This window comes from Klebsiella sp. HC6, assembly GCF_022605325.1.
Classification (GTDB): Bacteria; Pseudomonadota; Gammaproteobacteria; order Enterobacterales; family Enterobacteriaceae; genus Klebsiella; species Klebsiella terrigena.
Map to the genome: position 1 here is coordinate 2,614,588 of NZ_CP093276.1, position 56,086 is coordinate 2,670,673.

Genomic DNA, 56,086 nt, shown 5'->3' on the forward strand with positions numbered 1-56,086 from the left:
ATACTCCGGCGTGGCGCTAAACTTCTTCAGCCCCTCCTCAAGCGCGGTCTTCACTTCGCTGTTGCCTTTTTTCACCCCAAAGCCGTTGAGCACCGGGTAGATCAGCGTCGTGGAGGAGATGGCGATGCGGTCGCCCAGCTTGTCGACTACGCCGCGCGCCACCGCCGCATCGGTGATCTGCGCCTCCACCGCCCGCGACAGCAGCGCCTGGGTGGTTTGCGGGTCGGTGGCGTATTCGCTAAGCGCAATCGGCGGCAGCCCTTTTTTCACGCAGTAGTCGGCGGAGAGCTTTTGCAGCTGCGCCAGCCACGAGGTGGCGCCCATTGAGCCAATCTTATGGCCGCAAAACTCCTCCGGCGTCTTCGGCTGATAGCTGGCGCCCTTGAGGGCGAGGATTGACTCGCCGCTTTTCAGGTACGGAACCATATCAATCACCTTCAGCCGTTCGGCGGTGATATACATCGACGAGTTGGTGATATCGAAGCGTCCGCCCTGCAGTCCGGGGATCAGATTCGGGAAGCGGGTATCGAGGTTGACCGCCTCGCGGCCCATGGTTTTGGCAATCCCGGCGAGAAACTCGATATCAAACCCGACGGGCTTGTTGTTCTCAATATACTCGTAGGGGAAAAAGGTCATATCCGAACCGGCAATGATTTTTCCCGGCTGCTGAAAGGCCGCCTGGGCGCTAGCCGCGCTCAGGGCGCCGACGGAGCAGAGGAGCAGGGTATTTAAACGTTTCATAGAGATCTCCAAAGTGGGGGCAATCACATGCTGGCAGGGTCGTTTCCGGCCTGCTGTACGAAAAACGAGGCGCCGCGCGGCTTCTGCGGCAGACGAACGTGGTTGGCGGCGCTGCGCACCAGCCCGCTCTCCGTGCCGGCGACCAGCTGTCCGGCATGGGCGCTGGGCAGCGGGTTATCGCCGTACGGCAGGGCGTCTTCGGCGGCGTAAACGCTGATAAACAGGGTCCGCGGCAGGTCGGTTTCATTGGGGCTGGAGGCGTGGAGCAGCCGGGTGTGCATAAAGCACACCGAGCCGGACGGGCCAAAGCAGGCCTCGGGCTGCTGGCAGTGGGTCGCCACCACCTCGTCATCCACCGCGCCGGTGAAGCGCGACTCCTGCCAGTGCGACCACAGCGGCCCCTTATGGCTTCCCGGCACCACGTTCAGCGGGCCGTTCTCCGGCGTCACGTCGCTGACCATCAGCAGGGCGGTGATGATGTCGTCGTTGCTGTGCGGCGTGAAGAGAAAATCCTGGTGCCATTTCACCTGGGTGGCGGTGTGCGGCAGCTTGGAGTTAATTTTGCTGTGATGAAAGCGGGTGCCGCTGCCGCCGATAAGCTGCGCGGCGATCGCCGCCATCCGCGAATCCAGCGCCGCGCGCCGGTAGGCGGCGGAGATCTCCGTCGGCGAGCTGACGCGGCGCAGCGACGGGTGGTCGGGGCGATGGTCGCTTTCAAGGTCGAAGCGCGGGCGGCCGTCCTCGGTCTCTCCCCAGGCGTCGCCGTGGCGGCGGCTCTCCTCCACCCAGCCGTCGAAATCCTGCTGAAGCCCGGCGATCTCTGCGGGAGAAAGCACCGCCTCAACCACCAGAAAACCCTGCTGATGAAACTGTTCGATTTGCCACTGCGCGATCATATTTTTTCCTTTCACAAACGGAGCGGTTAAGCCAAAGAGACGTCTTTGAGGAAGGCGTCAACGCGCGGGTGATTGCCGTCGCGCATCGCCTGGGGCGTGTCGTCGCAAACCACGCGCCCTTTTTCCATAAAGACAATTCGGTCAGAAACTTTGAAGGCGAAATTCATTTCGTGGGTCACGATAACCATGGTGATCCCCTCATCGGCCAGCGATTCAATAACCTGGAGCACTTCGTTGACCTTTTCCGGGTCCAGCGCCGAGGTCGGCTCATCGAAGAGCATGATTTGTGGGCGCATCATCAGGGCGCGGGCGATAGCCACCCGCTGCTGCTGGCCGCCGGAAAGCTGGTGCGGATACTTCCACGCGTGGTCGAGCATCCCGACCTTATACAGCAGCTCGCAGGCGCGCTGCCTGAGCTCCGCCTCCGCCGCCAGCCGGTGATAGCGCGGGGCCAGCAGCAGGTTGCCGAGCACGGTCAGATGCGGGAAGAGGTTGAAGCTCTGAAAGACCATGCCAATATTCAGCCGGTGCTCGGCGTTCTCCATAAAGCGCGGCTTCTGCACGCCCTGGCGGTCGAGATGGATAAAGGGCTGGCCGTTGATGCGGATCTCGCCGTTATCGATCTGCTCCAGGCCGTTGAGCAGGCGAATCAGCGTGGTTTTGCCGGAGCCGGAAGGGCCGATGACCGACACCACTTCCCCGGGCTGGACCTGCAGGCTGACGGCGCCCAGCACCTCCACGTTGTTGTAGGCTTTATGCAGCTTCGAGGCCTGCAGCGCCGGCTGGTGGCTGTCGACGGCGCTGCGGGCAACGGCCGGACGGGCGGCGGTGGCCAGCGCCAGCATGTCGGCGTCGACCGGGCGGTTGGTTTTACGCTGGGTGACGTCGAGCCAGGTCTCCAGCCGTTTCAGCAGGAAGTCGAACACGGTGACGATCAGCACGTAGTAGAACGCCACCGCCGCCATGGTCTCCATCACCAAAAAGTTTTGCGAATAGAGGCGCTGGCCGACCATCAAAATCTCGGTCAGGGAGATAACGGAAACCAGCGAGCTGAGCTTAACGATCGCAATATACTCATTGGCCAGCGCCGGCAGCGCCACCCGCAGCGCCTGGGGAATAATCACCCGCCACTGGGTGCCGCCATAGCGCAGCCCCAGAGCCCGCGCGGCCTCGCTCTGGCCTTTGGCGATGGAGAGCAGGCCGCCGCGATGGATCTCGGCGACGTAGGCCGCTTCGCTGAGCACCATCGCCAGCAGGCCGGCCCAGAAGGGATCGTTGAGCACCGCCGCGAAGGAGGGCACCGCCTGCGGCAGGTTATAGACGAAGATCAGCAGCACCAGCAGCGGCAGGCTGCGAAACAGCCAGATATAGAGCCGGGCGGGGACGTTAAAGAGCCTGCGCGGCGACTGCTTGGCGAGGGCGAGAATAAAGCCCAGCACAATACTGCAACCCCAGGTCAGCAGACTCAGTTTAATGACGGTCCAGGTGGCCTGCCAAAAATCTGCGTCGCTGAGCAGACTTAACATGTAGTTCCAGTTAAACATCATGGGCTATTTCACTCGCCATAATTAACGGACATGAAGACGATACCGATGTTCTAAAATGGGGCATCGTCACTATTTATCGGGCAATTACACTATGCTGGTACTCTTCGCCATCAGGCAATTAGTAAATTTTTGGTCTTTAAGTTTAAAAAAACTATATAGCCAGATTAATTTCAATAAATTTAAAGCAATGAGTGCGAAACAAGAACTAAACATTAAAAAAACAATTGCTGTTATTGGTCAACGGAATCGGCCGGCAAATTGGATGTTGTGCCACAATGGGGCGCGCTGAGGATTTATTTGGTGCAGCCTGGTTCATCCTGGTGCAATTAATTCATCGGGGCTGGGGTTTTATTATTTCAGCGCATTTAGCGAGATAAATAATTCATTCGTCCCCGCGGCAATGCGTCTCTTCGCCGGGGAGTGGCACGATGCTTGCAATCGGCCTATCAGGAAACTATGCCGTTTCTGCGAGTGACAATATTTCATAAAGGGTAAGGCTATGACGCGATTCACGCTCAAACAACTTAAATACTTCGTTACCGTTGTGGAGACCGAAAGCATCGCCGAAGCCTCCCGACAGCTGCATATTGCCCAGCCGTCGATCTCGATTGCGATAAAAAACCTTGAGGGCTCCTTCGAGCAGCAGCTGTTTATTCGCCACCACGCGCAGGGCGTTTCGCTTACCCCCTGCGGGCGCCGCTTCTACGAGAAAGCCAAGGAGCTGCTGCGCCTCTCCTGGGAGTTTGAGCAAAACGCCCGCGCCGATAAGGAGCTGGTTTCCGGCACCATTTCGGTGGGCTGCTTTGAATCCGTTGCGCCGCTGTATATGCCAAAGCTGGTGGCCGGATTTAAAAAGATGTATCCAGAAATAACCCTTCAGCTCTACGATGGCGAGCAGCACGAATTAATGCACGGCCTGCATCGCGGGCGGTTTGATTTAGCCCTGGTCTACGATCTGGAATTAGGCCACTCGATCAGCAAAGAGACACTTAATGCCCCGCATAAACCCTATGCGTTATTACCGGCCAGCCATCCGCTGGCGCAAAAAAAGAGCGTTACGCTGCAGGAGTTAAGCCAGGAGCCGATGATTTTGCTCGATGCGGTGCCGAGTAAAAACTACTTTATTACCATTTTTAAAGAGAAGGGCTACCACCCGCAGGTGGCCTACAGCTCGCCGTCAATTGAGATGGTGCGCTGTATGGTCGGGCAGGGGCTGGGCTTCTCGGTATTAGTGACCCGGCCGCTTTGCGATATGACCTACGACGGCGAGCGGCTGGTCCAGCTGGAGATTGAGGATCGCATGCCGGCCTCAACCTTAATTATGGCGCACCTCGCTAATAATGAACCGACCCGGCCAACGCAGCTGTTTATGGACTATTGTCGCAGCATTGAGCTAACCCCGGCGCTGGTTTAGCCGGCAACTTCGAGCGCCGCAAGGATATATATTGTCACGAGCCTGAGCACCAGGCTCGAGGGCTATTTTATTTGTTATTTCGAACCCGGACGGTGCTCGACAGAATACTAACGTCCGGCGCGGCAGGCTCTGAGGCTCATAAATTTCTATTACGAGTATCGTTTTATAATAATTTACCATTCGACGCTGGCTAAATAACCTGAGACCGCTGACGCCCGGCGTCATCAACCCAATCATTTATCCAGCACAGGACGGTTAGCTATGCACAATCAGCGTTATCCGCAGATCGACCGGCAGACGATCGATACCTACCAGACGGATGGAGCGGTGTTACTGAAGGGCGCGTTCACCCCGTGGATCGACGGCCTGGCGAAGGGCGTGGCGGAACTGATGGCCAACCCCAGCGAGTACGGGCACGCCAGAACGGTGGTGCCGAAGGACGGCTCCGCGCCCTTTTTCCAGGACTACTGCAACTGGTCACGGATCGCCGATTTTGAGCAGTTTGTCAGGCAGTCGCCGGCGGCGGAAATTGCCGCCGCCCTGATGCAATCAACCACGGCGAAATTTTTCCACGAGCACACGCTGGTCAAGCCCGCCGGCGGCAGCACGGTCACCCCCTGGCATCACGATCAGCCCTACTACTGCGTTGAGGGGCGGCAGAACGTCAGCTTTTGGATCCCGCTGGACCCGGTTGCGCAGGAGATTTCTCTGCGCTGCATCCGCGGCTCCCACCTGTGGGGGGAGGAGTTCAGCCCGACCCGCTTCAACGGCTCGAAGCTCTACCAGCACGGTCGATTTAAGGAGCTGCCGGACATTGACGCCCATCAGGATGAGTACGATATCGTCAGCTGGGCGCTGGAGCCGGGCGATGCGGTCGCCTTTCACTACCGGACGGTGCACGGTGCCAGAGGTAACGCCACGGCGCGGGCGCGACGGGTCTTCTCCGCTCGCTGGGTGGGCGACGACGCCACCTTTGTTGACCGCGGGGGCGTGACCTCGCCGCCGTTCCCGGAGCTGACGCTAAACGATGGCGACGCCCTGGTTTCTCCGCTGTTCCCGCAGGTGTGGCCGCGCGAAGCGCGGGGCTAATATCGCAATAATTAACGGCGGAAAATTATATTGCCGCGGCCGGCCCTCCGGCGGGTTAATTATTTTCCGCCGCCTCGGCGCTAAATCGGCGCCATTTTGCCGGCCCGCCGAATATTCCCGGTGCCGGCATCCCGGTACGAAAATGCCTGCTTAATGTTTTCTTAATATTTCATCTTCAATGATGCTGACGGCTATTCCGTCGACACTCTTCTTATCCGTCTATATCGCGGTAAATAAGAGTTAAATTCCGTCAGCATCACAAAAGCCAGAAAAAAACCGCCCCCGGCGTTGCAAGCCGCGAACCCCTCGCTATATGTTAAATTTGTGTTTAATAAATGATACCTAAGGGTTGGGTTTATGTATAAGAAAATTGGTGGTTTAGTGGTTTCACTGACGGCAGTCTTCTCCGGCTCCGTTTTGGCGGCGCTCCCTCAGGGCTACCCGGCTGAATATCAAAAGGTGGTTGATGCCGGGAAGAAAGAGGGCAAGGTTGTCATCTATTCAACGACCGATACCAAAGCGGCGGGGCCGTTAATTAAAGGATTCGAGGCGCAGTACCCCGGAATTAACGTTGAATATAACGATATGAACAGCACCGAGCTGTACAACCGCTACATCAGCGAGCAGGCGGCGGGCGGCGGCAGCGGGGACGTGGTCTGGAGCTCATCGATGGATACGGCGCTGAAGCTCGCCACCGACTACGCCGAAGAGTACGCCTCGCCCGAGCTGGGCAAGCTGCCAAAATGGGCGGTCTGGCAGCAGAAGGCCTACGGCACCACCTATGAGCCGGTGGTCTTTATCTACAACAAGCGGCTGATCCCGCAGGGCGACGTGCCGGACTCTCATACCGCGCTGGCGAAGCTGATTGCCGGCCAGGCCGACAAATTTAAAGGTAAGGTCACCACCTACGATATCGAAAAATCGGGCCTCGGCTTTATGCTGGCGGTGCAGGACAGCAAGGCCGACGCCAGCTATTTCAGCAACCTGGCGGGAATGGCCAAAGGCGGCCTGACCGTGCAATCCTCCACCGGCACCATGATGGAGCGCGTCTCATCGGGTGAAAACCTGATTGGCTTTAACATTCTCGGCTCCTACGCCGAAGCGCGCGCCAAAACCGATCCCTCCCTCGGCATCGCCTATCCCAAAGACTACGTGCTGGTCCTTTCCCGCGTCTCGTTTATTACCGCCGACGCCGGGCATCCTAACGCCGCAAAGCTGTGGTTCGACTACGTGCTGTCAGAAAAAGGGCAGAGCATCCTCGCCGGTCAGGCCGATATTCCCTCTATTCGTAACGATATCGAAGGCAAAAATGATATCGACGGGATGACCAAAATGCTGGGTAACGCCCTGAAGCCGATTCCGGTGGACGAAACCCTGCTGGAATATCTGGAACCGAAAAAGCGTCTGGAATTTATCAAACAGTGGCGTAGCGCGGCGGCTAAATAAACCTCCTGAGGCGCGACATCTTCCGCTGTTGCGCCCGTTAATACCCGGCAGGCTGTGTTAACGCCTGAGCAAAGGGATCGCATATGAACGTATTACGCCGAAAATGGCAGGGGCTGCCGCGCGGTATTGTGGTGCTGATCGCGGCGTTGGCTATCTACGTCCCGCTGTTATTTATTGTGGTGCAGAGCTTTCTCTCGGCGCCTTTTTTTGCGCGCTCGAAGGCGTTCAGCTTCGAAGCCTTCGAATTTATCTTTACCGACCCTGATTTTTATCTGGCGCTGAGGTCCGGCTTTATTCTGGCGTTCGGCCTGGTGGCGATCGCCATTCCGCTCGGGGGGATCCTCGCCTTTTTAATGGTCCGTACAGATTTGCCCGGCCGGCGCTTTATTGAACCCCTGATCCTGGTGCCTATTTTCGTCTCGCCGATGGTGCTGGCCTTTGGCTACGTGGTGGCGGCGGGGCCGGTTGGCTTCTTCTCGCAGTGGGCCGAGCGGCTGCTGGGCTTTGTGCCGTGGAACATCTACTCGATGTTCAGCATCGTGGCGATCGCCGGATTAACCCACGTCCCGCACGCCTATCTCTATATCTCCTCCGCCCTGCGCAGCGTCGGCTCCGACGTCGAGGAGGCGGCAAGGACGGTAGGCGCTTCGCCGCTGCAGGTCATGACCTCCGTCAGCCTGCCGATGGTGCGGCCCTCGATCCTCTACGCCTGCGTGCTGCTGTTTTTCCTCGGCCTGGAGGTATTTGGCCTGATGCTGGTACTCGGCGACCCCGAGGGCAATATGGTGCTGGCGACCTATCTCTATAAGCTGACCAATAAGCTTGGCACTCCCTCTTACCACCTGATGGCGGCGGTGGCGGTGGTGCTCATTTGCATCACCATTCCGCTGGTGATGCTGCAGCGCCGGCTGATGCGCACCGCCAACCGCTTTGTCACCATGAAGGGCAAGGCCTCCCAGGCGCGCGCGCTGCCGCTGGGCAAGTGGCGCTGGGTTGCCGGCGTGGTGGTGGTGCTGTGGCTGACGGTGACCATCGGCGTTCCGCTGCTTGGCGTGGCGATGCGGGCGTTTATTTCCAACTGGGGCGTCGGCGTGTCGCTGTGGGACGAGCTCTCGCTGGCGACCTTCCGCAATATCTGGCAGCAGCCGAACCTGCTGCGGGCCATCGTTAACTCGATGGCGATCGGCATTTTTGGCGGTGCGCTGGCGGTCGTGTGCTATCTGTTTGTCGGGATCGCCATGCACCGCAAGCCGGACAACGTGACGCGCTTCCTTGACTACAGCGTGCTGGTGCCGCGCGCGGTGCCGGGTCTGCTGGCGGGGCTGGCGTTTCTGTGGGTGTTTTTATTCCTGCCGATGTGGCTCGATCAGTCGCTAAAAAACGGCTGGCTCTCGGCGCTGCCGATGGCCGACTGGCTGCGCGAGCATCTTATCGTGCAGCTGCGGGCGCTGCGCAACACCATTTTCAGCGTCTGGCTGGCCTATACCGTGGTGTGGATGGCCTACGGGCTGCGCCTGATCTCCTCGACGCTGCTGCAGGTGGCGCCGGAGCTTGAGGAGGCGGCCCGCAGCACCGGCGCCTCTCGCGGCCAGGTGACCCGCCACGTCACGGTTCCGCTGTCGCGCTACGGCCTGATCGGCTCGTGGCTGCTGATGTTCCTGATCTTCGAGCGCGAATACTCCACCGGGGTGTACCTGCTTTCGCCGGGGACGGAAACGATCGGCTCCATGCTGGTCTCGCTGTGGGCGGCGGGGGCTATCGATATCGTCGCCGCGCTCTCGTTTATCAATATCCTGCTGGTGGTCATCGGCCTGGGTATCGCCCTGCGCTTTGGAGTGAAATTACATGATTGAGCTATCCGTAGAAAACCTGCACCTCACCTATGGCGACAACCCGGTTCTGAAAGGGGTGTCGATGACGCTGCGGCGAGGGGAAGTGGTGTCGCTGCTCGGGCCGTCCGGCAGCGGGAAAACGACCCTGCTGCGCGCCGTCGCCGGGCTGGAGAAGCCCACCGCCGGGCGGATTACCATTGGCAAAACCGCGGTCTACGACGGCAATCCGCGCAGCGAAATCCCCGCCGAGGAGCGCAATCTGGGGCTGGTGTTCCAGTCCTATGCCCTGTGGCCGCATAAGACCGTATTTGAAAACGTCGCCTATCCGCTCAGGCTGCGCAAGGTCGCCAGCGGCGAAATCGCCCAGCGGGTGCAGGCGGTGCTCGACCAGCTCGGCCTGGGGCATCTTGGCAGCCGCCATCCCCATCAGCTCTCCGGCGGCCAGCAGCAGCGCGTGGCGATCGGCCGGGCGCTGGTCTACAACCCGCCGGTTATCCTGCTCGACGAACCGCTGTCGAACCTCGACGCCAAGCTGCGCGAAGAGGCGAGGGTCTTTCTGCGCGAGCTGATTATCAAGCTCGGACTCTCGGCGCTGATGGTGACTCACGACCAGAATGAGGCGATGGCGATATCCGACCGTATCCTGCTGCTGAACAACGGGGTGATCGAGCAGCAGGGCACGCCCCAGGAGATGTACGGCAATCCGACGACGCTGTTTGCCGCCGAGTTTATGGGCAGCAACAACCGCCTGCGCGGTAAGATAACGGCTCTTGAAAACGGCCGGGCGCGCATCGAGGGCGCCAGCTGGGCGCTGTGGGGCATGGCGGGAGAGGGGGTCAGCGTCGGCCAGCAGGCGACGGCGGTGATCCGCGTTGAGCGCCTGCGCCTCGGCTCCTCGCCGGAAGACAACATGCTCGAGCTGCCGCTGCTGACCAGCATGTATCTTGGCGACCGCTGGGAATATCTGTTCCGCACCCGCGGGGATGACTTTGCCATTCGCGTTTACGGCTCGGCGCTACGCGACGCGGAGCATTGCCATATTACGCTTCCCGCCGACGACCTGTGGATATTCCCGACGCCTTAGGTGACGGCATAAAATCGGTCGCGGCGAGAAGGGCCGATGGTCGAAATAAATAGGGCCGGGCGGCGCGGTTAATGGCTGATAACGATCGCCCGGCACGGCGCAAATAACCGCCAGACGCCGGGCGAGAGTAAAGTAATTAATATCCGTAATTAACTAACTTAACCGCTCAAATTGTTTAATATTTGCCGACGCTGGCGTTTGCACGCCGCCAGGCAGACATGTACCATAAACAAATAATAACATTTGTGATACATATCACTCTTTTTTTGGCACGGATAAGCACTACGCCTTCGGTGATTCCGCACGAGCTTCTGCATCCAGGTTATTTAATAAACGTTCTCATTATCAAATCCCGGGAATATTTTTCCCGTTTCGGCGACGGATTTTGAGAATCGACTAATATCCAAACGATAACGCGATAAATAATCACCTCGCCAACGGCGATTTTTTTGTACGACTTAATGGAATCGAACCGGCAGGTCCCGCGATGCGGAGGCTGAATGGTATCGGTTCCAGATTCGATATTGCTGGGCTTGTAACCTACAAAAGCAGCCATTTAAAATGACAGGAATGTGATAATGTCGAGTGAAAAAACCAACAGCTCGAGGCGTGATTTTTTAGTAAAATCAATGGCCTTGATTCCAACGGTCGTCATCGCTGGCGGCGGCGTCGGGGCCATTGGCGCCGCGGCTCAGGCCCAGGCATCCGATGCCGCCGCGGCGGCAAAAACGCCGGCCGGCGAGGGCTGGCAGCCGCAGTTCTTCAACGAGCAGGAGTGGGCGTTTATCAATGCCGCGGTGGCTCGTCTTATCCCGGCCGACGAGCTGGGGCCCGGCGCGCGCGAGGCGGGGGTTCCGGAGTTTATCGATCGCCAGATGAATACCCCCTATGCTACCGGTTCCATCTGGTATATGCAGGGTCCGTTTAACCCGGACGTGCCGAAAGAGATGGGCTACCAGCTTCCTCTTGTGCCAAAACAGATCTACAACCTCGGGATTGCGGACGCCGACGAATGGTGCCGCAGCCAGCATCAGAAGCCTTTTGCCGAACTGACCGCCGGGCAGCAGGACGCCGCGCTGGGCCAGTTTGAAGCGGGCAGCGCCGCGTTTAAGCAGCTGCCGTCCTCGCTGTTCTTCTCTTATCTGCTGCAAAACACCCGCGAAGGATTCTTCAGCGACCCGATTCATGGCGGCAATAAGGGCATGGTCGGCTGGACGTTGATTAATTTTCCCGGCGCGCGCGCCGACTTTATGGACTGGGTTGAACGGGGTGAACGCTATCCCCTCCCGCCGGTATCAATTAATGGGGAGAGGGCGTAACGATGGCCACCGTACTGAAAAAAACCGATGTTGCGATTGTGGGCTTTGGCTGGGTTGGCGCCATTATGGCCAAAGAGCTGACCGAAGCGGGCCTCAACGTGGTGGCGCTGGAGCGCGGCCCGATGCGCGATACCTGGCCCGATGGCGCCTATCCGCAGGTGGTCGATGAGCTGACCTACAACATTCGCCGCAAGCTGTTCCAGGACCTGTCGAAAAGCACGGTCACCATTCGCCATAATAGCGCTCAGGATGCGGTGCCGTACCGGCAGCTGGCGGCCTTCCTGCCGGGAACCGGCGTTGGCGGCGCGGGCCTGCACTGGTCCGGGGTGCACTTCCGCGTTGACCCGATTGAGCTGCGGATGCGCAGCCACTATGAGGAGCGCTACGGCAAAAGCTTTATCCCGCAGGATATGATCATCCAGGATTTCGGCGTCACCTACGACGAGCTGGAGCCGTTCTTTGATAAGGCAGAAAAGGTTTTCGGCACCTCTGGCACCGCCTGGTCGGTGAAGGGGAAGGTGGTCGGGAAGGATCGCGGCGGCAACGTCTTTGCCCCGGATCGCTCGGACGACTTCCCGCTGCCGGCGCAGAAGAATACCTGGTCGGCGCAGCTGTTTGAGAAGGCGGCGCGCGAGGTGGGTTATCACCCGTACAACCTGCCGTCGGCCAACACCTCTGACTCCTATACCAACACCTACGGCGCGCAGATGGGGCCGTGCAACTTCTGCGGCTACTGCAGCGGCTACGCCTGCTACATGTATTCCAAGGCCTCGCCAAACGTCAATATCCTGCCGGCGCTGCGCCAGGAGAAGCGCTTTGAGCTGCGGACCAACGCCAACGTGCTGAAGGTTAACCTCACCCCTGACCGGCAGCGGGCCACCGGCGTCAGCTACGTCGACGCCCAGGGGCGGGAGATGGAGCAGCCGGCCGATCTGGTTATCATCGGCGCCTTCCAGTTCCACAACGTGCACCTGATGCTGCTCTCCGGCATCGGCAAACCCTACGATCCGCAAACCGGCGAAGGGGTGGTCGGGCGCAACTTTGCCTATCAGAACATGACCACCATTAAGGCCATCTTCGATAAAGATACCGTCACCAATCCGTTTATTGGCGCCGGCGGCAACGGCGTCGGGATTGATGACTTTAACGGCGATAACTTCGATCACGGCGCCGCCGGTTTTGTCGGCGGCTCTCCGTTCTGGGTCAACCAGGCCGGGACCAAACCCATCTCCGGCCTGCCGGTTCCGCCGGGCACTCCGGCGTGGGGCAGCAGGTGGAAAGCGGCGGTTGCCGACACCTATACCCACCATCTGTCGATGGACGCACACGGCGCGCATCAATCCTACCGCCAGAACTATCTTGACCTCGATCCGAACTACAAAAACGTCTTTGGCCAGCCGCTGCTGCGCATGACCTTTGACTGGCAGGAAAACGACATCAAGATGGCGCAGTTTATGTTCGACAAGATGGCGCCGATTGCCAAAGCCATGAAGCCGAAATATATGCTCGGCAGCCCGAAAAACGCCAACAGCCACTTTGATACCACCAGCTATCAGACTACCCACATGAACGGCGGGGCGGTGATGGGCGAGAACCCGAAAACCAGCGCCGTTAACCGCTATCTGCAGAGCTGGGATGTCCACAACGTTTTCGTTATCGGCGCCTCTGCCTTCCCGCAGGGACTGGGATATAACCCGACGGGAACCGTGGCCGCGCTGGCCTACTGGTCGGCAAAAGCGATCCGCGAACGGTACCTGAAAAACCCGGGTCCACTGGTGCAGGCATAAAGGAAGGCAAATGATGAAGATGCAATGGCTATCTGCACTGGTGCTCGGTGCGCTGAGTTTTTCCGCTTTCGCCGAGGAGGCCCCGGCCGACGGCAGCTTAATTAAACAGGGTGAGTATCTGGCGCGCGCGGGGGACTGCGTCGCCTGCCATACCAACGGTAAAGAGGGCCAGCCCTTCGCCGGCGGTCTGCCGATGGGGACGCCAATCGGCACCATCTACTCCACCAACATTACTCCGGATAAAACCCACGGTATCGGCGACTATACCTTTGAAGAGTTCGACGATGCGGTGCGTAAAGGGGTGCGTAAGGACGGCTCGACGCTCTATCCGGCGATGCCGTACCCGTCGTTTGCGCGCATCAGCGAAGCGGACATGCGGGCGATGTACGCCTACTTTATGCACGGCGTGGCGCCGGTAAACGCGGCGAATCGCGACAGCGATATCCCGTGGCCGCTCTCTATGCGCTGGCCGCTGGTGTTCTGGCGCGGGCTCTTCGCGCCGGCGCCGAGCGATTTTGTTGCTAATCCGCAGGCCGACCCGCTGCTTGAGCGCGGCCGCTATCTGGTGGAGGGGCTCGGCCACTGCGGCGCCTGCCATACGCCGCGTAGCCTGACGATGCAGGAGAAGGCGCTGAGCGAAACCGAAGGCGACGATTTCCTCGCCGGCAGCAGCGCGCCGGTGGACGGCTGGGTCGCCTCGAGCCTGCGCGGCGAAAACCGCGACGGCCTCGGCAGCTGGAGCGAGGCGGAGCTGGCGGAGTTCCTGAAAACCGGCCGCAACGATAAGTCGGTGGTCTTCGGCGGCATGAGCGACGTGGTGGAGCACAGCCTGCAGTATCTCTCCGACGAGGACGTGACGGCGATTGCCCGCTACCTGAAATCCCTGCCGCCGCGCGGCGGTCAGCAGACCCCTGCGCCGGTGGAGGACCGCGTGGCGAAAGATCTGTGGAAGGGGGATGACAGCAAGCCCGGTGCGGCGCTGTACGTCGATAACTGCGCGGCCTGTCACCGTACCGACGGCGCGGGCTATAAGCGCGCCTTCCCGGCGCTGAAGGGTAACCCGGTGGTGCAGACCCAGGATGCGACGTCGCTTATCCACATCATCCTGACGGGCAGCACCACGCCGGCGGTGAAAAATGCGGTCTCTAACCTGACCATGCCGCCGTTTGGCTGGCGCCTGGACGACGGGCAGGTGGCGGATGTTGTCAACTTTATCCGCACCAGCTGGGGCAACAGCGCGCCGCCGGTCACCGCCAGCGACGTGGCGAAAGTTCGCAAGGACAGGTCGATCGTGCCTGATGAGAAGGCGCTCGGCAGCGCCGACATCTCGAAGCTGCCGGTCTCCGGGCAGTAGCGGCCGGGAGTGTGCCGTTCGCGCGGCGCACTCCGTGATTGCCGCTGCCGACTATGGTCTGATTTGAAAGGGCTTGCACTCATGCTGCACGCAGAACAACTCACCTGCATCTACGACGATCGGGTGCTGTTTCAGGCGCTGACGTTAACGGTTAACCGCGGCGAAATGCTGCAGGTGTCCGGCGATAACGGCAGCGGAAAAACCTCCCTGCTGCGGCTGCTTTGCGGCCTGGCGCGGCCGGAAAGCGGCGTCGTCAGCTGGCAGGGCGAGCCGCTCTCGTCGGTGCGCGACGCCTTCCATCAGCAGCTGCTGTGGTGCGGGCACCGGCCCGGCGTCAAGGCGGCGCTGACGGCGGATGAAAACCTGCGCTTCTTCTTTGCGCAAACCAGCCCGCGGGCGCGGGAAGAGGCGCTGGCGGCAATGGGGCTGGCGGGCTACGAGGACGTGGCGCTGAGCCAGCTCTCGGCCGGGCAGCAGCGCCGGGTGGCGCTGACGCGGCTGTGGCTGACTTCGGCGACCCTGTGGATCCTTGACGAGCCGTTTACCGCCCTTGACGCCACGGCGGTGGAGCGGCTGACCCGACGCCTGGAGCAGCACGTGCAGGCGGGGGGCAGCGTCATTCTCACCACCCATCAGCCGCTGCGGGCGCTGGCCTGTCCCCTGCGGACGCTGCGCCTCTCCGGCGAAAGGACGGTGGGCTGATGATGCGGGCGCTGTTCTGCCGCGAAATGCGCCTCGCCTGGCGCAGCGGGGCGGAAATCCTCAATCCGCTGTGGTTTTTCCTGCTGGTTATCACCCTGTTTCCGTTCGGCGTGGGCGCGAACCCGCCGCTGCTGGCGCAGATTGCGCCGGGCGTGGTGTGGGTCGCGGCGCTGCTGGCGGCGCTGCTGGTGATGGATCGCCTGTTTCGCGATGACTGGCAGGACGGCTCCCTGGAACAGCTGCTGCTGCTGCCGACGCCGCTGGCGGCGGTGGTGCTGGTGAAGGTGGTCGCCCACTGGATAATGACCGGTCTGCCGCTGCTGATCGTCTCCCCGCTGGCGGCGCTGCTGCTGGGGATGACCGCCCACGACGCGGGCGTGCTGGCGCTGACCCTGCTGCTGGGCACGCCCACCCTGAGCTTTTTAGGCGCGGTTGGCGTGGGGCTGACGGTGGGGCTCAGGCGCGGCGGCGTGCTGCTTAGCCTGCTGGTGCTGCCGCTGTCGGTGCCGCTGTTAATCTTTGCCACCGCCGCAACGCAGGCCGCCTCTGCGGGACTGCCGGTGGATGGCTATCTGGCGATCCTGGGGGCCTTTTTAGCCGCCAGCGCGACGCTATGCCCGTTTGCCACCGCCGCCGCGCTGCGGCTGACGGCACAATAACCCGCTGCGGTCTTTCTGACGCGGTGATAAAAAACAGTCGTGTGAGTAAACGTCTATGTGGAAAGCATTACATCAACTGGCGATCCCCGAACGGCTATACGGCCTGTGCGGGCGCTGGATCCCGTGGCTGGCGACGCTGAGCGCGCTGCTGTTAGCGGTGGGGCTGGGCTGGGGCTTTGTCTATGCGCCCGCCGACTACCAGCAGGGGGAGAGCTATCGCATCATGTATCTTCACGTCCCGGCGGCGATGGGGTCAATGGGGATCTATGCCGCGATGGCCGCCGCGGCCTTCGTCGGCATGGTCTGGCAGGCCAAAATGGCCGACCTTAGCGTTGCGGCGCTGGCGCCGGTTGGCGCCGTCTGCACCTTTATCGCGCTGGTTAGCGGCGCCGCGTGGGGCAAGCCGATGTGGGGAACCTGGTGGATCTGGGATGCCCGTCTGACCTCTGAGCTGGTGCTGCTGTTTATTTATGGCGGCATTATTGCCCTCTGGCACGCCTTCGACGATCGCCGCCTGGCGGGACGCGCCGCCGGGATCCTCGTGCTGGTCGGGGCGGTCAATCTGCCGATCGTTCACTATTCGGTCATCTGGTGGAACACCCTGCATCAGGGGTCGACCAATATGCAGCAGAGCATTGACCCCAGCATGCGCCTGCCGCTGCGCATCTGCATGCTCGGCCTGCTGTGCCTGGTTATTACCCTGACGCTGATGCGCCTGCGCAATCTGATCCTGCGCCAGGAACGCCGCCGCCCGTGGGTGGCGGCGTTGGTGAATAAAGGAGCCTCGAAATGAGTCCCGCTTTTTCCTCCTTCGCCGCGTTTCTGGCGATGGGCGGCTACGCGCCGTACGTCTGGCTGGCCGTCGCCGCCGCGCTGGCGGGCTTTGGCCTGCTGACGGCGCATACCCTGTGGCAGCGCCGGGCGCTGTTCAGTGAAGTTCGGCGCCAGCAGGCCCGCGACCGGCGGGTTGCCGCCGCGCGCGTCCGTGACCGGGAGGCCGCAGATGCAGACGCGTCGTAAGAACCGCCTCTATATCGTGCTGGCGGTGGCGGCCGGGCTGGGGCTCGCCGTCAGCCTGACGCTGTACGCCCTGAGCGCCAACATCGACCTGTTCTATACCCCCGGAGAGATTATCTATGGCAAGACGGAAACCCATGAGAAGCCGCACGTCGGGCAGCGCCTGCGCATCGGCGGCTACGTTCAGCCGGGCAGCGTCAGGCGCAATGCGCAAACCCTGGACGTCAGCTTTACGCTGTATGACGCCCGCGGCGCGGTTGAGGTGAGCTATCGCGGCATTCTGCCGGATCTGTTTCGCGAGGGGCAGGGCGTGGTTGCCCAGGGCGAGCTGGATTCCCCCCGGCACATCATCGCCCGCCAGGTGCTGGCAAAGCACGATGAAAACTACACGCCGCCGGAGGTAAAGGACGCCATGAGTCCCGTGAATAAGGAGAGCCAGCCATGATGCCGGAGCTGGGCAACTATCTGCTGTGCCTCGCGGCGGGCCTGGCCCTGCTGCTGAGCGTCTATCCGCTGTGGGGCGCTTCGCGTCAGGATCGGCGCATGATGGCGCTGGCCCGCCCGCTGGCCTGCGCGCTGTTTTTCTGCATCGTCGGCGCCTTTCTGCTGCTGGTGCACGCCTTCGTGGTTAACGATTTTACCGTGCGCTACGTGGCGGAAAACTCCAACAGCGCGCTGCCGGTGTGGTATCGGGTGGCCGCGACCTGGGGCGCCCACGAGGGCTCCCTGCTGCTGTGGGTGCTGCTGCTGAGCGTCTGGACCTTTGCGGTGGCGCTGCTGAGGCGCCGCATGCCGCTCGACGCCGTCGCCAGAGTGCTGGCGGTGATGGGGATGATCGCCTTCGGCTTTCTGCTGTTTATTCTGCTCACCTCCAACCCCTTCACCCGCACGCTGCCGCTGTATCCCATCGATGGCCGGGACCTTAATCCGCTGCTGCAGGATATCGGCATGATCTTCCATCCGCCGATCCTCTATATGGGCTACGTGGGATTCTCGGTGGCCTTTGCTTTCGCCATCGCGTCGCTGCTGGCCGGGCGGCTGGATACGGCGTGGGCGCGCTGGTCGCGGCCGTGGACCCAGGCGGCGTGGGTTTTCCTGACCCTTGGCATCGTCCTCGGGTCGGCGTGGGCCTACTACGAGCTGGGCTGGGGCGGCTGGTGGTTCTGGGACCCGGTGGAGAACGCCTCCTTTATGCCGTGGCTGGTCGGCACCGCGCTGCTGCACTCGCTGGCGGTAACGGAAAAACGCGGCAGCTTCCGCGCCTGGACCGTACTGCTGGCGATCTCCGCCTTTTCGCTGTGCCTGCTGGGGACCTTCCTGGTGCGTTCCGGGGTGCTGGTCTCGGTCCACGCCTTCGCCTCCGACCCGACGCGCGGGCTGTTTATTCTCGCGCTGCTGGTCATTGCCATCGGCGGATCGCTGCTGCTGTACGCCATTAAGGGCGGACGGGTGCGGGCGCGCGTTGAGCATTCGCTGTGGTCGCGGGAGTCGTTCCTGCTGAGCAACAATATTCTGCTGATTGCCGCCATGCTGGTGGTGCTGCTCGGAACGCTGCTGCCGCTGGTGCATAAAGAGCTGGGGCTGGGCAGCATTTCGATTGGCGAACCCTTCTTCAACACCATGTTTACCGCCCTGATGGCACCGTTTGCGCTGCTGCTGGGCATCGGGCCGCTGGTGCGCTGGCGACGCGACGCTGCGGCGAAACAGCTGAAGCGCGCGGCGGCTTCAGCGGTCGTCACCCTGCTGCTGGCGCTGCTGCTGCCGTGGCTGCTGGAGGACCGCATTGCGGCGATGGCGACGCTGGGCCTGATGATGGCTATCTGGGTGCTTATTTTCTCGCTGATCGAGGTACACGAACGCGCTACCCACCGGCACGGATTCTGGCGCGGGTTAAGGACGCTCTCGCGCAGCCAGTGGGGGATGGTGCTTGGCCACGTCGGCGTGGCGGTGACGGTTATCGGCATCGCGTTCAGCCAGAGCTACAGCGTGGAGCGCGACGTGCGAATGAAGGCCGGCGACAGCATTGATATCCACCGCTACCACTTCGTTTTCGCGGGCGTGCGCAACATCGTGGGCGCCAACTGGACCGGCGGCGAAGGGGTGATTCAGGTCACCCGCGGCGGGCGGCCGGAAGCCACGCTGTATGCGCAAAAGCGCTTCTACAGCGCCAGCCGGATGATGATGACCGAAGCGGCGATTAGCGGCGGGCTGACCCGCGACCTGTACGCCGCGCTGGGCGAGGAGCTGGGCGACGGCAGCTGGGCGGTGCGCCTCTACTACAAACCCTTCGTGCGCTGGATCTGGTACGGCGGCGTGCTGATGGCGCTCGGCGGCCTGTGCTGCATGCTCGACCCGCGCTACCGGCTGCGTAAAAAGCTGCAGGAGGCGCAATGATGAACCGCAGATGGCTTTTTCTCCCGCTGGCGCTGTTCCTGGCGCTGGCGGCGGCGCTGTGCTGGCAGCTGATGCGCAACGCCGACGGCGATGACCCGACGACGCTGGAGTCGGCGCTGGTGGGCAAACCGGTGCCGGAGTTTCGCCTCGAGGCGCTGAACGTCCCGGGCCAGCTCTACGATCGCTCGGTGCTGGTCAGCGGCGGGCCGCTGCTGCTCAACGTCTGGGCGACCTGGTGCCCGACCTGTCGCGCCGAGCATCAGTTCCTTAACGGCCTGGCACAGCAGGGGGTACGCGTGGTGGGGCTGAACTACAAAGACGACCGCCGCAAAGCGGTGAGCTGGCTCGATAGCCTCGGCAATCCGTACGCCATCAGCCTGTTCGACGGCAGCGGCATGCTGGGGCTGGACCTCGGCGTTTACGGCGCGCCGGAGACCTTTCTGATCGACGGCCGGGGAATTATCCGCTGGCGGCACGCGGGGGATCTTAACGAGCGGGTCTGGCGCGAGCAGCTGCGGCCGCTGTGGGAGAAATATCGCCGGGAGTCGACCCCATGAAGCGCCTGCTGAGCGCCGTGATGGCGCTGCTGCTGTCGGGCAGCGCGCTGGGAGCCATTGATACCTGGCAGTTTAAAAACGAGGCCCAGGAGCAGGCGTTTCGCGAGGTGACCTCCCAGCTGCGCTGTCCGAAATGCCAGAACAACAGCATCGCGGATTCGAATGCGATGATCGCCGCCGATATGCGGCTTAAGGTCTACGAGCTGCAGCAGCAGGGGCAGAGCAAGGAGCAGATCGTCGCCTATATGGTGGCCCGCTATGGCAGCTTCGTCAGCTATGAGCCGCCGCTGACGGCGGGGACGATCCTGCTGTGGCTGATCCCCGGGCTGTTTGTGATTGCGGGCGCCGGGCTGCTGGTGGCGCGCGCCAGGCGTCGCGATACCGCCGATGCAGCGCTGAGTGAACAAGAGCGCCAGCGCCTGGCGGCGTTACTGAAAAAAGGAAATGATGCATGACTGCGTTCTTAATCGTTGCCGCGCTGCTGCTGGCCGGCACCCTCGCGCTGCTCTATCTGCCCTGGCAGGAGAAAGGGGCGATGGACCGGGATCGGCTTAACCGGGCGCTCTACCGCTCGCGCCTGGAGGAGCTGGAGCAGGAAAACGGCGCTCACCGCGAGGCGCTGGTGGTGGAGCTGCAGCGCACGCTGCTGGCGGATATCCCGGAGTCAGACGCCCGCGTTCCCCGGCCCCTTGGCCGCCGGGTGCTGCTGCCGGGAGCGCTGGCGCTGGTCTGCCTCAGCGGCGGCCTGTTTCTTAAAACCAGCGATTTCGGCCAGGTGATGCTCTGGCAGCAGGCGCAGCGCCACTATCCGGCCCTGCTGCAGCAGGTGCAAGACCCCGCCGCGGCGCCGTTGCGGATGGATGAGATCGCCGAGCTTCGGCTGGGGCTGCGCAGCCGGCTGCAGGATAATCCGCAGGATCTCGCCGGCTGGCAGCTGCTGGGGCGTATCGGCCTGTTGCTGAACGACGGCGAGACGGCGATCGGCGCGTTTGCCCGCGCCCATCGGCTGTCGGCGGACGACCCGGCGGCGACCTTCGACTACGCCAGCGCTCTGGTGCGGGCGGGGGATAGCGGGCAGATGCGGATGGGGGAGCTGCTGCTGCGCGAGCTGCATCAGCGGCAGCCGCGGAGTCTGCCGGTGCTGGAGATGCTGGCGCTGAGCGCGGTACGAAACGAGGATTATCCTCAGGCGGTTGAGGCGCTGCAGGCGCTGCTGGGACTGTTGCCGCCGGGGGATGCCCGGCGTCGGGCGATTGAGGGGGAGCTGGCGCAGGCGCAGGGGCGGGCGCCGTAGGCTGGCGGGGGGGCTCTCACACTCCGTGGAATATTCCACGTACGCCTGGAGACTCAGCATTCCAACTTTCCAACAATAAAAATTGTCGCTGGAAAAACCTCCAGCAATGGTATCGCGACTGAATGACAACGGGCTGGCAGCGAGGGGGTTAAGGCGCATCAAGAAAACTGGCGGGAACGCAGGCGCGCATCCAGGACTGGCCGCCAGGACGGCGGCCAGAGAGGCAGGTCGAGACAGGGACGTCGAGTCCTGCCCGGTCCGCCAGATGAAGCCGGAGTGGAGCGTACCGCGCAGCGGCAGTTTTCAGCGCCATGCCGGGGGCCACGGGGGGCGGGCGAAACGCCCCCCGTGCCGTTCACCCGCAGCGGGTGTGAGAAAAACCCCGGACTCATCGTGAACGGAATATTCCACGGCAGTGAAAAGGAACATTCCACCAAATGTGGGCGGATCAATCTCCCCGAATATGAACGGCCCCCACTACAGTGAACGCAATAATGTGCCGGGAATGTTCTGTGGAAGATTGGACAGGGCTGATTTGTTTGCACTTGCGGTGGGATGGGGCATAAAAAGGCCCCTGCGTTAGGGCAGGGGCAAGGCATGTCAGAGCTTAATATTATTAGTTGAATACCACGATTAGTTGAATACCATGCCGCCGTCGATCAGCAGCGATTGGCCGGTCATATAGTCGGAATCCGGGCCGGCGAGAAACGACACGCAGGCGGCGACGTCTTCAGGCTCCGACAGGCGGCCGAGGGTGATGCGTTTGGCAAACTCTGCCGTACCGTAGCCCAGCGGTTTGCCCGCCGCTTCCGAGACCTGACGGTCAATCTCCGCCCACATTGGCGTCTTAACGATCCCCGGGCAGTAGCCGTTAACGGTGATGCCCAGCGGCGCCAGATCGCGGGCGGCGGTTTGCGTCAGGCCGCGCACGGCGAATTTACTCGAGCTGTAGACCGCCAGCTCCGGGTTGCCGACGTGGCCGGCCTGGGAGCAGGCGTTGACGATCTTCCCGCCGTGCCCCTCTTTTTTGAAGGCCTCGACCGCTGCCTGCATCCCCCAGATGACGCCCTTAACGTTGATGTTATAGACCCGATCAACGGTCTCCTCGGTGATGGACTCGATCGGCGTTGACGGCGCGATGCCGGCGTTGTTGATGATAACGTCGAATCCGCCCAGGGCTTTACGCGCCTGCTCAACGGCGGCGAAAACCTGGTCCCGGCGCGAGACGTCGACCTTAATGGCCACCGCGCGGCCGCCGGCCTGGTTGATTTCAGCGGCTACCGCTGCGGCCGTAGCGTCGTTGTAATCGGCGATTGCCACGGCAAATCCATCCTTCACCAGGCGCAGGGCGATAGCTTTACCGATGCCCTGACCGGCGCCGGTGACAAGTGCGACTTTTTCCATTTTCATTTCCTTTTGTAGTGACTCACAGTATTTGGCTGAGATGGAGCTGGCCCATCAGCAGAGGGTTATCGCGATAATCGACCGGAATGGCGACGACCGCCGGGCCGTCGACGTCCATCGCCGCGCGCAGGGTCGGCTCCAGGGCGTCGGCGCTCTCTACCGCGAACCCCCTGGCCCCGAAGGCTTCGGCGTAGACTTTGAAATCGACCGGGCCGAACTCTACGCCGGAGAGGCGCTGATATTTTTTCTGTTCCTGAATCGCCACCATGTTGTAGCCGTTATCGACCCAGATGATGTGCAGAATATTGGCGTGCAGGCGCACGGCGGTCTCCAGCTCCATGCTCGACTGCAGGAAGCCGCCATCGCCGGACACCGAGACCACCTTGCGCTGCGGATTGACCAGCCACGCGCCGATTGCCCACGGCAGCGCGACGCCCATCGTTTGCTGACCGTTGGAGATCATCACCTGGCGGGCGCGGAAGCTGTAGAGGTAGCGGGCAATCCAGATATGGAAACTGCCCATATCAACGGTCAAGGTGACGTCGCTGTTGACGATATCCTGCATCGCCCGCACGATGCGCAGCGGGTGGAGCGCAAACTGATTCAGCTGCGCCCCGCGGCGGTCAAGCAGCTCCCGCTGGCGCTGGCGGTCGGCGAGGATGTCCGCCGCCTGCGGGGTCAACACCAGCCGATGCTCAATGCGCTGGCTCAGCTTCTCGAGGGTGCCGGCGATGTCGCCCACCAGCTCGATATCCGGGACGTAGTTCCGCTCTTCGTAGGCCGGCAGCACGTCGATATGCACCAGGGTTGCCGTGCCGCTGTTCCACATCGCCGGTTCGTACTCAACCGGGCTATAGCCGATGCAGATGATCAGGTCCGCCTGACGCAGCAGGCGATCGCCCGCCTGGTTATTAAACAGACCTACCCGGCCGGCGAAGCGGGTGAAGTTATCCTGATTCACCGCCCCGGCGGCCTGATAGGTGCTGGTGACCGGAATATGGCTTTTTTCCAGCAGGCGGTGCAGGGCGCGGCTGCTTTCCGGCTGGCTGGCCATCAGCCCGAGCAGGAAGACAGGATTCTTCGCCGCGGCGATCGCCTGCGCCACGCCGTCAACGGCGCCATCCGGCGCGGCGCCCATCTGCGGCGCTCTGCTGGCGGGCAGCGTGCTGCCATGGGTGGGGCCGTCGACGATATCCTGCGGCAGGCTGACAAACGCGCTCCCCGGACGCCCCTGTTCGGCGGCGCGAAAGGCGTTGGAGACCACCTCGGCCAGCGCGTCGGCGGCGGTCACCTCGACGGCGTATTTGGTGACCGGGCTGAACATCGCCACGGTGTCCATGCTTTGGTGAACCAGCTTGGCCTTATCCGCGCGCTTCACCGCGCCGCCCAGAGCCACCACCGGGTCGCCTTCGCTATTGGCGGTGGCCATGCCGGTAATCAGGTTTGAGCAGCCGGGACCTGAGGTGACCAGCGCGACGCCCGCTTTACCGGTGATCCGCCCAACCGCCGCGGCCATAAAGGCGGCGTTGGCCTCGTGGCGTACCGGAATGATGCGGATTGAGGAGTCGAGGAGGGAATCAAACACCTTGTCGATTTTGGCACCGGGGATGCCGAAGACCTGGCGTACGCCCTGGGCCTCAAGCTGGCTGACGATGAGGTCGGCACCGTGGGCCCACTGACGTTCGTGACGCGGTTTGTCCATCTGAAGCTCCTTAGTTTTCTACCGCACGAATGGCGGCATCGAGATTGTCAGGATGCAGGTCGGCCTGCAGGAAAGCGCTGTCGGCCGGGAGGTCAATCATCAGCTTGTGGATCTCGCCGAAGGTCAGCACGCCGCTATCGAGCTGGTAGTCCAGCAGATGGCCGCCTCCCTGGCGATCGTCGGTAATAAAGTGCTCGTGGTAGCCGGCAACGTTGAGGCCCTGCATATGCTGCGGGGTGCGAAAGCCGACCAGCGTCCCCTTGCGCTGGTTGAAGCGGAAAACCGGCTGGTCATCCAGCACGTCGGTCATCGCCCGATAGGGCGGCGTCTGCCGCGGCACGGTGCGGGTGTGGGCGTGACGAAAGTGGCCATCAATATGCAGAGCGCAGAACAGATTATCGGAGGGGATTTGCCGGTTGATAACGTCGTGCAGCTGCTGGCGGCTGACCGGGTGGTCAAAGGTTTTACGGTACTGCGGTCGGAACCAGGTCATCACCGCGAAGGGCGTTTTTTGATCCGCCCGGGCTTTACGCGCGCTGCCGTCGGCGCGCAGCTGGTAGACCTCGCTGCTAAAGGCAATCAGTTCACCATCGAGTTCGTTAAAGGTCCCGAGGCCGAAGTCGCCGTGGGTGAGCAGGTCGGCGATGGTGGTGCTCCCCTCATAGACGCCGCTCAGCAGCGCGCTCATCAGAGAGGTCTGATAGATAACGCTATCAGGATGGTGGGCAGAGAAGCCGCGTACGGTTTCGCACAGGCTCTCCTGGCAGGTGCATTCAGGATAATGATTCACAATCCACTTCCTCGTTCAACAAATATAAGAAAGATTAAATAAATGTTGACCCGATTCAGCTCACAGTTCCAATATAGAATCCATGCTGGTTTGAGACGTTTTCGATATGGAACTTCGCTATTTACGTTATTTTGTCGCCGTTGCCGAGGCGCGGAACTTCACCCGGGCGGCCCACGATCTTGGGATTTCTCAGCCGCCGTTAAGTCAGCAAATTCAGAGGCTTGAGCGCGAAATAGGGACCCCGCTGCTGCGCCGTTTGACGCGAGGGGTTGAGCTGACGGAGGCCGGGGAGTCGTTCTACGTCGACGCCTGTCAGATCCTCGCCTTAAGCGATGCGGCGCTGGAAAAAACCAAGGGGATTGCGCGGGGCATGAACGGTAGCCTGGTGCCGGGGATCACCAGTTCAGCAGCTTTTCATTCGCAGATTTTCTCTTTGCTGTACCAGTTTCAGCAGCGCTATCCGTCGGTGGCCCTGCGCCAGGTCGAAGGCAATATGGCGACGCTGATGCACGCCCTGGGCGAGGCGGAGCTGGATATCGCCTTTGTGCGCCTGCCGTGTGAAAGCAGCAAGGCGTTTAATTTGCGCATTATTGCCGAGGAGCCGATGGTTATCGCGCTGCATCGCTCGCACCCGCTCTCCGGGGAAAGCGCGCTTTCTCTGGCGCAGCTGAGCGACGCGGTACCGGTTATTTTCCCGCCGGAGGTCGCGCCGGGGCTCTACGAGCAGGTTTATGATAGCTGCCGGCGTGCCGGGGTCGATATGAGCCGCGCCAGGCAATCTTCACAGCTCTCGTCTTCCATTAGCATGGTGGACGCGGGCTTCGGCTTTGCGCTGGTGCCTCAGTCGATGACCTGTATTCGCCACCCCAACGTCACCTGGCATCCCCTGCTGGACGCGGCGCTGAAGACCGAGATCGCCATCGCGTGGCGGCGTTTTGAACGCTCGCGGACGGTAAAGCGTTTTCTGGAGATGTTTTAGGCGAGAGCAGGGCTAGCAGGTATAGACGTTTGCCGCGGTTGGCCCGCGCAGGCCGTTAACCCGACGAAACTCAACGCGAATACCGGGCGTCATTGGCGTGGACTCGTTGGGGGATAATGCGGAAATATGAACCTGAACGTCTTTACGACCGTCGGAAGGGACGATAAGGCCTCTGCCGGTTTTATTATCAAAGCTTTTGACAATGCCTGTCATTTTTTGGAACAAATAAACTCCTGGTAAAAACAGGAATGCGATAACCTGGGTTATGCAAAGAAATACAATATTGAACTATTTAAAACCCGCCGGAGTGCGGGTTTTCTATTTGCCTGAACGGAATAAAACCGATTGTCTCATTCGACCCAATAATAAGAATTATCTAAATAACGGGGCAAGGCACAATCAGCGTCGGGCATTTAGGGATTAGGCGGCGTTTCTGGGTGATGACTGGAAGAGTTTGTGGCAGTAAGGGCAGATGAGCTGGGCGCCTTTTTGTACTCGGCTAAAGCTATGTTCTGATTCCTGGGAGCAGTTAGGGCAGGAGCATTTTACAAGGTAATTACGGCGAGTTTTCGAGTCTTTTCGATCTGACATATGATTTTTTCCTGATGTAATGGCCGGCAACCATACATCATTCTGCTATCAATAGCTCGAAATGATTTCGCCGCGGGCAAATAAGCGTCTGATTGGTCAAGGCTATTTACGCAATCCCGGCGGGGCGGGAGGACGATGCGGCAGCCGCGTCCTCCGCCCCGCGACGGCTATTGCGCGACCCAGCCGCCGTCCATATTCCACGCGGCGCCGCGCACCTGGGCGGCGGCATCGCTGCACAGGAATAGCGCCATCTCCCCCAGCTGCTCCGGGGTAACGAACTCGCCGGAGGGCTGCTTTTCGGCCACCAGCTGCTCTCTGGCCAGCTGCGGGTCCGTGCCTTCGGCGATGCGTCGGTCGATCTGCTGCTGCACCAGCGGGGTCAGCACCCAGCCGGGGCAGATTGCATTGCAGGTGATGCCGGTTCTGGCGGTCTCCAGCGCCAGGGTTTTGGTCAAGCCGATGGCTCCGTGCTTGGCCGCCACGTAGGCCGACTTATCCTTAGAGGCTACCAGACCGTGCACCGAGGCGATGTTGATAATGCGTCCCCAGTTGCGTTCGCGCATGCGCGGCAGCGCCAGCCGGCTGGTGTGGAAAATGCTCGACAGGTTAATGGCGAGAATATCGTCCCATTTCTCGACGGCGAAGGACTCGACCGGCGCGACGTGCTGAATACCGGCGTTGTTAACGACGATATCGACGCCGCCAAACTCGCGTTCGGCCCAGGCGAACATCGCTTCGATTTGGCCTACGTCGCGCAGGTCGGCGTCGTGGTAGCCCGGCGCGAGCCCCAGCTGCGCGACCTCGGCGCAGGCGGCCTGGCTATCGCCAAAGCCGTTGAGGAGGGTCTGCGCTCCGGCTTTCGCCAGCACCCGGGCGATCCCTAAACCAATGCCGCTCGTTGAGCCGGTGATCAGCGCGACTTTACCTTGAAGATTCATCTTATTTTCCTTAGCGTTACCGGTTAAACGTTGTCAGTTACACGATACCGGTTAAATAGAAGACGGCAATCACGAACAGGACCGCCAGGCTCTTAATCACGGTGATGGCGAAGATCCCGCCGTAGGCCTGGCGGTGGCTGAGTCCGGTGATGGCGAGCAGCGTAATGACCGCGCCGTTGTGCGGCAGCGTATCCATCCCGCCGCTGGCCATTGAGGCCACGCGGTGCAGCACCTCAAGCGGAATGTTAGCGGCGTGCGCGGCGGCGATAAAGGTATCCGACATCGCCGCCAGCGCGATGCTCATCCCCCCGGAGGCCGAACCGGTGATCCCGGCCAGCACCGTGACGCTGATCGCTTCGTTCAGCAGCGGATTGGGGATCGCGGTCAGCGCTTTTGACAGCACCAGAAACCCCGGCAGGGCGGCAATGACCGCGCCGAAGCCATATTCCGAAGCGGTATTCATGGCCGCAAGAATGGCCCCGCTCACCGCCGTCCGGCTGCCTTCGGCGAGGCGGCCGCGAATGTTGCGAAAGCCGAACAGCAGCACCACTAAAATGCCGGAAAGCAGGGCGGCTTCCACCGCCCAGATGGCGGTGATTTTGCCGGTCTCGGTGATGATAGGCTTCGCCAGGCCCGGCAGGCTCAGCTCGTGGGTCGGGCCGTACCACTGCGGGATCCAGCGGGTAAACAGCAGGTTCAGCACGCCCACCAGCAGCAGCGGCGCAATCGCAATCAGCGGATGGGGGAGGTTAATATTGTCAGGCGTTTCCGGCTCATTTTGCAGATCCGTCCCGTAGCCTTCGCCGCGAGCCTGCGCCCTGCGGCGCTGGCGATCCAGCCACAGCAGGCCAAAGATAATAATAAACAGCGATCCAATCAGCCCGAGCCACGGCGCGGCCCAGGCGTTGGTGCCGAAAAAGCTGGTCGGAATAATGTTCTGAATCTGCGGCGTGCCGGGCAGGGCGTCCATGGTGAAGGAGAAGGCGCCCAGCGCGACGGTAGCCGGGATCAGCCGCTTGGGGATCCCGCTCTGGCGGAACAGCTCTGCGGCAAAGGGATAGACCGCAAAGGCCACCACAAACAGCGACACGCCGCCGTAGGTCAGCAGCGCACAGACCAGCACGATGACCGGAATGGCGTGACGGCGGCCGAGCAGCCGGATCGCCGCGGCGACTATAGAGCGCGAGAAGCCCGAAAGCTCAATCAGCTTGCCGAACACCGCCCCCAGCAGAAACACCGGGAAGTAAAGCTTCACAAAACCGACCATTTTTTCCATAAACAGCCCGGTAAAGGTCGGGCCGACGGCGCTCGGATCGGTGAGCAGTACCGCACCAAGGGCGGCGATCGGGGCGAAGAGGATAACGCTATATCCTCGGTAGGCGGCCAGCATCAGTAGCGCCAGCGCGGCCAGGGCAATCAAAACACTCATCACGACTCCTCACTCTCATTGTTATTGTTGGGTACAGTACGAGAAGTTACGGTTTCAGGGCGTGGCGCAGCAGGTGCTCCCGGCGCGACTGAATACGGGCGTTGCGCGCCTCATCCCAGCGGTAAAAGCCTTGCCCGCTGCGGGCGCCGGTCTCGCCCCTGGCGACCTTTTCCGTCACCAGCTCCATCATCTGCGACCCGCTGGCGAGCTCCGGCAGCAGGTGCTGACAAATATCCTTGACCGTTGCCAGCCCGGTCATATCCGCGGCCTCAAGCGGGCCAACCATCGCGTAGCGGCGGCCGAGCGAGGAGCGCATCACCCGGTCCACCACCTCCGGCGAGGCGATCCCGCTTTGCACGATGTGCAGCGCCTCGCGCAGCAGGGCAAACTGCAGGCGGTTGCCGACGAAGCCCGGCGCGGCGCGGTTGAGCACCACCGCCTCCAGCCCGGTTGCGGATAAAAAGTCGCTCACCTGCAGCGGCAGCTCCGGGCGGGTGGCGCTGCCGGGAACCACCTCGACGAGCGGAATAAAATGCGGCGGGTGCCAGAAATGGGCGATCAGCAGGCGCTGCGGATGCTTCATCCCCTGCGCCAGCCGATCCGGCGGCAGGCCGCTGGTATTGCTGGCAATCACCGCATCGTCGGCGATCAGCGCCTCAAGCTGCGCGTACAGGGCGTGCTTAAGCGGCAGGCGCTCCGGAATCGCCTCAATCAGCAGGGTGCAATCCGCCACGTCGCTCAGCGCGGTGGTGCCGCAGAGGTTGCCCAGCGCCGCGGCGCGGTTGGCGTCGTCGAACTGCCCGGCATCCTGCAGTTCGTTAAGAATGGCGCTGGCGACGGCGGCAATTTCGGCGATCCGCGCAGGATCGGTGTCGTAGATCCGCACCCGATGGCCGTGGCGGGCAAAGTGGCAGGCAATGCCGACGCCCATCAGCCCGCTGCCGAGTACCGCGATGTTTGGTTCATTCATGATGCCTCCCGTTCACGTTCAATGGTCATGGCGATGCCCTGTCCGCCGCCGACGCAGAGGGTTGCCAGCCCTTTACTGACGCCGCGCCGCTGCATCTCATACAGCAGGGTCACCAGAATGCGGCAGCCGGAGGCGCCGATGGGGTGGCCGAGGGCGATGGCGCCGCCGTTGACGTTCACCTTCCGGCTGTCCCAGCCCAGCGCCTCGCCGACGGCCAGCGCCTGCACGGCGAAGGCTTCGTTGGCTTCAATTAAATCGACCTCATCCAGCGTCCATCCGGCGCGCGCAAGCGCCAGCCGACAGGCGCTAACCGGGCCTATTCCCATCACCGCCGGGTCAACGCCGGCGACGGCGGAGCTGACGATTTTGCCGAGCACCGGCAGCCCCAGCTCGCGGGCTTTATCGGCGCTCATCAGCAGCACCGCCGCCGCGCCGTCGTTTAGTGAAGAGGCGTTGCCGGCGGTGACGCTGCCGTCCTGCGGGCGAAAGGCCGGGCGCAGCTGCGCCAGCTGCTCTTCGCTGGTATCCGGGCGCGGTTGCTCGTCGTGCTCAACCCGCCGCAGCGCCTTTTTGCCCTGGCTGACGCTGACGGGGACAATTTCATCGTCAAAGCGGCCCGCTTCGATGGCCGCCGCCGCCTTTTGCTGCGAGCAGGCGGCGAAGGCGTCCTGGCGCTGGCGGGTAATGGCGAATTCGTCGGCGAGGTTTTCGGCGGTGATGCCCATGTGGTAGTCGTTGAAGGCGTCCCACAGGCCGTCCTGGATCATGCTGTCGAGCAGGGTGGTGTGGCCGAAGCGCAGCCCGGCGCGGGCGCCATCCACCAGATACGCCGCGTTGCTCATGCTTTCCTGGCCGCCGGCGATGACGATTTCCGCGTCGCCGCAGCGGATGGCCTGGGCCGCCTGCTGAACGGCCTTCAGCCCGGAGCCGCAGACCAGGTTCACCGTCACCGCCGGGGTATCAACCGACAGCCCGGCCCGCAGCGCCGTCTGGCGCGCCGGGTTTTGTCCGCAGCCGGCGGTAAGCACCTGGCCGAAAATAAGCTCATCGACCGCATCCGCCGGGAGCTGGCTACGGGCCAGCAGGCCGCGCACGACCTCAACGCCGAGATCCACCGCGGAAAGCGTGGCGAAGGCGCCGCGAAAGCTGCCGACCGGCGTTCTGGCGGCGCTGACAATCACAACCTCTTGCATAGGGATCTCCTCAGTTGAAGCGCATTTCGCGCACGTCGTCAGGGACGATCAGGCGGCCGGCGGTTTTGCTGACAATCTCCGCGACGCTGACGCCCGGGGCGCATTCGCGCAGCACAAATGCCCCGTCGATAATCTCCAGCAGGGCGAGGTCGGTCAGCACCCGCTGAATGCAGCCGACGCCGGTGAGCGGCAGGGTGCACTGCGGCAGCAGCTTGGATTCGCCATCCTTTGAGGCGTGGGTCATCACCACGATGATGTTCTGCGCCCCGGCCACCAGGTCCATCGCTCCGCCCATGCCCTTGACCATTTTCCCGGGGATCATCCACGAGGCAATATTGCCCTGCACGTCCACTTCGAAGGCGCCGAGCACGGTCAGGTCGACGTGGCCGCCGCGGATCATGGCGAAGGACTGCGCGGAGTCAAAAATTGCCGCGCCGACGCGGGCGGTGACGGTCTGTTTACCGGCGTTAATCATGTCGGCGTCGAGCTGCTCTTCCAGCGGAAAGCCGCCCATGCCGAGCAGGCCATTTTCAGATTGCAGCATCACGTCGATGCCGTCGGGGATGTAGTTGGCGACCAGCGTCGGGATGCCGATACCGAGGTTGACGTAGTCGCCGTCGCGCAGCTCCCGGGCGACGCGCATCGCCATTTGTTCACGAGTCAGCATAGTCAGAGGTCCCCCGCGCGCAGCGTGCGCTGCTCAATACGTTTCTCAAAGTTACCGACGATCAGCCTGTCAACGTAGATGCCGGGAGTATGAATGGTGGCCGGCGGCAGTTCGCCTGGGGGGACAATCTCTTCCACTTCCACCACCGTAATGCGCCCGGCGGCGGCCATCAGCGGATTAAAGTTTTGCGCGGTGTGGCGATAGATAACGTTGCCGTACCAGTCGGCCTTCCAGCCCTTAATCAGGGCGAAATCGCCGCTAATGGCCTCTTCGAGGATGTAGTGCTTGCCGGCAAACTGGCGCACTTCTTTGCCTTCGGCCACCGACGTACCGTAGCCGGTGGCGGTATAAAACCCCGGAATACCGGCCCCGCCGGCGCGAATTTTCTCCGCCAGCGTGCCCTGGGGGGTGAGTTCGACGTCGAGCTCGCCGCTCAGCGCCTGCTGGGCAAAGAGCGCGTTTTCGCCCACGTAGGAGGCCACCACCTTGCGCACCTGGCGGCTCTCCAGCAGCATGCCGAGGCCAAAGCCGTCGACGCCGCAGTTATTTGACACCACCGTCAGGCCCCGCACCCCGCGGCGCTGCACTTCAGCGATGAGGTTTTCCGGGATCCCGCAGAGGCCAAAGCCGCCCGCCAGTACCGTCATTCCGTCGGTTAACCCTTCCAGCGCCGCTTCGTAGCTGGCGACGCGCTTATCCAGTCCTGCCATGTTTCACCTCTGCTGGCTTGCGATAGGGTTATCATTGGGGGCGAAGACTGATTTGTTAATTTTGAATTTGTGACCCACTCATTTGGTTTTTTTATTAATTTATTGTTAACTAAATTTTTTCAATTAGTTAACAGGATAAAAAATGAGAATGAGTGTCAAACAGTTACGCGCGTTTTTAGCGGTAGCTCACACTCTGAATTTCGCCCACGCCAGCGAGAGGCTGAATCTTTCCCAGCCGGCGCTCAGTTTGACGATCAAGGGGCTGGAAGAGGTTTTAGGCGGCCCTCTGCTGCAGCGCAGCACCCGTAAAGTGACGCTGACGCAGGAGGGCGAGATTTTTCTACCGATGGCCCGCCAGCTGCTGGCGGACTGGGATAACGCCGAAGAGGCGATGCGCCAGAGCTTTACCCTGCAGCGGGGAAAAATCTCCATCGCCGCGATGCCCTCCTTTGCCGCGAACGTGCTGCCCGAGGTGCTGAAAGCCTTCCGCGACCGCTATGCGGCGATTAACGTCACGGTTCACGACGTCATCAACGAACAGGTGATTGAAATGGTTCGCGAAGGGCGGGTGGAGATGGGCATCGCCTTTGAGCCCGCGCCGACCAACAACCTGCTTTTTACGCCCCTCGCGCTAGACCGCTTCGTGGCGATTGTGCCGAAAGAGTCCCCCTTAGCCGGTAAAAGCCACCTTTCGTGGCGCGAGCTGCTGACGCTGGATTTTATTACCCTCCAGCGGCCGTCGGCGGTGCGTCTGATGCTCGAGGAGGAGCTGGCGCGCAGCGGGCGTAAGCTCGACGTGGCGCTGGAGAGCCACCAGCTGGTCACGGTGGGGCGGATGGTCGCCAGCGGCCTCGGCGGCAGCGCGGTGCCGGCGCTGTGCCGCTCGCAGATGGCGGCGCTGGGGGCGGTGTGCCTGCCGCTGGATAACCCGCCGATTGAAAAATGCATCGGGGTGATCCACGCCGGACATATGCAGCTCTCAAAAGCGGCGCAGGCGCTGTTGGACACGCTGAAGGGTTTTCTGCCCGCCTGGCCGCCGGGACGGTATTTGCCGTAATGCTGAAGCAGGCCCGCAGCGCCGGCCCGGGGAATTAATTTCCCCGGGCAAGGGATAAAGAGTGTGATTTTTCCCCTATTTTTTGTGATTCAAATCACCATTAATAAATATAGTGATATTTATCAATTACTTGAATAATTGCCTTTTTGGGTTTTGGAGAATAAATTTCTCCACTTCGCCCTTGTTTGGGGGAAAATAGGTAAGATTTTCTTCGGGCGCTAATATATATTTTAAGAGTGGTTGATTTATAAATATCTCTGTGTTGATAGCAGCGCAGCTGGCTATTTTTTTAGCTCTCTGCGGCGTTTCGGCTGCTGTTTTATTAGCCGGCGCTGATGCTATTGGCGAGATAAATGTTCAATGCCTAATGTCGAATAATAGTTTGAGTATATCCTATGAAAAATAAATTTAAAGATATTGCGACTCTGGTTGTCCATGCCGGGAATCAAATTGATCCGGCGAATAATGCCATATTTACCCCGATTGTTACCGCCAGCTCCTTTATACAGCCGAATCTCAATGAAGGCGGCGATTTTTGCTACTCGAGGGTGTCGAACCCGACCCGTAAGGCTTATGAGTCGGCGCTTGCCGAGCTTGAGGGCGGGGTTTATGCCACCGCTACCGCCTCGGGCATGGCCGCCACGAATATCGTTATGGAGCTGTTGCCGAAAGACTCTCATATTATTGCCATGCAGGGTGTATATGGCGGCACCTGGCGCCTGTTCGATAAGCTAAAGGGCAATACAACCGGCGCCACCGTTTCCTATATTGATCTTAATGATGAAGAAAGCCTGATTGCCAGCATTCAGGAAAATACGAATTTAATCTGGATTGAAACGCCGACTAATCCGCTGCTGGAGCTGGTGGATATTAATAAAGTGTGCCGTATTGCGAAAGCGCGCGGTATTTTGACCTGCGTCGATAATACCTTCGCCAGCGCCTGGAACCATCAGCCGCTGGCAATGGGGGCGGATCTGGTGATGCTCTCCACCAGTAAATATATCGGCGGCCACTCCGATTTAATTGGCGGGGCGGTGATTGCCCGGAGCGAACCGCTCGCCGCCCGGCTTGATTTTATCAAAACCACCGTTGGCGCTATCGCATCGCCTTTCGATGCCTACCTCGCGCTGCGCGGGATGAAAACGCTGGATGTGCGCATGCAGCGCCAGTGCAGCAACGCCCAGCGTGTTGCCGAGTACCTTGAAAATCATCCGGCGGTTGCCCGCGTCTATTATCCCGGCCTGCCTTCGCATCCGCAGCACGCGCTGTGCAAAAAGCAGATGCGCTCGGGGGGAGCGGTGGTTACCGCTACCCTAAAAGGCGACCTGCAGGGCCTGAAACGCTTTATCTCCGGCCTGCGCTATTTCGTGCTTGCCGAATCGCTGGGCGGCGTGGAGAGCATGATCAATCATTCGGCATCGATGTCGCATGCCGCGATGTCAAAAGAGGAGCGGGAAGCGATAGGCGTCTACGACACCACGCTTCGGTTCTCCGTCGGGATCGAGAACGTTGAGGATCTGCTAGCCGACCTCGATGCGGCTTTTGCCGCCGGCGCCCGCACACAGGATGGCGATCATGCATGACTATGGCATCTGGACAATTATCACCCCGATGGTCACCATTATTTTGGCGATCCTCACCCGGCAGGTGATCCTCTCCCTGCTGACCGGCATTTTTGTCGGGTATGCGGTAATTCATCAAAGCCTGATCCAGGGCGTTGGCGGTACCCTCAACGGCATCATTGAGACCTTTGCCTCCGCGGGCAACGCGCGAACGATAATCTTTATGGTGATGATCGGCGGCATTATGCGGCTCATCGTGGTAACCGGCGGCGTGCGCAAGCTGGTCCAGTTTCTCTCTGAGAAAAACGACTTTGTCACCAATAAGAAGTCGGTTCAGCTGCTGGCGATGCTGGTCACCTCGCTTATCTTTATCGAGAGCTCGATTAACCAGTTGATTGCCGGGGCGTCGACAAAAAATCTCGCCCGGCGCTATAAGGTCTCGCCGGAAAAGATGTCCTACATCATTCAAACCTCCTGCGTATCGGTCTGCTCATCGGTGATGATCAACGGCTGGGGGGCGGCGATGATGGGGATTATCGGCGTACAGATTGCGCAGGGCTATTTGACCGGCGAACCCTTTGAAGTGCTGGCCAGCTCAATGGTCTGGAATATCATGGCCTGGTTTTCGCTGGCGTCCGTCATCTTCTATATCCTGTCCGGCTGCACCTGGGGGCCGATGAAAAAGGCGGAAGTTCGCTTTGAGTCCTGCCTGATGGAGCAAGAGCAGGAGGAGAGCGAAGCGGAGCAGGACCCGGTGATTGACCATCCGGCATCCAACTCGCTACTCAACTTCTTTATCCCTATTCTTTCAACCGTGCTGATGGTTCCGGTGGTGCTCTATATTACCGGCGACGGGCAGTTCTCCAGGGGCAGCGGCTCCATGTCGGTCTACTCCGGGGTGATGTTCGGTACCGTGGTCTCTTTTGCCTGGTTCAGACTACGCGGCATTTTAAACGTCGAGAATTTCTTTAAAGAGCTCTATATCGGCTACGCCAGCATGGTGAAAATTAGCTCAATTATGATCCTCGCCTTTTTGATGGGCCATATTTCGGCAGAGCTCAACACCGGGCAGTATATTGCCTCCATTACCTCGGGCGTTATTCCCTCCGGATTTTCGATTGGCTTTATCTTTTTGATTGCGGCGGTCATGTCTTTAGCCACCGGGACCTCGTGGGGAACGTTCGCCATTATGATCCCAATCGGCGTGCAGCTGGGCGTTTCACTCGGTATTGACCCTCACTTTATGATCGGCGCGGCTATTTCCGGTTCAATCTTTGGCGACATGACTTCGCCTATCTCCAGCGACGCCATCGTGGCTTCAATGGCCACCAACTGCGATCACATTGAGCATATTCGCACGCAGATGCCCTATGCGCTGGTTACCGGGTTCCTCGCGCTCATCGTCTATTTAATCGTCGGATTTTCTATTTAACGCTCAATACTCATACAAGGATTTATCATGACTAAGGTTATCGCTACGCCGCAGGCTCCGGAAGCTATTGGCCCCTATATTCAGGGCGCCCGGGCAGGGGGTTTTATTTTTACCTCGGGTCAGCTGCCGATTCATCCGGCTACCGGCGAGATCGCCGAATGTGCCGCCGGGCAGGCCCGGCAAAGCCTGGAGAACATTAAGGCTATTATTGAAGCCGGCGGGTTAGCCCTCGAACATATTTGTAAGGTTAATATTTTCGTCAAGGACCTGAATGAGTTTGCGGCAATTAATCAGGCCTACGCCGGGTTTTTTGACCAGCACTCGGTGCCGTATCCGGCGCGCTCCTGCGTGGAGGTTGCGCGCCTGCCTAAAGACGTCAAAGTTGAAATTGAAGCGGTAGCCTGGCAGGGCTAACGCCGCCTCAGCGTTATCACAGCGGTGGCCGCGTCGCGCCACCGTTTTTATTCCTTCTTATTGAGAGCAAACGTAATGCTGATAAAAAACTATCTGCAGGCGCTGCCGCGCGTTGAGCTGGTGGGGGCGGTGACGCCGATCCAGCACCTCAAACGGCTGTCGGAGTATCTGCAGCGCGATATCTATATTAAGCGAGACGATCTTTCATATCTTGGTATGGGGGGCAATAAGCTCAGAAAGCTCGAGTTTCTCGTCGCAGATGCGCTTCAACAAGGCTGCGATACGCTGGTGACGGCGGGTGCCATTCAGTCGAATCACGTGCGCCAGACCGCAGCCGCAGCCGCGCATCTGGGCCTGAAATGTGCGGCGCTGCTGGAGAATCCGATCGCCACGGAGGCGCCAAACTATCTCGCTAACGGTAACTATTTACTCTCCTCGATGATGGGCTGTCGTCTGGAAAGCGTCGAGGCGCTTAGCGATCCTGATGCGCAGCTGCAGGCGTTTAGCGAGAGGCTCGCTCGCGGCGGGGCGAAGCCGTACGTCATTCCCGTTGGCGGCTCCAACGCGCTGGGGTCGCTGGGCTACGTTGACTGTGCGCTGGAAATCGCCGAGCAGTGCGCGCGGATGGATCTCCATATCGACTCGCTGGTGGTACCTTCGGGGAGCGCGGGAACCCATGCCGGACTGGCGGTCGGTTTTGCCCACTGCCGGCCGGATATAGCGGTGGTTGGGGTGACCGTTTCACGCCTTGCCGGCGACCAGCTGCCTAAGGTGGCAAAGCTGCAGAACGAACTCTCGGCGCGGCTCAACGTGACGACATCTTCGCCGATAACGCTGTGGGATGACTACTTTGCGCCGCGCTACGGCACGCCGAATAGCAAGGGGATGCGGGCGGTTGAGCTGCTGGCGAGCCTGGAAGGCATCATGCTGGATCCGGTTTATACCGGCAAGGCGATGGCGGGGCTGATTGACGGCGTGCAAACATCGCGATTCAGCGGCAGCGGTCCGCTGATGTTTATCCATACCGGCGGCGCCCCGGCGCTGTTCGCCTATTGTCCGCAGGTTTAAGCCTCACGCTTTGCCGCGATGCCCCGGCTGCGCTGAGCGGGGCGATGATATTGTCAGCGCTCTCCCCGGCGCGGGCGCGTGCGCCGCAGCCGGGGACGTCGCTAATAGCGCTTGTGCGCCATAATGGTGATAATTTGCCGATCGGTATGCTGCATGGCCTGCGCGGCGAGGGCGCATAAATTACGGATCGAATTTTCCACATCGCGCTCGACGATGCCGTCGCTGGCGGAAACGACGGAGTTATCCAGCGCCAGCAGGGTGGCTTTCCATGCGCAAGAGACGCTGGTCGAGACCTTCATTGAGCAGCTGCTGGAGGCGCCGTCGCAAATCATGCCGCTGATATCGCCAATCATATTGTTGACCGCCATGGCGATATTGTCGTAACTCCCCTCCATCAGCCAGATAATCCCCGCCGCGGCGCCCATTGCGGCGGTGGTGGTGGCGCAGAGCGCGGAGAGGCGCGGAAGCTTGCTGTGGATGTAGATAGCCACGAGATGCGACAGCGCCAGCGCGCGGGCGAGCTGCTGCCGGCTGGCGCCGAGCCGTTCAGCGGCAACCACTACCGGCAGGGTGGCGGTAATGCCCTGATTACCGGAACCGGAGTTGGTCATTGCCGGGAGCGTAGCGCCGCCCATTCTGGCATCCGAGGCGGCGCTGGTACGATAGAGGATCTCGTTAAAAATATCGTCTGCGGCCAGACCCTTATCGACCTGACGCTTAAGGGTCGGCCCAATATGCAGACCCCACTCCTTCGCCAGACCTCGCTTCGAGAGGGCGTTGTTCATCTGCGCGGCGGCTAAAATAAAGTCGATCTCTTCGCAGGGAACGTCGCGAATAAAATCGTAGAGCTGGCGCAGCGAGCTGGCGGCAACCAGGGCCAGCGGCTGAGGCCGATCGCCGCCGGCGGGCTCCGCCTTTTTGACAAACACGGGCTGTCCCATTTTTTCAATCGCCACCACGTTGGTATGGTCACCGATGATGGTGACCGTCGCGTGCTGGTCGCCGGCATAAACCCTGGCGCGAACGTAGAGCGCCTCCTCGCAGGGGTCCTGCAGGACAATGCGCACGGCGCCGACGGTGAGCAGGGCTTTAGCCGCCGCAATCTGCCGCTGGCTGGCACTCTTCAGCACTTCAAGATTCGCCTGCGGGTCGCCGGCGATAGCGCCCAGGGCGGCGGCAATAGGCAGGCCGAGCATATCCGTGCCCGGCACGGTAACCCCCATTCCATTTTTCATTAAATTGGGCGACACCGACGCTTCGATGCGCACGATGGCCCCCGATAGCTGCCGTGCGGCAACGGCGCAGGCGAGGGCGACGGAGACGGGTTCGGTGCAGCCTAAGGCTGGCTTAACCTCCTGCCTGAGGACGGTGATGAAGGCGTTCCATTCTACGCGGGTTTCCCGGTGTGGCATGACTGAGCCTCTGTTGGGTACAGGAAAAAGTCCATCGAGAGAGTGAACGAAGCGGAACCTTAACTCTCCCGGTCCTGGGCGCCGCAGCCGTCAAACCGGCACTGACAGTACGGCTGGCGCTTCAGGAGGAATGTTAGCGCAGCAGACAGAGAAATAGGTTGCATGTTCGCTATGTAAAAACCGGCTTTGAGAGAAAAAAATACTGCTATATGCGGGGCGGGTAGATGGTTTTACTTCTCAGCGAGGGAGGGACATAAAAAAACCGGCCTTGTCGGCCGGTTCAGAAATCAGATTTTGCAGGCGTCGCCGCAATCATCATCGGCAACGATCGCCTCGGCTTTCTTATCCGCGTCTTCAAGGCGTTCAGCGTTACGCTCCTGCGCCTCTTCCAGACCGCTAAAAACCAGGTTGTCGAGATCAATTTCCATGAGTTACCCACTTTAGTTCAGTTTTGACCGTGGCCAGATTATAGGGCAAAACGGGCGAGGGGGCACCCCGTGCCGTCGTTGACAGCACGTAGCGGTAACCCGCGCCCGTTTCCCCCAGCAGGCGATGAATAATGAAGCCGACTGCTAATAATGAGAGTTGACAGGCTGGCTTAATTTAATTTTAGTTTTTACAGAATGATTACCTGGCTATTTATTAAATGAAAGGGCAACGAACGGGTAACTAAGCGTTGACTTGAATGATTTATGATATTATTTCCGCGATTATGGTTGATTCTATGGATCTTGATCGATGGCTATAACAGCAGCAGTCGCCATCAAAGAATGGCGAAAAAATAATAAACTCATTTGTAATGTTAAACTCAAATATAAGAAGGTGTTACGTCGATGCAGAGAAATACCTCTGGCAGGGGGCAAATATAGGGAATACCGGGCGCTGTGTGATAAATACGTTTGCGCCAGATTAACCGGCGCCACGGAGGGGCTGGTCAGCTTTCAGGATAAACCCTTCAAAGCCTATTTAAATAAAAAGTTGTCAAAGAGAACCAAACTCGATATCGCCTACGGCTCATTGATTTTTATGGAAAAAACGTTTTCCGCAGCGATCATGCCGCAGCTGTATAACGTGAAAGAGTTTGGCCTGACGGTAGCTAGCGTTCCGCTGAAAAATGGTTCCAGCATTGACGTTAAGCTGCTGGCATCGCCTTTTCAGGAAGAAGGGGAGCTGATGCTGTTAATGCTTCTCGATAATAGACGCATCTACAGTCTCTGTTTTTCCTGTACCGCTGACGGCCGCGCTTATATTGGCGGCATTCAGGGGGGGAAAGACGTGACCGGTGATGAAATTAAAGTCTTGACTAAGGAGCTTCACGGTATCCGACCTAAAAATTTAATTATCACGCTGCTGTACGGTTTTTTACAGCACTGTAATATTAAAGAGATCTATGCGGTTGACGGCAATTTCCACGTTAAAAGCGACAAAGTAATGACTAATTACGCTGCGCTATGGCTGGAAGTGGGCGGTGAGCAGCATCGTCGGGGTTGGTATAAGCTGCCGTCGCAGGAAATAAAGAAAAGCCTTGAAGAGGTCAAAAGCAAGCATCGCAGCCAGTTTATCAAACGTGAAAGTTTGAAAGAGCTGGCGCAGCACGAGCTTGCGGCCTCAATGCAGCAGCTTGGCGGGCGTCTTAGCGCCGGTTAATCTGCTGCGGCGGGTTTGCCGGTCAACAGGGGGCTGTTGGCCGGCAACCTCCCGCAATCCTCCCGCACCTTCCTGCAACCTCCTGCCATCTTCCTTACTATCCCGTATACCCCTTGCTTTTCCGTTATCTCCCCTCTCGTCGTGGTGCTTAAAACCGCTTCGTCTATCAACTTCCTTTTATAAATTAAAAAATTTTAAACATAAAATGCTGGATAGTTTTACATAAAATTTACAAACTCATATACTTTCTTACGTTCTTCGCTCCGCTCAGGAGCGTCCAACCAGTATGTTATGTGGTCTGTGCCTTAATTATGTAAATAAAGCACTGTTTAAAATAAATACATTGGTTATAACGACTAACGTCGTATGGGATGAAATATGGACGAACAACGAGGTAGCGGCGGAGGGATGTTCTTCACCGCCTGGCGCCTGCTATTTGTGTTATTGAGTTTTTGCATTGGGCTGTTCTTAACTATCTGGGGCGGAAAGCTCCTCTCTCTTGGCGGCAGCGCCTGGTATCTGCTGGCGGGCCTGGCCTACATGGTTATCGCCGTCGGCTACCTTATCCGCAGTAAATACGTTCTCCCTTTTGCAATTATTACCTTCTTTTTGACCCTGGTCTGGGCGCTGTACGAAGTCCAGCTTAGCTACTGGGGCCTGATCCCTCGCCTGGTGGTTCCCGCTCTGCTGCTGATGCTGGGCCTGTGGCTGGCCGCGACCCTGCCGCTCAAACGCGCGCAGATCCGCTACGCGAACCGCAGCGCCGCGGTGATTTTCATCGCCCTGCTGGCGACGCTGGTATCGGCATTCTATCCGCACGGCGGCATCCATAACGGGGTCGTCAAAGCGGCGATCGACGGCAGGCCGAGCGAGGCGGCGAAAAGCGATAACTGGGCGTTCTTCGGCCGTGACGCTTCCGGCACCCGCTTCGCACCTTATGACCAAATCACCCCGCAAAACGTCAAAAACCTCAAGGTGGCCTGGACCTATCACACCGGCCGTCGGCTGACCGGCGCGGGGATCGGGGTTGATGAAAATACCCCGCTGCAGATTGGCGATACCCTCTATTCCTGCACGCCGCTCAACGTGGTGACCGCCCTCGATGCCGACACCGGTAAAGCGCGCTGGCGCTTTGACCCGCACGCGCAGACCGCAGAGCACGTTACCTGCCGCGGGGTGGGCTATTACGATGCGCAGAGCGACGCCTCGCTCAGCGCCGAAGAGAAGGCCAGCCCGTCGCTGCAGCAGTGCCCGCAGCGGATTCTGGTCTCCACCGTTGACGCCCGCCTGCTGGCGCTGAATGCGAAAACCGGCGAACTGTGCGAAGACTTCGGCACTCACGGCAGCGTCGATCTGAAGCAGGGGATGGATAACACCGAAAACAGCAAGCGCTATCACCCAACCTCAACGCCGGTGATTATGGGGCACATCGCGGTGCTCGGCGGCTGGGTTCGCGATATCGTCCACGGCGAGCCCTCCGGCGTGGTCCGCGCCTTTGATGTGCGCAGCGGTAAGGTGGTGTGGGCCTGGGATGTTGGCCAGCCGGAAAACGTAACCGATCCGCAAAAAGGCCGCGTCTACACTCTCGAAACCCCGAACGTCTGGACGGTGCCGGGCTTTGATAAAGAGCTGAACCTGGTGTATCTGCCGACCGGCAACGGTCCGCCGGATTACTGGGGCGGCGATCGTAACGAGGCCAAAGAGAAGTACGGCTCCTCGGTGGTGGCGGTCGATGCCAGTACCGGCGAAACGAAGTGGGTCTTCCAGACCGTGCACCACGATATCTGGGATTATGACCTGCCGTCCCAGCCGGTGCTGTTCCACATGAAGAACGACCAGGGCGAAGAGGTCCCGGTACTGATTCAGACCACCAAAACCGGCCAAATCTACGTCCTTGACCGCCGTACCGGCAAGCCGGTGACCCGCGTCGAGGAGCGGCCGGTGGCGCAGGGCGGGGCGGAAGGCGAGCGTCTCTCCGCGACCCAGCCGTTCTCTACCGGCATGCCGCAGCTCGGCGTTGAGCCGTTAACCGAAAAATCAATGTGGGGCGTGACGCCGTTTGATCAGCTGATTTGCCGCATTGACTTCAAAGAGTCCACCTATCTTGGAATGTATACGCCGCCGTCAGAGAAGCCGTATATCGAATGGCCGAGCCTGCTGGGCGGCATGAACTGGGGCGGCATCACCATCGATGAGCGCACCGGGACGCTGTTTGTTAACGACATGCGTATGCCGCTGAGAATGTCGCTGGTGCGTCAGGAAGAGATGGCGAAATACAAGGTCTCCACCGACGAAGTCCCGGGCTTTATGGGCACCGTCCGTCCGCAGATCGCCGGGCCGTACGGCGGCGTGCGGATCGATATTCTGCAGTCCGCGCTCGGCGTACCCTGCAACACGCCGCCGTTCGGCACCATGAGCGCCGTTGATCTCAATAGCCGCCAGCTGCTGTGGCAGGTGCCGCTGGGCTCGGTCGAGGATACCGGTCCGCTGGGTCTGAAAACCCATCTGCATATTCCTCTGGGAATGCCGACTCTGGGCGGGCCAACCTCGACCGCTTCCGGGCTGATCTTCTTTGCCGGTACCCAGGATAACTATCTGCGGGCGCTGGATTCGGCGACCGGGAAAGAGCTGTGGCGCGCGCGTCTGCCGGTAGGCGCAGTGGCCGCGCCGCTGATCTACAAATCGCCGAAAACGGGCAAAGAGTACGTGGTGATCTCCGCCGGCGGCGCCAGCCACTCGCCGGACGTCGGCGACGATATCATCGCCTACGCCCTCGACGAGTAGCGCCCGCGGGCTATTCACGCCTAACGAGGATTAGCTCACCTCCGGTGAACAAAACCTGCCGTTGAACAACCGGCAGGTTTTTTTTCGCCCGCTGCCGGGCAGGGGTGAACTAAACGGCGTGGCAGGCGACGTGATGGCCTTCGGCGACCTCCCGGAGGAGCGGAACCTCCCGGCGGCAGCGTTCGCTGGCCTGCGGGCAGCGGGAGGAGAAGCGGCAGCCGGGCGGCGGGTTTGACGGGTCAGGGATCTCGCCCTGCATCGCGACCGCCGGTTCACGCAGCGGATCTAAGGTGGGGACCGCCGCCAGCAGCGCCTGAGTATAGGGATGCAGCGGCCGGGCAAACAGCGCGTCGCGGCTAGCGGTCTCCACCAGCTGTCCGAGATACATCACCGCCACGTCATCGCACAGATGCTCCACCACCCCGAGGTCGTGGGAGATAAACAGGAACGTAACCCCGAGGTCGTCGCGCAGGTCGCAAAAGAGGTTAACGATCTGCGCCTGGATGGAGACGTCCAGCGCTGAGATTGGCTCGTCGGCGATGATGAAATCCGGGTTGAGGATCAGCGCCCTGGCGATGCCGATACGCTGGCGCTGGCCGCCGGAAAATTCGTGCGGAAAACGGTTGTAATGCTGCGGCGCGAGGCCGCAAATCTGCATGACCGCAATAGTTCGGTCATACAGCTCCGCCTTGCTGCACAGTCCGTGCTCCAGCATCGCCTCGCCGATGGCGTCGCCGATGCGAATTCGCGGGTTCAGCGAACTGTAGGGATCCTGAAAGACCAGCTGGATTTTCGGCCGCAGCGCCCGCATCTCGCGCGAAGAGAGCGCGCTGAGCTCGCGGCCGCGATACCTGACGCTGCCCGCGGTTTTCTCATACAGCCCGAGCAGGGTGCGCCCGACGGTGGTTTTGCCGCTGCCGGATTCCCCCACCAGGCCGAAAATGGTCCCCGGACGGATCTTAAAGCTCACGCCGTCCACCGCCCGCAGCTCGCCGGTTTGCTGCCCGAACAGCCCGTCGCGCAGCGGAAAGTACTTTTTAAGCCCTTCGACCTCAATGACGTATTCACTGCTCATGCCACAACCTCCGCGAGCTCAGGATGAAAACAGGCGACCTGCCGGGCGCGGCCCGCCAGCTGTGGTATTCCCTGGCGGCAGCGTTCGCTGGCGCGCGCGCAGCGGTCGGCAAAGGCGCAGTAGGGCGGCAGGGCGGCCAGATCCGGCACCTGGCCGGGGATCGAGTAGAGGCGGCGACGGCGCTCGCCGGGCACCGGACGGGAGGCAATCAGTCCCTGGGTATAGGGGTGCTGCGGGTGGCGTAATATCTCAGCCGTCGGGCCCTGTTCAACAACCCTGCCGGCGTACATCACCACCACGTGCTCTGCCATTTGCGCAATCACGCCGAGGTCGTGGGTGATCAGCATCATCGCCATCCGGCTGGCCCGGGAGCGCTCGCGCAGCAGCTGGAGGATCTGCGCCTGCACGGTGACGTCCAGGGCGGTGGTGGGCTCGTCGGCAATCAGCAGCTGCGGTTCGCAGCTCAGGGCCATCGCGATCATGATGCGCTGCAGCATCCCGCCGGAGAGCTGGTGCGGATAGCTGTTCATCAGGCTCTCCGCCCGCGCCAGGCCGACGTCGCTAATCAGCCGCGTGGCGTGCTGCCAGGCGGCCTTTGCCGATTCTCCGCGATGGCGGATCAGCGGTTCGCACAGCTGCTCGCCGATGGTGAATACCGGATTGAGCGCGCTCATCGGCTCCTGGAAAATCATCGCCAGCCGGTTGCCGCGCAGGTCGGCCATTTTGGCCGCCTTCAGGCGCAGCAGATCCTCGCCGTTGAATAGAATCTCTCCGCCGTCGACGCGCGCCGCCTGGGGAGGCAGCAGGCCCATAAGCGACATGGCGGTGACGCTTTTGCCGCAGCCGGACTCGCCGACGACGCCGACGGTTTGCCCGGCATGAATGGCGAAAGAGACCTCCTGCACCGCCCGCACGCGGTTTTTTTCGCCGGCAAAGGAGACCGAAAGCTGGTTAAAGGTGATTAGCGGCGCGCTCATTTCAGCCTCTGTTTCATTTTGGGGTCCATCGCGTCGCGCAGGCCGTCGCCGAGCACGTTGATGGCGATAACGGTGATAAAAATAGCCAGTCCCGGCGGCATCCACAGCCACGGGCGGCGCTGGAAGTCGATCAGGCTGTTGGCGGCATCCATCATATTGCCCCACGACGGGGTGGGCGGCACCACGCCGAGGCCGAGATAGCTGAGGGCCGATTCGCTCAGAATGGCGTTGGCGACCGCCATCGTCGCCATCACCACCAGAATCGGGATGGTATTCGGCAGCAGATGACCAAACAGGCGGCGTCGCGCCGACAGGCCCAGCACCCGGGTTGCCAGCATAAAGTCGCGCTCGCGCAGCGACAGGCACTGCCCGCGCACCAGCCGGGCCAGCTTCGGCCACTCCAGCAGGCTCAGCATAATCACCACCATGTAGATCCGCGACTCCGGGGAGAAATCGAGCTCCGAGAGCATCGCCCCGGCGACAATCAGCAGCGGCAGGCCGGGAATGGTCATCACCAGATCCGCCAGGCGCATGATCAGCCGGTCGGTCAGCCCGCCGGCATAGCCGGAGACCGCGCCGAGCAGATAGCCCAGGGTGACCGACAGCAGCATGGTCAGGAGGCCGATAATCAGCGAGATCCGCCCGGCCAGCAGCAGGCGGGTATAGACGTCGCGGCCGAGAAAATCGGTACCCAGCCAGTGCTCAGCGCCGGGGGGCTTGTTGATCATCAGCACGTCGGTGGCGTCATCTTTCCACGGCGACCACAGGGGGCCCAGCGCGCACCATGCCGCCATTAGCAGCAGGATGAGCAGGCACAGCATCGCCAGCCGGTTGCGCCGCAGCGCCTGCCAGGCCTGGCGCCAGGGCGATGGCGCGATCTGCGCCAGCGTCGGGATCGTCGCTTTACGCAGGCGACGGTTGGTTGAAAACAGTGAACTGAGCATTATGACCTCACTCGAATTCGCGGGTCGGCCCACGCGTACAGCACGTCGGCAATCAGGTTGCCGAGGATCGTCAGCACCGCCAGAAACAGGGTAAAGCCCATCAGTACCGGGTAGTCGCGGGCGGCCAGCGAGTCGATATGAATATGGCCCGCCCCCGGCCAGTTGAAGACTTTTTCGGTGATGATGGCGCCGGAAAACAGCCCCGGCAGCTCAAAGCCGAGCAGGGTGATAATCGGCAGCAGGGCGTTGCGCAGCGCGTGCCTGAAGATGACCGTGCGTTCGCGCAGCCCCTTGGCGCGGGCGGTACGAATAAAATCCATTTTCACCACCTCGAGCATGCTGGCGCGAAAATAGCGTGTCAGGCTACCGGCCTGCAGCATCACCAGCGCCAGCACCGGCAGCGCCAGATGCGCCGCCACCTGCAGGATATAGGCCCAGCCGCGCTCATCGCTGCCGGTGTTGGTCATGCCCCCCGGCGGCAGCCAGTGCAGATCGACGGCGAACCACTTAATCAGCAGCAGGCAGAGGAAAAAGGTCGGAAAGGACATGGCGGCGAAGACGGCAATGCTGACCAGGTGATCGAACAGCGAGTTGGGCTTCATGGCGGAAACAATCCCCACCGTCAGGCCAATGCCCCAGTAAAAAACCAGCGCGACGCTGGCCAGCAGAAAGGAGTTCCAGACGTACTGGTTGAGCAGCTGGCTGACCGGGATCTGGTACTGCAGCGAGAAGCCCAGGTCGCCGCGCAGCAGCTGGCCGAGCCAGTGCAGGTAGCGGGTGAACAGGGGCTGGTCGAGGCCGTAGATGGCCTTCAGCTCGGCGGCGCGGGCGGCGGTAAGGGTGATATTACCGTCGATAAAGTCGCCCGGGGTTTTAGCGAACAGCATAAAGATGATCAGGGAGGCCAGAAGCAGCATCGGCAGGGTCTGCAGCAGCCGTCTGAGGATAAAATTTCTCATAACATTCTCACGTTCCCCGCCGGTAAACCCCGGCGGGGACGATATTTACCTGGCGATTTTGACGTCCGGCAGGCTGCCGGTCAGACCGTTATAGATATCCGGCTTAAAGCCGCTGACCCTGGCGCTGCTGGCGGAGAGGATCTGGCGGTAGCCGAGGAAGATAACCGGCGGGTCTTCCGCCAGCACTTTGTACAGCTGGTGGTAAATCGGTTTGCGCTGATTCGCGTCGAGCACTGCGTTACCTGCGTTAATCAGCTTATCGACCTGCGGATTGTGATAGCCGGACTCTTTCGCCTCGCTGCTGTAGAAGTCCCATACCCCGTCATGCGGGTCGTTCAGCGTGCTGGTGCTGAAGGAGGCCAGATCGTAGTTACCGGATTTGCGCTGGGCCATCAGGGCGTTGAAGTCCACCACCTGCGGCTTCAGCAGGACGCCAATCTGCTGCCAGTTCTCTTTGGCGATGGGGATCAGCGCATCGTTCAGCACCTTCTTACTGACCAGCAGCGTCAGCTCGAGGCGCTTGCCGTCTTTCACCCGGATGCCGTCCGGTCCGGGTTTCCAGCCCGCCTCATCCAGCAGCTTCTTCGCCTGCGCCGGATCGTATTTATACGGATTGACGCCCTCAGCGTTGTAGGCCCAGGAGATCGGGGCGATAGGCTCAATGGCCACCTTGCCGTAGCCCTGATACACCACGTCAATCAGCTTCTGCCGGTCGAGGCCGTAAATCAGCGCCTGGCGCACTTTGACATCCTGCAGCGCCGGGCGACGAACGTTGAATTCAACCTGGCTGTAGTCGCTGGAGCCGTAGAGGTTGATGTTGGCGAAGCCGAGCATTTTCAGCTGTTCGATATCGTCCGGACGCGAGGTAAAGGCGTCATAATCGGTTTCGCCGGTCTGGAACAGCTGGAAGTTGGTGGACGGATTGGTGACGCGATAGATAAAGCGCGGCGTCGGCGGCGTACCGCGATAGTAATGGCTGTTGGCGTGGAAGCGAATCTCCTGGCCCGGGAGATATTTGTCGTAGACGTAAGGGCCGTTGCCCAGCGGCTTGCCGTGCAGCGTGCGCAGATAGTCGAGCTGGCCGCGCTGATATCCCTTGCCGTAGTAAGCTTTGGAGAGCACCGGGCCGCCGATTTTAGCCAGCGTGGTGGCGCCCGGTTCGCTGGTGGTTACCTGCAGCGTCAGCGGATCGATGACCTTCAGGCCGCTTACGCTGTCTGCCGTACCGGCCTTATATTCAGCGCCGCCGGCAATATTGGCGAGCGTAATGTCAGTATCGCCGTCGTATTTGGGGTCCAGCAGCACGGTCAGCGTAAAGGCCACGTCTTCGGCGGTGAGCGGCGAGCCGTCGCTGAAGGTCAGATTGGGACGCAGCTTGATGGTGTAGACCTTGTTATCGGCGCTGACGGTCCAGCTTTCGGCCAGCCCCGGCACCAGATTACCGTGGCTGTCCCAGTCAATCAGCCGTGAAAAGATGACGTTGGTGACGTTTTCATCCCAGCCGTTAACGAAGAAGTAGGGGTTAAAGATGCCCTGCGGCTCGGAAATGCCGGCGACCACGGTGTCTTTACGTAGTTTTGCGGCCGCCGGGATCTGGCTGGCATCGGTGGCCGGGGTGATCCCTTCCTGTAAAATATCATCCGCAGTGGCGACAGAAGAAAATGCCACCGCGCCGCTAATGAGCGCGATTTTCAGAGCCAGCGAGAATCGCGAACGTTTGGTTTTTAATCCGGGCAGTAATCTGGACAAAAGTGCTCCCTCATCAAATGATTGCGCTTAAATTTACAATTCATGACGAAAGATAAGAGCCGCACCTCCGGCTGTCTAACAACGAAAGGCTATGGTTTATAGCGAATTAGAATTAGCAATAATGCAGAATTAAAATGCCGGATTTGTGCTAAGGAGTAGTGGTTTCCACCATTTCCTCCGTGCCGAGGGTGAAGCGGTCCGCCACCCAGCCGTGCTGGCGCAGCGCGCCGGGCTCCAGCGGCTGCGCCAGGCGAACCCGAATCTGGCCGATCGTCCGCCCCTGAATATGTTCGCAGGTGCTGGAGAGCAGGCTGGCCTGGTCCCCGAGCAGGCCGGCGATATGCTGTAAATTCGGCTCCCGTCCGCTGCTGCCGTCAAAATGGAGCGTCACCACCTGGCGACCGGCGACCGGCGCCTCCGGCTCGCCGGGACGCGCGTGGTGCAGCGTGCCGGTCATGCTGCGGGTAACCTCGTGCTGTGGGTTGCCAAAAATCTGCCACACTTCGCCCTGTTCAATAATTTTTCCCTGTTCGAGCACCGCCACCCGATCGCACAGCGTACGAATCACGTCCATCTCGTGGGTGATAAGGATAATGGTCAGGCCGAGGCGCTGGTTTATCTCTCTCAGCAGCGCCAGCACGGCGTAGGTATTCTCCGGGTCGAGCGCCGAGGTCGCCTCATCGCACAGCAGGATTTCCGGCTGAGTGACCAGCGCGCGGGCAATACCGGTACGCTGCTTCTGCCCGCCGGAGAGCCTGGCCGGCCAGCTGTCGCGCAGGGCGCTGAGGCCCACCAGCTCAAGCATTTCATCGACCCGCCGCCGCCTTTCTTCCCTGGGAACGCCGGCCATTTTTAGCGGCAGTTCGACGTTCTGCGCCACCGTCTTCGTCGACATCAGATTGAAATGCTGAAAGATCATCGCCACCCGGCGGCGCAGATCCCGCAGCTGGGCGGGTAAATAGCGCCGGGTAGGCTCGCCGTGAATAATGATTTCGCCGCTGTCGGCGCTTTCCAGGCGGTTAAACAGGCGCAGCAGGGTGGATTTCCCGGCGCCGCTGCGCCCGATAATGCCGAAGATTTCGCCCTGGTGAATCGTCAGGTTGATATCCTGCAGCGCCCGAACGCCGTTGGGATAGGCTTTACCGATGTGGGTTAACTCAATATGCGGTACTGCGGTGAGCGCATTGGTCACGGTATTCTCCTCCGTTAGCCAGCAAATGGCGGCAGCGGTAGCGCTGCCGGGTGGATGTCAGCGGTCAGAAACCGGGCAGGATTTTGCCCTTATAGCGGGTGAGGATGAAGTTGCGAACCGCCTCGGAGTGCAGGGCCTGCGCCAGCTTCTGGATCCCCGGATCGTTGATATTGTCGGGGCGGGCCACCAGGTACTCGACGTAAAGATCGCTGCCTTTTTCCACCAGCAGCGCTTTGTCGGTATCAATTCCGGCCTCCAGCGCATAGTTGGCAAAGATAAACGCCAGGTCGACCTGGTTCACCGCCCGCGCCAGCATCGCCCCCTCCAGCTCGCGGATTTTAAAACGGTGCGGGTTGCTGACGATATCCCGGGTGGCCGACTGCGGGTCCTGCGGGTTTTTCAGGGTGATGAGCCCCGCGTTGCTGAGCATCACCAGCGCGCGGCCGGTATTGACCGGATCGTTGGGGATGGAGATGGTGGCGCCGTCCGGTACCTCTTTAATCGATTTGTATTTGCTGGAGTAGGCACCAAACGGTTCGATATGCACGCCCACCACCGGCAGCAGATTGGTGTGCCGCGTCTGGTTGTAGTTATCGAGGAACGGCCGGTACTGGTAGTAGTTGGCGTCGAGATTTTTTTCCGCCAGCTGCTGGTTAGGCTGAATAAAGTCGTTGAAGACTTTGACTTTTAAATCGACCCCTTCTTTCGCCAGCGCCGGTTTGACGAATTCGAGGATCTCCGCGTGCGGGACCGGCGTGGCGCCGACGGTCAGCGTTTCGTTGGCGGCGGCCGATAAAGAGAACAGGGCCAGCAGCCCGGCGGCGATAAGCGTTTTTTTCATCATCTTTTCCTTTAATGTTTGCGCGACGGATGCCCGTCAACCGGCTGTGGCAGCAGGAAGAGGGCGGGCATCCTTTATTTACGGCTTATCGACCGCACGAGGCGGTCGCCGCTCATTTGTAATATCTGCACCAGGGCAATCAGCAGCAGCACGGTGACGACCATAACGTCGGTCTGAAAGCGCTGATAGCCAAAGCGGATCGCCAGGTCTCCGAGGCCGCCGCCGCCAATTACGCCCGCCATCGAGGTGTAGTCCACCAGCAGAATGGCGGTGACGGTCACCGCGGCAACCAGCCCCGAGCGCGACTCGGGCAGCAGGGTGTGCCAGATCAGCTGCCAGGTGTTGCCGCCCATCGACCAGCTGGCCTCCACCAGCCCGTGATCCACTTCGCGCAGCGCCGTTTCGACCAGCCGGGCGAAGAAGGGCGCGCAGCCGACGACCAGCGGCGGAATGGTGCCCTGCACCCCCAGCGAGGTGCCGGTGATGAAGGTGGTGACCGGGATCATCACGATCAGCAAAATGATAAACGGCAGCGAGCGCAGCACGTTGACGGCCAGCGACAGCAGGCGGTAAAGCCGCGGGGCGTGCAGCAGCCGGGGCTGGCCGGTCAGGTAGAGCACGATCCCCAGCGGCAGGCCAATCAGGACGGTAAAGCCCAGCGACCAGCCCAGCATCGTCAGGGTATCGATAGCGGCCTGCGCCACGTCGTTCCAGTCGATTTCGGCAAAAAATTCCAGCACCGTCGCCACCCTAGTTCCAGTCGTGGCGCTGAGGGCGCACGCCGTTCAGCACCCAGTTGCCCAGCAGCTGATACTTCCAGCGCACCGGATCGTGCAGGGTATGGACGCGGGCGTTGCGCCAGTGGCGATCGAGGTTATTGCCGCTGGCGGCGGCGCGGGTGCCGCTGAGCTCAAACAGGCGGCTGGCGGCCTCCAGCGCCACTTCGGTGGTGAAGACCTTCGCGCGGGCGACGGCAACCGAAGCCAGCGCCACGTTCTCCTCGTTGAGCGCATTGCGGTAGCGATCGAGGGTTTTACCCGCCCGCTCCAGCAGCGCCTCGGCGGCGGCCAGCCGGCTGTCGATCTGCCCGATATGGTAGATGGTGAGCGGGTCGTCGCCGGCGCGATCTACCCCGGCGTCAATCCACGGCCGGGAGAATTCGCGCACAAAGGCCACCGTGTCGTTGAGGGCCGCCCGGGCGATGCCGGCATCGATGGCGGCGGTGGTGAGCTGCGCGAAGGGCCCGGCGAGGGTCGGCGTGGCGTAGGATTGCCACGTCGGAAACAGATGGAACGGCTGGACCGCCAGATCCTCGGCCAGCACCGTCCCGCTGGCGGTGTTGCGCTGGCCGAGGCAGGCCCAGTCGTCGACCACGGTCAGCCCCGCGCTGTCGCGAGGGACAAACGCCAGCTGCGCGTTGTCGTCGGCGTCCAGCGCCAGAATGCCGATCCAGTGGGCGTAGAGGGAGCCGGTGCAGTAGCCTTTGCGGCCGTTGATATAGAGACCCTCCGGGCGCGCCTCCAGCCGGGTGCGGATATCGAGAACCGTTTTACCCCCGGTTTCCGAGAGGGCGTTGGCAAAGCGGTGCCCCTGCAGGACGAGGTTAAAGAAGAAGGCGCGCTGCTCATCGCTGCCCTGCAGGCGAATATCCTCCAGCAGGCAGTAGTGGTTCTGCGGGATTTGCCCCAGCGACGGGTCGGCGGCGGAGATAATGGCGATAACCTCCGCCAGCGTAGCGGCAGAGACCTCGGCCCCGCCCCAGCGGCGCGGCACGGTAATGCCCCACAGCCCGCTGTTGGAAAAGGTATCGACGATTTCGGGGGGCACGACGCCGCTGCGGTCGCGCTCGGCGGCGCCGGGCCGCAGCACCAGCGCTATCTCATGGGCGATGGCCACCGCCTCTTCATCGCTGCTGATAACGTGCGCCTGCGGGGCGAAACGGGTGTAACTAACCGGCTGTGTGCTTTCTGGCATGCTGATCCCATCCTGATTACCGTGCTATATGCAAAAAATAGATAACTAAATAATCTATAATTCCAATGAGTTATATAATCAGTTAGCAAAGGCTGTGCCAGAAAAGTTATTTTTTATTTTATTAAAAATCAATGAGTTACTTTTTTGTCCCGCGAGGGGAGATGCTGCAAATGCGGCGGCGCTGAATGCGGGCTGCTGCATTTGCGACAGCCGGCGCGCGTTCGGCTTGCCGAAGACCTCGTTGTGTAGTCTGATATATAGCGAAAATAATAATGAAGGGGATCTGAAGTGAAGCTATTTATGTTCTACGTTGGCGGCAATGCGGGAAAATCGAACATTGAAGTGCACGATATTCAGTTTGTGGTGGCGGAAAAGCCGGAGGATGCCTGGCCCGCTCTGCGCGCGGCGTGGTTCGGCGATGCCGATAAAATTCATATCGATGGCTACAGCCAGATTACCTGGGCGGATGGCTACGACGTGGTATTAGCGAAGCAGCCCCCGGCGGCCGACGTCAGGCTGTTCTTTGTGAATGCCGGGGGCTATCGGCCGGATACGCTGGCGGAACTGCACGAGTTTGACCTTTTCGCGGCGCGGGACGCGCGGGAAGCGAAAGAGAAGGCGCTGCGCACGCTGCTGCGGGGCGTGGATCAGCAGCATAAAGATAATCTCAAAGAGGTTGATGACTGCCTGCTGCTGGATAAGGTGGGCGACTGGTATCTGCACCTGACGCCCAACGCGGCGGGAACGGCGGCGAAACCTGAATGGCAGGGCTACCAGCCGATCGGGCGCTAGCCCCGCGCCGAAGCCGCAGAGGGTCGTCAGCGGGGGGATAGCGTTTCAGGGCAGCGGCCGCCATAGCGCGTCCGGATCGGCAAACCCCGCTTCCACCTCGGCGAAGAAGCGGCTGGCGTGCAGGCCGTCAACGAAGGCGTGGTTGAACTTACCCGCGACCGGTATTACGCCGTTTTTCAGTTTGCCCCAGGTGAGGGCGGGCACCGCGGCGCCGACGTAATATTCGGCATGGGTGATGGCGCTGAAATGCAGCCACGGCAGGCAGCTGGCGCAGAAGAAGTGCTCCCCGTTGACGATAAGCGGCGCCGGATCGGTGGTTTTTGCCGCCTCAATGTTCGGCGTTGCCGCCTGGCTGAAGGCGGCAAAATCGGCGGCGCCGTCGCACCACACCTGGCGAAACCCCTCCTGAGCGGTCATCACCGGCGTCATCACTGCTATCTCATCGTATTCAATAATCTCGTCGCCCAGCATCCGCTGTTTGAGCTCAGGAATAGCGTTGGCCGCCCGCAGCAGGGCGTAGAGCGCCAGCTGGAAAAAGGAGACCTGCCGGTCTTTGGCGCATTCGTACAGCCCTTGCGCTTCAAGCGGTACGCAGAGGTTAAAGCTGGGGTTGGCAAACGTGCGATAAAATTCGAAATGCTCCCGGCGATGCCAGGTTTCTCTGTCGATAACGTGGTAGGCGGGCACGGCGCGCTCCTGGTTGGTTCGGATGTCAGAGACGACTATGCGACGATTTCAATCAGATTGCCATCGGGGTCTTTGATCACCGCCTCATAGTAGCCGTCGCCGGTGGTACGCGGCGGCGAGACTAAAATACCCTGCGCGTCGGCGCGCTGCGCCAGTAAATCAACTTTTGCTGCTCCGCCCACCGCAATGGCCAGGTGCACCCAGCCGGTGTGGTTATTATCCGGCGTCCCTGCGCTGAGCCCCGGCTTGGTCATCAGCTCAATGGCAATATTGTCGCCGATCTTCACAAAGTAGGAGGCAAAGCCGTGATTCGTCTGGCTGCAGTACTTATCGTTAATCTCGCCGGCAAAGAAGTCGACCCAGAAGCGGGCCTGCTGCTCAAGCTGACGGGTCCAAAGCGCGATATGGGCTACTTTCATGGTGAATATCTCCTGACGCGTGTTGACAGAGGGAGAGCAGATGCATGATCATGCTCACTAATGCTCGATTACTCAATTAAAAGGATGTTACATGCTCGATTATGCAGCATTCCCTCAGCAGCGACAAGCGCTCATTTGCCAGATCCTGCAGGAGAACGGCAGGGTGGTTTGCGCCGAACTGGCGACCAGGCTGAACGTCTCGGAACACACAATTCGTCGTGATTTACATGAGCTTAGCAAAGGTGGTTTTTGCAAAAAGGTCTACGGTGGGGCGGTGATGAACCTGCCGGAGGCCGGTGACTATAGCGAACGCAAAGATAAAAATACGGCAACAAAACTCAGGATCGCGCAGCAATGCGCAAGGCTGGTAAAGCCCGGCGGCTGCATTTTTATCGATACCGGCACCACCAACCTGGCGATGGCCGAGGCCCTACCCGCCGAGCTGGCGCTGACGGTGGTCACCAACTCGCCGGAAATTGCCGCCGTGTTGCTAAAAAAACCGCTGTATGACGTGGTTATCCTCGGCGGACAGATTCAGCGGGCATCCGGGGGATGCGTCGGCACCTCGGCGGTTGCGCAGCTGCAGGGGATTCTGT

54 protein-coding genes (2 of these 54 running past the window's edge) are annotated in these 56,086 nt (G+C 60.7%); 27 read left to right on the top strand and 27 right to left on the bottom strand.

Going from position 1 to position 56,086, the window contains the following annotated elements; translation table 11 throughout:
* The 3 genes in view from MMW58_RS12780 to MMW58_RS12790 are tightly spaced (at most 26 nt apart) and all read right to left on the bottom strand, a layout consistent with a single transcriptional unit that may run on beyond the window.
* Positions 1–741: the 5' portion of an ABC transporter substrate-binding protein gene (locus MMW58_RS12780; RefSeq protein WP_241723527.1), read on the bottom strand. Its footprint begins 78 nt before the window's first position; the window shows 741 of its 819 coding nt (coding positions 1–741); its start codon is at positions 739–741; its stop codon lies beyond the left edge, outside the window.
* A gap of 23 nt (positions 742–764) precedes the next feature.
* The gene (locus MMW58_RS12785) at positions 765–1,637 is read right to left on the bottom strand and encodes a phytanoyl-CoA dioxygenase family protein (protein ID WP_045858756.1); all 873 of its coding nucleotides are present in this window, start codon (positions 1,635–1,637) and stop codon (positions 765–767) included.
* Positions 1,638–1,663: 26 nt separating this feature from the next.
* Entirely contained in the window at positions 1,664–3,184 is a 1,521-nt protein-coding gene (locus tag MMW58_RS12790) for an amino acid ABC transporter permease/ATP-binding protein (RefSeq protein WP_133598121.1), read from the bottom strand.
* A gap of 499 nt (positions 3,185–3,683) precedes the next feature.
* Here MMW58_RS12790 and MMW58_RS12795 point away from each other — a divergent pair, with 499 nt between their 5' ends.
* From MMW58_RS12795 to ccmI, 17 genes are all read left to right on the top strand, one after another.
* Positions 3,684–4,598 (top strand): LysR family transcriptional regulator, encoded by a 915-nt coding sequence (locus MMW58_RS12795; RefSeq protein WP_045858750.1) that lies wholly within the window; start codon positions 3,684–3,686, stop codon positions 4,596–4,598.
* Positions 4,599–4,859: 261 nt separating this feature from the next.
* Positions 4,860–5,687, top strand: a complete 828-nt coding sequence (locus MMW58_RS12800; RefSeq protein WP_133598113.1) for a phytanoyl-CoA dioxygenase family protein — start codon at positions 4,860–4,862, stop codon at positions 5,685–5,687.
* A 357-nt stretch (positions 5,688–6,044) separates the two neighbouring features.
* On the top strand, positions 6,045–7,133 hold the full coding sequence (locus MMW58_RS12805) for an ABC transporter substrate-binding protein (protein WP_041145988.1): 1,089 nt from the start codon (positions 6,045–6,047) through the stop codon (positions 7,131–7,133).
* 83 nt (positions 7,134–7,216) lie between these two features.
* On the top strand, positions 7,217–8,986 hold the full coding sequence (locus MMW58_RS12810; protein ID WP_041145987.1) for an ABC transporter permease: 1,770 nt from the start codon (positions 7,217–7,219) through the stop codon (positions 8,984–8,986).
* On the top strand, positions 8,979–10,049 hold the full coding sequence (locus tag MMW58_RS12815) for an ABC transporter ATP-binding protein (protein ID WP_241723528.1): 1,071 nt from the start codon (positions 8,979–8,981) through the stop codon (positions 10,047–10,049). The genes MMW58_RS12810 and MMW58_RS12815 overlap by 8 nt, the downstream gene beginning before the upstream one ends.
* 575 nt (positions 10,050–10,624) lie before the next feature.
* Complete coding sequence (locus tag MMW58_RS12820) at positions 10,625–11,368, top strand: gluconate 2-dehydrogenase subunit 3 family protein (RefSeq protein ID WP_166646160.1); 744 nt, start codon at positions 10,625–10,627, stop codon at positions 11,366–11,368.
* 2 nt (positions 11,369–11,370) lie between these two features.
* Entirely contained in the window at positions 11,371–13,155 is a 1,785-nt protein-coding gene (locus MMW58_RS12825) for a GMC family oxidoreductase (protein WP_123708231.1), read from the top strand.
* 10 nt (positions 13,156–13,165) lie between these two features.
* Positions 13,166–14,509: a c-type cytochrome gene (locus MMW58_RS12830; protein ID WP_241723529.1), complete on the top strand. Its 1,344-nt coding sequence runs from the start codon at positions 13,166–13,168 to the stop codon at positions 14,507–14,509.
* Positions 14,510–14,590: 81 nt separating this feature from the next.
* Complete coding sequence (gene ccmA / locus MMW58_RS12835) at positions 14,591–15,211, top strand: cytochrome c biogenesis heme-transporting ATPase CcmA (protein ID WP_241723530.1); 621 nt, start codon at positions 14,591–14,593, stop codon at positions 15,209–15,211.
* Positions 15,211–15,870, top strand: a complete 660-nt coding sequence (ccmB, locus tag MMW58_RS12840; RefSeq protein WP_133598103.1) for a heme exporter protein CcmB — start codon at positions 15,211–15,213, stop codon at positions 15,868–15,870. Before ccmA ends, ccmB begins: the two co-directional genes overlap by 1 nt.
* A gap of 55 nt (positions 15,871–15,925) precedes the next feature.
* Positions 15,926–16,663: a heme ABC transporter permease gene (locus MMW58_RS12845; protein ID WP_241723531.1), complete on the top strand. Its 738-nt coding sequence runs from the start codon at positions 15,926–15,928 to the stop codon at positions 16,661–16,663.
* A complete protein-coding gene (gene ccmD / locus MMW58_RS12850) occupies positions 16,660–16,890 on the top strand; it encodes a heme exporter protein CcmD (RefSeq protein WP_133598099.1) in 231 nt (76 codons plus the stop codon). Before MMW58_RS12845 ends, ccmD begins: the two co-directional genes overlap by 4 nt.
* Positions 16,874–17,332, top strand: coding sequence for a cytochrome c maturation protein CcmE (gene ccmE, locus MMW58_RS12855; RefSeq protein WP_128877987.1), 459 nt, complete (start codon positions 16,874–16,876; stop codon positions 17,330–17,332). Before ccmD ends, ccmE begins: the two co-directional genes overlap by 17 nt.
* Positions 17,329–19,281: a heme lyase CcmF/NrfE family subunit gene (locus MMW58_RS12860; protein ID WP_241723532.1), complete on the top strand. Its 1,953-nt coding sequence runs from the start codon at positions 17,329–17,331 to the stop codon at positions 19,279–19,281. Before ccmE ends, MMW58_RS12860 begins: the two co-directional genes overlap by 4 nt.
* The gene (locus MMW58_RS12865; RefSeq protein WP_241723720.1) at positions 19,281–19,838 is read left to right on the top strand and encodes a DsbE family thiol:disulfide interchange protein; all 558 of its coding nucleotides are present in this window, start codon (positions 19,281–19,283) and stop codon (positions 19,836–19,838) included. The genes MMW58_RS12860 and MMW58_RS12865 overlap by 1 nt, the downstream gene beginning before the upstream one ends.
* Complete coding sequence (locus MMW58_RS12870) at positions 19,835–20,293, top strand: cytochrome c-type biogenesis protein (protein WP_371822999.1); 459 nt, start codon at positions 19,835–19,837, stop codon at positions 20,291–20,293. Before MMW58_RS12865 ends, MMW58_RS12870 begins: the two co-directional genes overlap by 4 nt.
* On the top strand, positions 20,290–21,132 hold the full coding sequence (gene ccmI / locus MMW58_RS12875) for a c-type cytochrome biogenesis protein CcmI (protein WP_241723533.1): 843 nt from the start codon (positions 20,290–20,292) through the stop codon (positions 21,130–21,132). The genes MMW58_RS12870 and ccmI overlap by 4 nt, the downstream gene beginning before the upstream one ends.
* A 633-nt stretch (positions 21,133–21,765) precedes the next feature.
* Here ccmI and MMW58_RS12880 read toward each other — a convergent pair.
* The 3 genes from MMW58_RS12880 to budA are packed head-to-tail and all read right to left on the bottom strand — an operon-like array spanning position 21,766 to position 25,028.
* The gene (locus MMW58_RS12880) at positions 21,766–22,536 is read right to left on the bottom strand and encodes a (S)-acetoin forming diacetyl reductase (RefSeq protein WP_159235825.1); all 771 of its coding nucleotides are present in this window, start codon (positions 22,534–22,536) and stop codon (positions 21,766–21,768) included.
* 22 nt (positions 22,537–22,558) lie between these two features.
* Positions 22,559–24,238: an acetolactate synthase AlsS gene (gene alsS, locus MMW58_RS12885; RefSeq protein WP_133598091.1), complete on the bottom strand. Its 1,680-nt coding sequence runs from the start codon at positions 24,236–24,238 to the stop codon at positions 22,559–22,561.
* A 10-nt stretch (positions 24,239–24,248) separates the two neighbouring features.
* On the bottom strand, positions 24,249–25,028 hold the full coding sequence (budA, locus tag MMW58_RS12890) for an acetolactate decarboxylase (protein WP_045858713.1): 780 nt from the start codon (positions 25,026–25,028) through the stop codon (positions 24,249–24,251).
* A 106-nt stretch (positions 25,029–25,134) separates the two neighbouring features.
* Between budA and MMW58_RS12895 the strand changes: the two genes are divergently transcribed.
* Positions 25,135–26,007 (top strand): LysR family transcriptional regulator, encoded by an 873-nt coding sequence (locus MMW58_RS12895; protein WP_133598089.1) that lies wholly within the window; start codon positions 25,135–25,137, stop codon positions 26,005–26,007.
* A 12-nt stretch (positions 26,008–26,019) separates the two neighbouring features.
* Here MMW58_RS12895 and cspF read toward each other — a convergent pair whose 3' ends face one another.
* The 8 genes from cspF to MMW58_RS12935 form a co-directional block, all read right to left on the bottom strand.
* Positions 26,020–26,232, bottom strand: a complete 213-nt coding sequence (gene cspF / locus MMW58_RS12900) for a cold shock-like protein CspF (protein ID WP_133598088.1) — start codon at positions 26,230–26,232, stop codon at positions 26,020–26,022.
* A 195-nt stretch (positions 26,233–26,427) separates the two neighbouring features.
* Positions 26,428–26,598 (bottom strand): YnfU family zinc-binding protein, encoded by a 171-nt coding sequence (locus MMW58_RS12905; RefSeq protein WP_217698331.1) that lies wholly within the window; start codon positions 26,596–26,598, stop codon positions 26,428–26,430.
* A 167-nt stretch (positions 26,599–26,765) separates the two neighbouring features.
* Positions 26,766–27,536 carry a 3-hydroxybutyrate dehydrogenase gene (locus tag MMW58_RS12910; RefSeq protein ID WP_045858706.1) on the bottom strand — a complete coding sequence of 257 codons (771 nt, stop codon included), beginning with the start codon at positions 27,534–27,536 and terminating at the stop codon, positions 26,766–26,768.
* Positions 27,537–27,573: 37 nt separating this feature from the next.
* A complete protein-coding gene (locus MMW58_RS12915) occupies positions 27,574–28,968 on the bottom strand; it encodes a GntP family permease (RefSeq protein WP_208113309.1) in 1,395 nt (464 codons plus the stop codon).
* Positions 28,969–29,011: 43 nt separating this feature from the next.
* Positions 29,012–29,935, bottom strand: coding sequence for a 3-hydroxyacyl-CoA dehydrogenase family protein (locus MMW58_RS12920; RefSeq protein ID WP_241723534.1), 924 nt, complete (start codon positions 29,933–29,935; stop codon positions 29,012–29,014).
* Complete coding sequence (locus MMW58_RS12925) at positions 29,932–31,128, bottom strand: acetyl-CoA C-acetyltransferase (RefSeq protein WP_241723535.1); 1,197 nt, start codon at positions 31,126–31,128, stop codon at positions 29,932–29,934. The genes MMW58_RS12920 and MMW58_RS12925 overlap by 4 nt, the downstream gene beginning before the upstream one ends.
* A 10-nt stretch (positions 31,129–31,138) precedes the next feature.
* On the bottom strand, positions 31,139–31,795 hold the full coding sequence (locus MMW58_RS12930) for a CoA transferase subunit B (protein ID WP_241723536.1): 657 nt from the start codon (positions 31,793–31,795) through the stop codon (positions 31,139–31,141).
* Positions 31,796–31,797: 2 nt separating this feature from the next.
* Positions 31,798–32,505 (bottom strand): CoA transferase subunit A, encoded by a 708-nt coding sequence (locus MMW58_RS12935; RefSeq protein ID WP_241723537.1) that lies wholly within the window; start codon positions 32,503–32,505, stop codon positions 31,798–31,800.
* A gap of 142 nt (positions 32,506–32,647) precedes the next feature.
* Between MMW58_RS12935 and MMW58_RS12940 the strand changes: the two genes are divergently transcribed.
* The 5 genes from MMW58_RS12940 to MMW58_RS12960 all read left to right on the top strand — a co-directional run bounded on the left by MMW58_RS12940 (position 32,648) and on the right by MMW58_RS12960 (position 38,038).
* Positions 32,648–33,562 (top strand): LysR family transcriptional regulator, encoded by a 915-nt coding sequence (locus MMW58_RS12940; RefSeq protein WP_166646146.1) that lies wholly within the window; start codon positions 32,648–32,650, stop codon positions 33,560–33,562.
* Between the two features lie 395 nt (positions 33,563–33,957).
* Positions 33,958–35,145, top strand: a complete 1,188-nt coding sequence (locus MMW58_RS12945; RefSeq protein ID WP_241723538.1) for a trans-sulfuration enzyme family protein — start codon at positions 33,958–33,960, stop codon at positions 35,143–35,145.
* Positions 35,138–36,556 (top strand): Na+/H+ antiporter NhaC family protein, encoded by a 1,419-nt coding sequence (locus MMW58_RS12950; protein ID WP_133598070.1) that lies wholly within the window; start codon positions 35,138–35,140, stop codon positions 36,554–36,556. The genes MMW58_RS12945 and MMW58_RS12950 overlap by 8 nt, the downstream gene beginning before the upstream one ends.
* 27 nt (positions 36,557–36,583) lie before the next feature.
* Positions 36,584–36,970, top strand: coding sequence for a RidA family protein (locus MMW58_RS12955; RefSeq protein WP_133598068.1), 387 nt, complete (start codon positions 36,584–36,586; stop codon positions 36,968–36,970).
* A gap of 75 nt (positions 36,971–37,045) precedes the next feature.
* Positions 37,046–38,038 (top strand): D-cysteine desulfhydrase, encoded by a 993-nt coding sequence (locus tag MMW58_RS12960; protein ID WP_241723539.1) that lies wholly within the window; start codon positions 37,046–37,048, stop codon positions 38,036–38,038.
* A gap of 101 nt (positions 38,039–38,139) precedes the next feature.
* On the opposite strand, the gene MMW58_RS12965 is transcribed toward MMW58_RS12960, so the two are convergent.
* Positions 38,140–39,450: an L-cysteine desulfidase family protein gene (locus MMW58_RS12965; protein WP_241723540.1), complete on the bottom strand. Its 1,311-nt coding sequence runs from the start codon at positions 39,448–39,450 to the stop codon at positions 38,140–38,142.
* Positions 39,451–39,737: 287 nt separating this feature from the next.
* Positions 39,738–39,878: a hypothetical protein gene (locus MMW58_RS12970; RefSeq protein WP_004862935.1), complete on the bottom strand. Its 141-nt coding sequence runs from the start codon at positions 39,876–39,878 to the stop codon at positions 39,738–39,740.
* Positions 39,879–40,188: 310 nt separating this feature from the next.
* On the opposite strand from MMW58_RS12970, the gene MMW58_RS12975 reads away from it, so the two are divergent.
* Both MMW58_RS12975 and MMW58_RS12980 read left to right on the top strand, forming a co-directional pair.
* Positions 40,189–41,097: a DUF535 family protein gene (locus tag MMW58_RS12975; protein WP_241723541.1), complete on the top strand. Its 909-nt coding sequence runs from the start codon at positions 40,189–40,191 to the stop codon at positions 41,095–41,097.
* A gap of 378 nt (positions 41,098–41,475) precedes the next feature.
* Positions 41,476–43,881, top strand: coding sequence for a membrane-bound PQQ-dependent dehydrogenase, glucose/quinate/shikimate family (locus MMW58_RS12980; RefSeq protein WP_241723542.1), 2,406 nt, complete (start codon positions 41,476–41,478; stop codon positions 43,879–43,881).
* A 109-nt stretch (positions 43,882–43,990) separates the two neighbouring features.
* On the opposite strand, the gene MMW58_RS12985 is transcribed toward MMW58_RS12980, so the two are convergent.
* The 9 genes from MMW58_RS12985 to MMW58_RS13025 form a co-directional block, all read right to left on the bottom strand.
* Positions 43,991–44,956: an ABC transporter ATP-binding protein gene (locus MMW58_RS12985; protein WP_241723543.1), complete on the bottom strand. Its 966-nt coding sequence runs from the start codon at positions 44,954–44,956 to the stop codon at positions 43,991–43,993.
* A complete protein-coding gene (locus MMW58_RS12990; protein ID WP_241723544.1) occupies positions 44,953–45,933 on the bottom strand; it encodes an ABC transporter ATP-binding protein in 981 nt (326 codons plus the stop codon). Before MMW58_RS12990 ends, MMW58_RS12985 begins: the two co-directional genes overlap by 4 nt.
* Positions 45,930–46,877 carry an oligopeptide ABC transporter permease gene (opp4C, locus tag MMW58_RS12995; RefSeq protein ID WP_241723545.1) on the bottom strand — a complete coding sequence of 316 codons (948 nt, stop codon included), beginning with the start codon at positions 46,875–46,877 and terminating at the stop codon, positions 45,930–45,932. Before opp4C ends, MMW58_RS12990 begins: the two co-directional genes overlap by 4 nt.
* Positions 46,877–47,836: an ABC transporter permease gene (locus MMW58_RS13000; RefSeq protein ID WP_133598055.1), complete on the bottom strand. Its 960-nt coding sequence runs from the start codon at positions 47,834–47,836 to the stop codon at positions 46,877–46,879. Before MMW58_RS13000 ends, opp4C begins: the two co-directional genes overlap by 1 nt.
* Before the next feature lie 45 nt (positions 47,837–47,881).
* Positions 47,882–49,585, bottom strand: a complete 1,704-nt coding sequence (locus MMW58_RS13005; RefSeq protein ID WP_159235837.1) for an ABC transporter substrate-binding protein — start codon at positions 49,583–49,585, stop codon at positions 47,882–47,884.
* Between the two features lie 148 nt (positions 49,586–49,733).
* On the bottom strand, positions 49,734–50,777 hold the full coding sequence (locus tag MMW58_RS13010; protein ID WP_241723546.1) for a methionine ABC transporter ATP-binding protein: 1,044 nt from the start codon (positions 50,775–50,777) through the stop codon (positions 49,734–49,736).
* A gap of 64 nt (positions 50,778–50,841) precedes the next feature.
* A complete protein-coding gene (locus MMW58_RS13015) occupies positions 50,842–51,618 on the bottom strand; it encodes a MetQ/NlpA family ABC transporter substrate-binding protein (RefSeq protein WP_371823010.1) in 777 nt (258 codons plus the stop codon).
* A 74-nt stretch (positions 51,619–51,692) separates the two neighbouring features.
* On the bottom strand, positions 51,693–52,358 hold the full coding sequence (locus MMW58_RS13020) for a methionine ABC transporter permease (protein WP_370461189.1): 666 nt from the start codon (positions 52,356–52,358) through the stop codon (positions 51,693–51,695).
* Positions 52,359–52,368: 10 nt separating this feature from the next.
* Complete coding sequence (locus tag MMW58_RS13025; protein ID WP_241723548.1) at positions 52,369–53,592, bottom strand: SfnB family sulfur acquisition oxidoreductase; 1,224 nt, start codon at positions 53,590–53,592, stop codon at positions 52,369–52,371.
* 288 nt (positions 53,593–53,880) lie between these two features.
* On the opposite strand from MMW58_RS13025, the gene MMW58_RS13030 reads away from it, so the two are divergent.
* Complete coding sequence (locus MMW58_RS13030) at positions 53,881–54,384, top strand: DUF1543 domain-containing protein (protein WP_133598044.1); 504 nt, start codon at positions 53,881–53,883, stop codon at positions 54,382–54,384.
* A 45-nt stretch (positions 54,385–54,429) separates the two neighbouring features.
* Here MMW58_RS13030 and MMW58_RS13035 read toward each other — a convergent pair whose 3' ends face one another.
* A complete protein-coding gene (locus MMW58_RS13035) occupies positions 54,430–55,071 on the bottom strand; it encodes a CatA-like O-acetyltransferase, family 1 (protein WP_241723549.1) in 642 nt (213 codons plus the stop codon).
* Between the two features lie 35 nt (positions 55,072–55,106).
* Entirely contained in the window at positions 55,107–55,490 is a 384-nt protein-coding gene (locus tag MMW58_RS13040) for a VOC family protein (protein WP_133598040.1), read from the bottom strand.
* Between the two features lie 91 nt (positions 55,491–55,581).
* Here MMW58_RS13040 and MMW58_RS13045 point away from each other — a divergent pair, with 91 nt between their 5' ends.
* On the top strand, positions 55,582–56,086 hold the 5' portion of the coding sequence (locus MMW58_RS13045) for a DeoR/GlpR family DNA-binding transcription regulator (RefSeq protein WP_133598038.1). It continues 266 nt past the right edge of the window; 505 of the gene's 771 nt are visible here — the first part of the coding sequence; it begins with the start codon at positions 55,582–55,584; the stop codon falls past the right edge of the window.

What these genes read in the sequence shown, in the direction of transcription:
- MMW58_RS12785 (WP_045858756.1), bottom strand. Translation starts at nt 1,637, where the DNA reads ATGATCGCGCAGTGGCAAATCGAACAGTTTCATCAGCAGGGTTTTCTG.
- MMW58_RS12790 (WP_133598121.1), bottom strand. Translation starts at nt 3,184, where the DNA reads ATGATGTTTAACTGGAACTACATGTTAAGTCTGCTCAGCGACGCAGAT.
- MMW58_RS12795 (WP_045858750.1), top strand. Translation starts at nt 3,684, where the DNA reads ATGACGCGATTCACGCTCAAACAACTTAAATACTTCGTTACCGTTGTG.
- MMW58_RS12800 (WP_133598113.1), top strand. Translation starts at nt 4,860, where the DNA reads ATGCACAATCAGCGTTATCCGCAGATCGACCGGCAGACGATCGATACC.
- MMW58_RS12805 (WP_041145988.1), top strand. Translation starts at nt 6,045, where the DNA reads ATGTATAAGAAAATTGGTGGTTTAGTGGTTTCACTGACGGCAGTCTTC.
- MMW58_RS12810 (WP_041145987.1), top strand. Translation starts at nt 7,217, where the DNA reads ATGAACGTATTACGCCGAAAATGGCAGGGGCTGCCGCGCGGTATTGTG.
- MMW58_RS12815 (WP_241723528.1), top strand. Translation starts at nt 8,979, where the DNA reads ATGATTGAGCTATCCGTAGAAAACCTGCACCTCACCTATGGCGACAAC.
- MMW58_RS12825 (WP_123708231.1), top strand. Translation starts at nt 11,371, where the DNA reads ATGGCCACCGTACTGAAAAAAACCGATGTTGCGATTGTGGGCTTTGGC.
- MMW58_RS12830 (WP_241723529.1), top strand. Translation starts at nt 13,166, where the DNA reads ATGATGAAGATGCAATGGCTATCTGCACTGGTGCTCGGTGCGCTGAGT.
- ccmA (WP_241723530.1), top strand. Translation starts at nt 14,591, where the DNA reads ATGCTGCACGCAGAACAACTCACCTGCATCTACGACGATCGGGTGCTG.
- ccmB (WP_133598103.1), top strand. Translation starts at nt 15,211, where the DNA reads ATGATGCGGGCGCTGTTCTGCCGCGAAATGCGCCTCGCCTGGCGCAGC.
- MMW58_RS12845 (WP_241723531.1), top strand. Translation starts at nt 15,926, where the DNA reads ATGTGGAAAGCATTACATCAACTGGCGATCCCCGAACGGCTATACGGC.
- ccmD (WP_133598099.1), top strand. Translation starts at nt 16,660, where the DNA reads ATGAGTCCCGCTTTTTCCTCCTTCGCCGCGTTTCTGGCGATGGGCGGC.
- ccmE (WP_128877987.1), top strand. Translation starts at nt 16,874, where the DNA reads ATGCAGACGCGTCGTAAGAACCGCCTCTATATCGTGCTGGCGGTGGCG.
- MMW58_RS12860 (WP_241723532.1), top strand. Translation starts at nt 17,329, where the DNA reads ATGATGCCGGAGCTGGGCAACTATCTGCTGTGCCTCGCGGCGGGCCTG.
- MMW58_RS12865 (WP_241723720.1), top strand. Translation starts at nt 19,281, where the DNA reads ATGAACCGCAGATGGCTTTTTCTCCCGCTGGCGCTGTTCCTGGCGCTG.
- MMW58_RS12870 (WP_371822999.1), top strand. Translation starts at nt 19,835, where the DNA reads ATGAAGCGCCTGCTGAGCGCCGTGATGGCGCTGCTGCTGTCGGGCAGC.
- ccmI (WP_241723533.1), top strand. Translation starts at nt 20,290, where the DNA reads ATGACTGCGTTCTTAATCGTTGCCGCGCTGCTGCTGGCCGGCACCCTC.
- MMW58_RS12880 (WP_159235825.1), bottom strand. Translation starts at nt 22,536, where the DNA reads ATGGAAAAAGTCGCACTTGTCACCGGCGCCGGTCAGGGCATCGGTAAA.
- alsS (WP_133598091.1), bottom strand. Translation starts at nt 24,238, where the DNA reads ATGGACAAACCGCGTCACGAACGTCAGTGGGCCCACGGTGCCGACCTC.
- MMW58_RS12895 (WP_133598089.1), top strand. Translation starts at nt 25,135, where the DNA reads ATGGAACTTCGCTATTTACGTTATTTTGTCGCCGTTGCCGAGGCGCGG.
- MMW58_RS12905 (WP_217698331.1), bottom strand. Translation starts at nt 26,598, where the DNA reads ATGTCAGATCGAAAAGACTCGAAAACTCGCCGTAATTACCTTGTAAAA.
- MMW58_RS12910 (WP_045858706.1), bottom strand. Translation starts at nt 27,536, where the DNA reads ATGAATCTTCAAGGTAAAGTCGCGCTGATCACCGGCTCAACGAGCGGC.
- MMW58_RS12920 (WP_241723534.1), bottom strand. Translation starts at nt 29,935, where the DNA reads ATGAATGAACCAAACATCGCGGTACTCGGCAGCGGGCTGATGGGCGTC.
- MMW58_RS12925 (WP_241723535.1), bottom strand. Translation starts at nt 31,128, where the DNA reads ATGCAAGAGGTTGTGATTGTCAGCGCCGCCAGAACGCCGGTCGGCAGC.
- MMW58_RS12930 (WP_241723536.1), bottom strand. Translation starts at nt 31,795, where the DNA reads ATGCTGACTCGTGAACAAATGGCGATGCGCGTCGCCCGGGAGCTGCGC.
- MMW58_RS12935 (WP_241723537.1), bottom strand. Translation starts at nt 32,505, where the DNA reads ATGGCAGGACTGGATAAGCGCGTCGCCAGCTACGAAGCGGCGCTGGAA.
- MMW58_RS12940 (WP_166646146.1), top strand. Translation starts at nt 32,648, where the DNA reads ATGAGAATGAGTGTCAAACAGTTACGCGCGTTTTTAGCGGTAGCTCAC.
- MMW58_RS12945 (WP_241723538.1), top strand. Translation starts at nt 33,958, where the DNA reads ATGAAAAATAAATTTAAAGATATTGCGACTCTGGTTGTCCATGCCGGG.
- MMW58_RS12950 (WP_133598070.1), top strand. Translation starts at nt 35,138, where the DNA reads ATGCATGACTATGGCATCTGGACAATTATCACCCCGATGGTCACCATT.
- MMW58_RS12955 (WP_133598068.1), top strand. Translation starts at nt 36,584, where the DNA reads ATGACTAAGGTTATCGCTACGCCGCAGGCTCCGGAAGCTATTGGCCCC.
- MMW58_RS12960 (WP_241723539.1), top strand. Translation starts at nt 37,046, where the DNA reads ATGCTGATAAAAAACTATCTGCAGGCGCTGCCGCGCGTTGAGCTGGTG.
- MMW58_RS12965 (WP_241723540.1), bottom strand. Translation starts at nt 39,450, where the DNA reads ATGCCACACCGGGAAACCCGCGTAGAATGGAACGCCTTCATCACCGTC.
- MMW58_RS12970 (WP_004862935.1), bottom strand. Translation starts at nt 39,878, where the DNA reads ATGGAAATTGATCTCGACAACCTGGTTTTTAGCGGTCTGGAAGAGGCG.
- MMW58_RS12975 (WP_241723541.1), top strand. Translation starts at nt 40,189, where the DNA reads ATGGCTATAACAGCAGCAGTCGCCATCAAAGAATGGCGAAAAAATAAT.
- MMW58_RS12980 (WP_241723542.1), top strand. Translation starts at nt 41,476, where the DNA reads ATGGACGAACAACGAGGTAGCGGCGGAGGGATGTTCTTCACCGCCTGG.
- MMW58_RS12985 (WP_241723543.1), bottom strand. Translation starts at nt 44,956, where the DNA reads ATGAGCAGTGAATACGTCATTGAGGTCGAAGGGCTTAAAAAGTACTTT.
- MMW58_RS12990 (WP_241723544.1), bottom strand. Translation starts at nt 45,933, where the DNA reads ATGAGCGCGCCGCTAATCACCTTTAACCAGCTTTCGGTCTCCTTTGCC.
- opp4C (WP_241723545.1), bottom strand. Translation starts at nt 46,877, where the DNA reads ATGCTCAGTTCACTGTTTTCAACCAACCGTCGCCTGCGTAAAGCGACG.
- MMW58_RS13000 (WP_133598055.1), bottom strand. Translation starts at nt 47,836, where the DNA reads ATGAGAAATTTTATCCTCAGACGGCTGCTGCAGACCCTGCCGATGCTG.
- MMW58_RS13015 (WP_371823010.1), bottom strand. Translation starts at nt 51,618, where the DNA reads ATGAAAAAAACGCTTATCGCCGCCGGGCTGCTGGCCCTGTTCTCTTTA.
- MMW58_RS13025 (WP_241723548.1), bottom strand. Translation starts at nt 53,592, where the DNA reads ATGCCAGAAAGCACACAGCCGGTTAGTTACACCCGTTTCGCCCCGCAG.
- MMW58_RS13040 (WP_133598040.1), bottom strand. Translation starts at nt 55,490, where the DNA reads ATGAAAGTAGCCCATATCGCGCTTTGGACCCGTCAGCTTGAGCAGCAG.